The 57,320-nt window shown below is 68.6% G+C and carries 52 protein-coding genes (1 of these 52 running past the window's edge); 23 read left to right on the top strand and 29 right to left on the bottom strand.

Going from position 1 to position 57,320, the window contains the following annotated elements:
• From argC to N5095_RS03590, 18 genes are all read right to left on the bottom strand, one after another.
• Nucleotides 1–447 carry the 5' portion of an N-acetyl-gamma-glutamyl-phosphate reductase gene (gene argC / locus N5095_RS03675; RefSeq protein WP_267621205.1) on the bottom strand. Its footprint begins 630 nt before the window's first position, so 447 of the gene's 1,077 nt are visible here — the first part of the coding sequence; its start codon is at nt 445–447; the stop codon falls past the left edge of the window.
• A complete protein-coding gene (lysX, locus tag N5095_RS03670) occupies nt 444–1,349 on the bottom strand; it encodes a lysine biosynthesis protein LysX (RefSeq protein WP_267621203.1) in 906 nt (301 codons plus the stop codon). Before lysX ends, argC begins: the two co-directional genes overlap by 4 nt.
• An 84-nt stretch (nt 1,350–1,433) precedes the next feature.
• Nucleotides 1,434–1,604 carry a lysine biosynthesis protein LysW gene (lysW, locus tag N5095_RS03665; RefSeq protein ID WP_267621201.1) on the bottom strand — a complete coding sequence of 57 codons (171 nt, stop codon included), beginning with the start codon at nt 1,602–1,604 and terminating at the stop codon, nt 1,434–1,436.
• A gap of 399 nt (nt 1,605–2,003) precedes the next feature.
• A complete protein-coding gene (gene argH / locus N5095_RS03660; protein WP_267621199.1) occupies nt 2,004–3,482 on the bottom strand; it encodes an argininosuccinate lyase in 1,479 nt (492 codons plus the stop codon).
• Nucleotide 3,483: 1 nt separating this feature from the next.
• Entirely contained in the window at nt 3,484–4,803 is a 1,320-nt protein-coding gene (locus N5095_RS03655) for an argininosuccinate synthase (protein ID WP_267621197.1), read from the bottom strand.
• Nucleotides 4,804–5,143: 340 nt separating this feature from the next.
• Entirely contained in the window at nt 5,144–6,340 is a 1,197-nt protein-coding gene (locus N5095_RS03650; protein ID WP_267621195.1) for a cation:proton antiporter, read from the bottom strand.
• Nucleotides 6,340–6,825 (bottom strand): cation:proton antiporter regulatory subunit, encoded by a 486-nt coding sequence (locus N5095_RS03645; RefSeq protein ID WP_267621193.1) that lies wholly within the window; start codon nt 6,823–6,825, stop codon nt 6,340–6,342. Before N5095_RS03645 ends, N5095_RS03650 begins: the two co-directional genes overlap by 1 nt.
• Before the next feature lie 254 nt (nt 6,826–7,079).
• Entirely contained in the window at nt 7,080–7,676 is a 597-nt protein-coding gene (locus tag N5095_RS03640; protein ID WP_267621191.1) for a dolichol kinase, read from the bottom strand.
• 22 nt (nt 7,677–7,698) lie between these two features.
• On the bottom strand, nt 7,699–9,558 hold the full coding sequence (gene glyS, locus N5095_RS03635; RefSeq protein WP_267621189.1) for a glycine--tRNA ligase: 1,860 nt from the start codon (nt 9,556–9,558) through the stop codon (nt 7,699–7,701).
• Nucleotides 9,551–10,426, bottom strand: a complete 876-nt coding sequence (locus N5095_RS03630) for a CBS domain-containing protein (protein WP_267621187.1) — start codon at nt 10,424–10,426, stop codon at nt 9,551–9,553. The genes glyS and N5095_RS03630 overlap by 8 nt, the downstream gene beginning before the upstream one ends.
• Before the next feature lie 151 nt (nt 10,427–10,577).
• Nucleotides 10,578–10,748, bottom strand: coding sequence for a hypothetical protein (locus tag N5095_RS03625; RefSeq protein WP_267621185.1), 171 nt, complete (start codon nt 10,746–10,748; stop codon nt 10,578–10,580).
• A gap of 175 nt (nt 10,749–10,923) precedes the next feature.
• Nucleotides 10,924–11,469: a DUF7529 family protein gene (locus tag N5095_RS03620; RefSeq protein WP_267621183.1), complete on the bottom strand. Its 546-nt coding sequence runs from the start codon at nt 11,467–11,469 to the stop codon at nt 10,924–10,926.
• 166 nt (nt 11,470–11,635) lie between these two features.
• Nucleotides 11,636–12,064 (bottom strand): DUF7555 family protein, encoded by a 429-nt coding sequence (locus tag N5095_RS03615; RefSeq protein ID WP_267621181.1) that lies wholly within the window; start codon nt 12,062–12,064, stop codon nt 11,636–11,638.
• Nucleotides 12,065–13,414 (bottom strand): ABC transporter ATP-binding protein, encoded by a 1,350-nt coding sequence (locus N5095_RS03610; protein WP_267621179.1) that lies wholly within the window; start codon nt 13,412–13,414, stop codon nt 12,065–12,067.
• Entirely contained in the window at nt 13,411–14,742 is a 1,332-nt protein-coding gene (locus N5095_RS03605; RefSeq protein WP_267621177.1) for an oligopeptide/dipeptide ABC transporter ATP-binding protein, read from the bottom strand. The genes N5095_RS03610 and N5095_RS03605 overlap by 4 nt, the downstream gene beginning before the upstream one ends.
• Nucleotides 14,739–16,196 carry an ABC transporter permease gene (locus N5095_RS03600; RefSeq protein WP_267621175.1) on the bottom strand — a complete coding sequence of 486 codons (1,458 nt, stop codon included), beginning with the start codon at nt 16,194–16,196 and terminating at the stop codon, nt 14,739–14,741. Before N5095_RS03600 ends, N5095_RS03605 begins: the two co-directional genes overlap by 4 nt.
• A gap of 5 nt (nt 16,197–16,201) precedes the next feature.
• Nucleotides 16,202–17,248 (bottom strand): ABC transporter permease, encoded by a 1,047-nt coding sequence (locus tag N5095_RS03595; RefSeq protein ID WP_267621173.1) that lies wholly within the window; start codon nt 17,246–17,248, stop codon nt 16,202–16,204.
• A gap of 263 nt (nt 17,249–17,511) precedes the next feature.
• Complete coding sequence (locus N5095_RS03590) at nt 17,512–19,401, bottom strand: ABC transporter substrate-binding protein (RefSeq protein WP_267621171.1); 1,890 nt, start codon at nt 19,399–19,401, stop codon at nt 17,512–17,514.
• Between the two features lie 325 nt (nt 19,402–19,726).
• Between N5095_RS03590 and N5095_RS03585 the strand changes: the two genes are divergently transcribed.
• The 7 genes from N5095_RS03585 to N5095_RS03555 all read left to right on the top strand — a co-directional run bounded on the left by N5095_RS03585 (nt 19,727) and on the right by N5095_RS03555 (nt 27,290).
• Entirely contained in the window at nt 19,727–19,891 is a 165-nt protein-coding gene (locus tag N5095_RS03585; RefSeq protein ID WP_267621169.1) for a DUF7556 family protein, read from the top strand.
• 307 nt (nt 19,892–20,198) lie between these two features.
• Nucleotides 20,199–20,618, top strand: a complete 420-nt coding sequence (locus N5095_RS03580) for a PPC domain-containing DNA-binding protein (RefSeq protein WP_267621163.1) — start codon at nt 20,199–20,201, stop codon at nt 20,616–20,618.
• Nucleotides 20,619–20,640: 22 nt separating this feature from the next.
• On the top strand, nt 20,641–25,056 hold the full coding sequence (locus N5095_RS03575) for a DNA-directed DNA polymerase II large subunit (protein ID WP_267621161.1): 4,416 nt from the start codon (nt 20,641–20,643) through the stop codon (nt 25,054–25,056).
• Between the two features lie 221 nt (nt 25,057–25,277).
• Entirely contained in the window at nt 25,278–25,586 is a 309-nt protein-coding gene (locus tag N5095_RS03570) for a DUF7130 family rubredoxin-like protein (RefSeq protein ID WP_267621159.1), read from the top strand.
• A 99-nt stretch (nt 25,587–25,685) separates the two neighbouring features.
• Complete coding sequence (locus tag N5095_RS03565; protein WP_267621157.1) at nt 25,686–25,994, top strand: DUF7130 family rubredoxin-like protein; 309 nt, start codon at nt 25,686–25,688, stop codon at nt 25,992–25,994.
• 51 nt (nt 25,995–26,045) lie between these two features.
• The gene (locus N5095_RS03560; RefSeq protein WP_267621155.1) at nt 26,046–26,957 is read left to right on the top strand and encodes a ketopantoate reductase family protein; all 912 of its coding nucleotides are present in this window, start codon (nt 26,046–26,048) and stop codon (nt 26,955–26,957) included.
• A 24-nt stretch (nt 26,958–26,981) separates the two neighbouring features.
• On the top strand, nt 26,982–27,290 hold the full coding sequence (locus tag N5095_RS03555; RefSeq protein WP_308203524.1) for a DMT family transporter: 309 nt from the start codon (nt 26,982–26,984) through the stop codon (nt 27,288–27,290).
• A 33-nt stretch (nt 27,291–27,323) separates the two neighbouring features.
• Here the strand turns inward: N5095_RS03555 and N5095_RS03550 are convergent, their stop codons facing one another.
• The 4 genes from N5095_RS03550 to N5095_RS03535 all read right to left on the bottom strand — a co-directional run bounded on the left by N5095_RS03550 (nt 27,324) and on the right by N5095_RS03535 (nt 32,491).
• Complete coding sequence (locus N5095_RS03550; protein WP_267621151.1) at nt 27,324–28,898, bottom strand: sulfatase; 1,575 nt, start codon at nt 28,896–28,898, stop codon at nt 27,324–27,326.
• Between the two features lie 74 nt (nt 28,899–28,972).
• Complete coding sequence (locus tag N5095_RS03545) at nt 28,973–31,228, bottom strand: amino acid permease (protein WP_267621149.1); 2,256 nt, start codon at nt 31,226–31,228, stop codon at nt 28,973–28,975.
• Nucleotides 31,225–31,674, bottom strand: a complete 450-nt coding sequence (locus N5095_RS03540; RefSeq protein ID WP_267621147.1) for a universal stress protein — start codon at nt 31,672–31,674, stop codon at nt 31,225–31,227. Before N5095_RS03540 ends, N5095_RS03545 begins: the two co-directional genes overlap by 4 nt.
• A gap of 109 nt (nt 31,675–31,783) precedes the next feature.
• Nucleotides 31,784–32,491 (bottom strand): HAD family hydrolase, encoded by a 708-nt coding sequence (locus tag N5095_RS03535; protein ID WP_267621145.1) that lies wholly within the window; start codon nt 32,489–32,491, stop codon nt 31,784–31,786.
• A 75-nt stretch (nt 32,492–32,566) separates the two neighbouring features.
• Between N5095_RS03535 and N5095_RS03530 the strand changes: the two genes are divergently transcribed.
• From N5095_RS03530 to N5095_RS03515, 4 genes are all read left to right on the top strand, one after another.
• Entirely contained in the window at nt 32,567–33,385 is an 819-nt protein-coding gene (locus N5095_RS03530) for a topoisomerase DNA-binding C4 zinc finger domain-containing protein (RefSeq protein WP_267621142.1), read from the top strand.
• Nucleotides 33,386–33,626: 241 nt separating this feature from the next.
• Nucleotides 33,627–34,727 carry a right-handed parallel beta-helix repeat-containing protein gene (locus N5095_RS03525; protein WP_267621140.1) on the top strand — a complete coding sequence of 367 codons (1,101 nt, stop codon included), beginning with the start codon at nt 33,627–33,629 and terminating at the stop codon, nt 34,725–34,727.
• Nucleotides 34,728–34,845: 118 nt separating this feature from the next.
• Complete coding sequence (gene endA, locus N5095_RS03520; RefSeq protein WP_267621138.1) at nt 34,846–35,967, top strand: tRNA-intron lyase; 1,122 nt, start codon at nt 34,846–34,848, stop codon at nt 35,965–35,967.
• Nucleotides 35,968–35,995: 28 nt separating this feature from the next.
• Complete coding sequence (locus N5095_RS03515) at nt 35,996–37,618, top strand: tryptophan--tRNA ligase (RefSeq protein WP_267621136.1); 1,623 nt, start codon at nt 35,996–35,998, stop codon at nt 37,616–37,618.
• A gap of 55 nt (nt 37,619–37,673) precedes the next feature.
• Here the strand turns inward: N5095_RS03515 and N5095_RS03510 are convergent, their stop codons facing one another.
• Genes N5095_RS03510 through N5095_RS03500 form a run of 3 tightly spaced genes read right to left on the bottom strand, consistent with a single transcriptional unit; the run spans nt 37,674 to nt 41,210 of the window.
• On the bottom strand, nt 37,674–38,828 hold the full coding sequence (locus tag N5095_RS03510) for a poly-gamma-glutamate hydrolase family protein (RefSeq protein WP_267621134.1): 1,155 nt from the start codon (nt 38,826–38,828) through the stop codon (nt 37,674–37,676).
• On the bottom strand, nt 38,821–40,062 hold the full coding sequence (locus tag N5095_RS03505) for a Mur ligase family protein (protein ID WP_267621132.1): 1,242 nt from the start codon (nt 40,060–40,062) through the stop codon (nt 38,821–38,823). The genes N5095_RS03510 and N5095_RS03505 overlap by 8 nt, the downstream gene beginning before the upstream one ends.
• A complete protein-coding gene (locus N5095_RS03500) occupies nt 40,059–41,210 on the bottom strand; it encodes a poly-gamma-glutamate biosynthesis protein PgsC/CapC (RefSeq protein ID WP_267621130.1) in 1,152 nt (383 codons plus the stop codon). Before N5095_RS03500 ends, N5095_RS03505 begins: the two co-directional genes overlap by 4 nt.
• Before the next feature lie 519 nt (nt 41,211–41,729).
• Here N5095_RS03500 and N5095_RS03495 point away from each other — a divergent pair.
• From N5095_RS03495 to N5095_RS03485, 3 genes are all read left to right on the top strand, one after another.
• Nucleotides 41,730–42,563 carry a poly-gamma-glutamate hydrolase family protein gene (locus tag N5095_RS03495; RefSeq protein WP_267621128.1) on the top strand — a complete coding sequence of 278 codons (834 nt, stop codon included), beginning with the start codon at nt 41,730–41,732 and terminating at the stop codon, nt 42,561–42,563.
• A 106-nt stretch (nt 42,564–42,669) separates the two neighbouring features.
• Nucleotides 42,670–43,188 (top strand): phosphoribosyltransferase family protein, encoded by a 519-nt coding sequence (locus tag N5095_RS03490; RefSeq protein WP_267621126.1) that lies wholly within the window; start codon nt 42,670–42,672, stop codon nt 43,186–43,188.
• A 55-nt stretch (nt 43,189–43,243) separates the two neighbouring features.
• Nucleotides 43,244–43,483 carry a hypothetical protein gene (locus N5095_RS03485; protein WP_267621124.1) on the top strand — a complete coding sequence of 80 codons (240 nt, stop codon included), beginning with the start codon at nt 43,244–43,246 and terminating at the stop codon, nt 43,481–43,483.
• A 12-nt stretch (nt 43,484–43,495) separates the two neighbouring features.
• On the opposite strand, the gene N5095_RS03480 is transcribed toward N5095_RS03485, so the two are convergent.
• Nucleotides 43,496–44,467, bottom strand: a complete 972-nt coding sequence (locus N5095_RS03480; RefSeq protein ID WP_267621122.1) for an ornithine cyclodeaminase family protein — start codon at nt 44,465–44,467, stop codon at nt 43,496–43,498.
• A 133-nt stretch (nt 44,468–44,600) separates the two neighbouring features.
• On the opposite strand from N5095_RS03480, the gene N5095_RS03475 reads away from it, so the two are divergent.
• The 8 genes from N5095_RS03475 (at nt 44,601) to N5095_RS03440 (ending at nt 54,422) form a co-directional block, all read left to right on the top strand.
• A complete protein-coding gene (locus N5095_RS03475) occupies nt 44,601–45,023 on the top strand; it encodes a universal stress protein (RefSeq protein ID WP_267621120.1) in 423 nt (140 codons plus the stop codon).
• A 148-nt stretch (nt 45,024–45,171) separates the two neighbouring features.
• Nucleotides 45,172–45,417, top strand: a complete 246-nt coding sequence (locus N5095_RS03470; RefSeq protein ID WP_267621118.1) for a PRC-barrel domain containing protein — start codon at nt 45,172–45,174, stop codon at nt 45,415–45,417.
• A gap of 237 nt (nt 45,418–45,654) precedes the next feature.
• Nucleotides 45,655–45,900: a PRC-barrel domain containing protein gene (locus N5095_RS03465; RefSeq protein ID WP_267621116.1), complete on the top strand. Its 246-nt coding sequence runs from the start codon at nt 45,655–45,657 to the stop codon at nt 45,898–45,900.
• Between the two features lie 33 nt (nt 45,901–45,933).
• Nucleotides 45,934–46,188: a PRC-barrel domain containing protein gene (locus N5095_RS03460; protein ID WP_267621114.1), complete on the top strand. Its 255-nt coding sequence runs from the start codon at nt 45,934–45,936 to the stop codon at nt 46,186–46,188.
• A 316-nt stretch (nt 46,189–46,504) separates the two neighbouring features.
• Nucleotides 46,505–48,019 (top strand): phenylalanine--tRNA ligase subunit alpha, encoded by a 1,515-nt coding sequence (gene pheS, locus N5095_RS03455; RefSeq protein WP_267621112.1) that lies wholly within the window; start codon nt 46,505–46,507, stop codon nt 48,017–48,019.
• On the top strand, nt 48,019–49,755 hold the full coding sequence (pheT, locus tag N5095_RS03450) for a phenylalanine--tRNA ligase subunit beta (protein ID WP_267621110.1): 1,737 nt from the start codon (nt 48,019–48,021) through the stop codon (nt 49,753–49,755). Before pheS ends, pheT begins: the two co-directional genes overlap by 1 nt.
• Before the next feature lie 108 nt (nt 49,756–49,863).
• Nucleotides 49,864–51,141, top strand: coding sequence for a trans-sulfuration enzyme family protein (locus tag N5095_RS03445; protein ID WP_267621108.1), 1,278 nt, complete (start codon nt 49,864–49,866; stop codon nt 51,139–51,141).
• Between the two features lie 617 nt (nt 51,142–51,758).
• On the top strand, nt 51,759–54,422 hold the full coding sequence (locus N5095_RS03440) for a valine--tRNA ligase (protein ID WP_267621106.1): 2,664 nt from the start codon (nt 51,759–51,761) through the stop codon (nt 54,420–54,422).
• A gap of 52 nt (nt 54,423–54,474) precedes the next feature.
• Here the strand turns inward: N5095_RS03440 and N5095_RS03435 are convergent, their stop codons facing one another.
• Nucleotides 54,475–55,530 (bottom strand): quinone-dependent dihydroorotate dehydrogenase, encoded by a 1,056-nt coding sequence (locus tag N5095_RS03435; RefSeq protein ID WP_267621103.1) that lies wholly within the window; start codon nt 55,528–55,530, stop codon nt 54,475–54,477.
• 147 nt (nt 55,531–55,677) lie between these two features.
• The gene (locus N5095_RS03430; RefSeq protein ID WP_267621101.1) at nt 55,678–55,875 is read right to left on the bottom strand and encodes a hypothetical protein; all 198 of its coding nucleotides are present in this window, start codon (nt 55,873–55,875) and stop codon (nt 55,678–55,680) included.
• Between the two features lie 249 nt (nt 55,876–56,124).
• Here N5095_RS03430 and N5095_RS03425 point away from each other — a divergent pair, with 249 nt between their 5' ends.
• Nucleotides 56,125–56,433 carry a non-histone chromosomal MC1 family protein gene (locus tag N5095_RS03425; RefSeq protein WP_267621099.1) on the top strand — a complete coding sequence of 103 codons (309 nt, stop codon included), beginning with the start codon at nt 56,125–56,127 and terminating at the stop codon, nt 56,431–56,433.
• Nucleotides 56,434–56,482: 49 nt separating this feature from the next.
• On the opposite strand, the gene N5095_RS03420 is transcribed toward N5095_RS03425, so the two are convergent.
• Entirely contained in the window at nt 56,483–56,635 is a 153-nt protein-coding gene (locus tag N5095_RS03420; protein ID WP_267621097.1) for a hypothetical protein, read from the bottom strand.
• Nucleotides 56,636–57,320 lie beyond the last annotated feature (685 nt).

Here is a 57,320-nt window from a genome sequence, read left to right as displayed (position 1 = left end):
GGTCAGGTTCTCCCGGTTCAACTCGGGCAGGGCGTACTCGGCCTTCTCCAGGTACTCCGGCGCGACGTGGCCGTCGTACCACTCGTCGTACTGCTCTTCGGTGTCGAGGCGGAAGTCCGCCGAGAGGTCCACCACCGTATCCGCGGCCTCGAAGAACTCGTCGACGTGCTCCATCGAGACGCCGTGAGGCGTCGCGGTGAACAGGGTGTCTACGGACTCTAAATCGGTGGGGTCCGAGAAGCGCAGGTCGACCCCGCGGAGGTTGGGGTGGACCGACCCCACAGTTTTGTTCTCGTACTCGCGGCTCGTCGCCTGCACGAGGTCGAACTCGGGGTGTGCGGTCAGGAGGCGGCAGAGTTCGCCGCCGGTGAAGCCGCTGGCGCCGACGACGCCGGCGCGTGTCGTCGCCTCGGTGTCGGTCTCGGCGTCGTCGCCGACCGAACTCATAACACCGCCTCCGCGGCCCGCTTCTCGTCGTCGGCCTTCGCCTCCAGCCAGTCGACGACGGCGCCGGGGACGTCGACGTCGACGACCTCGTTCAGCGCCTTGAACTCGACGGTGTGGTTCACCTCGTGGACGGTGTAGGAGCCGGAGTCGTCGCCGCCGACCTCCATCAGGTCGACCCCGAGGAGGCCGCCGCCGACGGCGTCGCTCGCCTTCTCGACCAGCTCCTTCGCCTCCTCGTCGAGTTCGAACTCGTCGGTGTCGGCGCCCTTCGCGGCGTTGGTGAGCCAGTGCTCCGAGGAGCGCACCATCGCGCCCACGGGCTCGCCGTCGACCGCCAGGACGCGGATGTCGCGGCCGGGCTTCTCGACGAACTCCTGGACGTAGAACACCTTGTGCTCGTAGTGGCCGAGCGTCGCCTTGTGCTCCAGAATCGCCTCCGCCGCCGAGCGGGAGTCGATTTTCGCCATCAGGCGGCCCCACGAGCCGACGACGGGCTTCAGCACGCAGGGGTAGCCGAACTCCTCGATGGCCCGCATCGCGGCCTCCTTCGTGAACGCTACCTCCGTCGCGGGTGTGGGAACGTCCGCACGCTGGAGCGCGAGGCTGTTCTTCGCCTTGTCGGCGCAGACGTCGGCCGTGTCGGGACCGTTGACGACGGTGACGCCGTACGAGTCGAGGAACTGCGTCGCGTACAGCGAGCGGCTGGTCGCGAGACAGCGGTCGAGTACGACGTCGCAGTCGGTCGCTTCCGAGGCCTCCCCGTCGAGGTCGGTCACGTCGTCCAGCCCGAAGCGGAGCTTCCGCACGTCGAGTTTCACCACGTCGTGGTCGCGCTCGCGGAGCTCCGAGAGGAGCAGCTTCTCGTCCTTGCGGATGCGCGAGTAGAGGATGCCGACCTTCACAGGCCGTCACCTCCGGAGCGGACGACAGTGTGTACTGCGCCGCCCGCCGTCGAACCGCTGTGGGGTGAGCTAGTCGCCGTCAACTCACTCCCCCCAGTCCTCTTCGAGCTCCGGGGCTCGCTCGAGGACCGGCGGGTTGACGTCGACGACTTCCAGTTCCGCACCGCAGGTTCCACAGTCGACGATCTCTCCGGCTTCCAGGTCCTCGTGCAGGGACAGTTCGGCCCCGCACTCGGGACAGTCGGCGTCGGTCATTGCTGTACCTCACCGTTGCCGGCTATCTACCTTAAATTCGTCGATATTGTAATCGAAATTAAAAGACGTGGTCGACCCTAATCGAGGGGGAGAACGTCGCTTCGTGCCGAACCGCGCACCGATGGTCGGATAGTTGGTAGTTTGTCCCCAAGAGGGGACGGCGGAAGCGGCAGCGGCGGGAGCGGGGCTCCGACCGGCGTCGGGGTCGGGGTCGGCGCCGCGTCCACACCGACCGGCCGCGGTCGCGGCGACGGACTCGGTCGCGGGGCCGGGACCGGACGCGCCGCTCGCCGGAGCGGGAGTCGTCGCGGTCGTCGGAGCCGGCCACCTCTCGGCGTCGACTCCCGACCGACTCCGTCGCTCGCGACGTCGAGCGCGCCGCTCGCGGCGCCGAACGCCTCAGACATAGCTCGCCACCTCCGCGTCGAGCGCTTCGGCCGCCGCCGCCAGCGCCTCACGGCGTCCGGCGAGCGTCTCGCGGTCGGCCGCGAGCGACTCACGGGCCGCCTTGACCTCGCTCGCGACCGCGTCGGGGGCGGGGCCGCCGGCGGAGTCGCGACTCGCCACGCTCTCGGCGGGGTCGAGCACGCGCGTCACGGCGTCCCGGGTCACGTACTCCCATAGTGACTCCCCTAATACCGCCTCTGCGGCCGCGTCAACTCTTGCGGTAACGGTTGCCACGTCGTCCTCCGGTTCGACCTCGGGTGCGGCCGCCGCGACGACTTCGTGTGCGGTCCGGAAGGGGAGCCCCGCCATCGCGAGCGCGTCGGCGACGCCCGTCGCAGTCGAGAACCCTTCCCCCGCGGCGGGCGTCGTCGCCTCGGCGTGCCAGGTCGCCGTCGCCACCGCGCCCGCCGCTACCTCGCTTGCGGCCGTCACGTCGTCGACGGCGTCCCACGCGTGGGGCGTGGCGCGCTGGAGGTCGCGGTTGTACGCGCGGGGCAGCCCCTTCAGCGTCGTCAACAGCCCGGTGAGGTCGCCGACCGCGTCTCCGGCGGTCGCCCGCACGAGTTCCATCGTGTCGGGGTTCACCTTCTGGGGCATGATGGACGACGTGGAGGAGTAGTCGTCCGACAGCGAGACGAACCCGCGGTTGGCGTAGAGTATCAGGTCCTCCGCCAGCCCCGACAGCGTCACGGCGTGGGTCGCGAGCGCCGAGACGGCCTCGACGAGCACGTCCCGGCCCGACGAGGCGTCCATGGAGTTGCGGACGACGCCGTCGAAGCCGAGCAACTCGGCCGTCCGGTCGCGGTCGATATCGAACGGCGTCCCCGCGAACGCGGCCCCGCCGAGGGGGGAACGGTTCACACGAGCGTAGGCGTCGAACAAGCGCTCGGCGTCCCGCGTGACGGCGGCCTCGTAGGAGAGTAGCCAGTGGGCAACCGTCGTCGGCTGGGCGGGCTGGAGGTGGGTGTACCCCGGGAGCAACGTCTCGGTGTGGTCGGCCGCCGACTCGACGAGCGACTCGCGCAGGGCGAGCGCCGTCTCGACCGAACGGAGCAGGTCGTCGCGGAGGCGATACCTGATACAGGTCGCCACCTCGTCGTTGCGCGACCGGGCGGTGTGCATCCGTCCGCCCTCGGGGCCGACTTCGGAGACGACCGCCGACTCGATGGCCTCGTGGACGTCCTCGCCGTCCGGCAGGGCGCCGTGGCCCGCCGCCTCGACGTCGTCGAGTGTGGCCAGAATCTCGCCGGCGACGTCGTCGCCGACGATTCCCCGTTCTGCGAGCATCACGACGTGGGCGCGGTCGACCGCGAGGTCGGCCTCGAAGATGCGCCGGTCGGCGTCGAGACTGGAGAGGAAGCCGCGGGCGGGGCCGCCGCTGAAGCGGTCCCGGCGGACGACGGTGTCGTCGGTGGCTTCCTCCTCACCCATCTTACTTGTCCTCGCCGTCCTCGCCGCCGTCCTTCGACGGCAGTTCGTGGCCGTCTCCGCTTCCGTCCGCCGCCAGTTCGGGCTTCTCGACTCCCGCCGCCACCGCGTTGGCGAGGCGTGACTGGAACCCGTGGTACTTCGCCACGCCGGTCGCGTCGGCCTGCTCGATGCCGTCGACGGTCTCGGTGTTGAACGACGCCGCCGACTCGGAGTAGACGGCGTAGTCGGACTCGCGGGCGACCGGGCGGACCTGCCCGGCGTCGAGTTTCACCGTCACGGTTCCCGTCACCTTCGTCTGGTTCGCGTCGAGGAACCCGTCGAGCGAGGTCATCAGCGGCGCGTCGACGAGCCCCTGGTACCCCTTCTCGGCCCACTGGTGGTCGATCTGCTGTTTGAAGTCGCGCTCCTCCTTCGTCAGCACTAACTGCTCCAGGGCTTCGTGTGCCGTCAGAAGCACCGTTGCGGCCGGATGTTCGTAGTTCTCGCGCACCTTCAGCCCGAGCATGCGGTCTTCCATCATGTCGGTGCGCCCGATACCGTGGGCGCCCGCCTGCTCGTTCAACTGCTCGATGATGTCGACTGCGGACTGCTCCTCGCCGTTCCCAGCCGACGGCTGGGAGCTCGTCGAGGTTTCCTCGACGGTGTCGACGGCAACCGGGTACCCCTCGTCGAACTCGATTTCGACGAGTTCCGTCCCCTCGGACTCGGTGGGCGCCGTCGTCCAGTCGTAGATGTCCTCCGGCGGGACGTAGCTCGGGTCCTCGAGGTCGTCACCTTCGACCGAGCGCGACCAGAGGTTGGTGTCGATGGACCAGGCACCCTCGTTGCCGCCCTCGACGGGCAGTTCCTTCTCCGCCGCGTACTCCATCTCCCACTCGCGGGTCAGCCCCATCTCGCGCACGGGGGCGATGACCTCGAGGTCGGAGGCGCGCCAGACGGCCTCGAAGCGCAGCTGGTCGTTCCCCTTCCCGGTACAGCCGTGGGCGAGGGCGTCGCAGTCCTGCTCTTTCGCGACCTCCAGAATCTTCTTGGCGATGACCGGGCGGGCCAGCGCCGTCCCGAGGGGGTACCCCTGGTACTCGGCGTTGGCGCGCACGGAGTCGAAACAGAGGTCGGCGAACTCGTCTCGCGCGTCGACGACGTAGTGTTCGAGGTCGAGGGCCTCGGCGGTCTCCTCGGCTTCGTCGAATTCGGGTTCGGGCTGGCCGACGTCGACCGTGACGCCGACGACCTCGTCGTAGCCGTACTCCTCTTCGAGGAGCGGCACGCAGACTGTCGTGTCGAGTCCTCCGCTGAACGCGAGAGCGACGCGCTTTGTCATCGACTCATGCTGGACCACACAGGGACATAAATTCGTCGCTTCTAATTAAGGAATTAAACGGCATACTGCACGCTACGCGGCAAAATCGAGGGATTCGTCGCGACGGAAAGTCGGGTCGGTGGGGTGAGAAGTGAGGTGGGCCTAGAGGCCCGGTCGTCGAGCTCGCGGCGCTCGGAGGAGACCGAGCGCGGGGGTGTGGACGGACGTGGTGTCGCGAGTCGACGCCATCGTTGGTCGTCGTTGTCGGTGGGGGCTATTAAATCCTTCCGGGGTGGCAAGCGTTACAGCCCCCGACGCGTCGGAATTCGAACGGGTCGGCGACGGCGCCTCCCGAACACGTTCAGTCCGCCGCGCTCGGTTCGCCCCGTTCGCTCACCCGCAGGACGACCCGTTCGACGACCGCCGACTGGCCCATCAGCATCGTCCCGAGCAGGCTCATCACGAGGACGTAACCGACGGCGAGCGCGGCGACTCGCTCGGGCAGGCCGCCGGCGGTCGCCAGCGCGGCGATGATGAGCGAGAACTCGCCGCGAGCGACGAGGGCGGCGCCGACGCGGGCCGACCGGCGGTCGTTCAGGCCGAAGATGCGCCCGCCGTAGAACCCGCTGACGAGCTTCGCGGGGGCCGTGACCGCGACGACGACGGCGAGCGGAAGCGCCACTTCGACGATCAGTGCTGGGTCGGTCTGGAGGCCGATGTAGAGGAAGAACGCCGCGGCGAAGGCGTCCCGCAGGCTCGTCAGGAGCCGCTCGATGCGCTCGACGTGGCCGGTTCCGGCGAAGCCGACGCCGACGAAGAACGCCGCCACCGCCTCGCTGACGCCGAGTGCGAGCGCCGCGCCGGCGACGGGCACGGTCACGCCGAGCACGCGGAGCGTGACCGCCTCGCCGGATACGCCGTCCAACAGGGAGTCGAAGACGGTCGTCCCGGCCCGGGCGACGACCGCCAGCGCGAGGAGGACGACGATTGCGACGCCGACGCGGCCGGCGGTCGCCTCGAACCCCCCGCCGCCGAGCACCAGCGGGGTGACGACCGCGAGGTACAGCGCGATGACGAGGTCCTCGAAGACGAGCGTGCCGAGGACCGGTTCGCTCTCGGGGTCGGCCACCCAGCCGAGGTCGACGAGCGACTTCGTGATGATGGCCGACGAGGAGATGTAGACGATACCCCCCAACAGGAGCGACTCCAGCGCCGACCAGCCGAAGAGGAGGCCGAGGCCGACGCCGAGCGGGAAGTTCACGCCCACGTCGAGCAGGCCCGCCTTGCCGATGCGGGTGCGGGCCGCGAGCAGGCGGTCGATGCTGAACTCCAGCCCGAGGAAGAAGAGCAGGAGGACGATGCCCAGTTCGCCGAAGACGGTCAGTACCTCGCCGGTCGGGACGTACGGGAGGCCGAGTTCGCCGGCGACGTTCGGCCCGACGAGTACGCCGGCGACGACGTACAGCGGGACGACCGAGAGGCCCACCCGCGTCGCGACGGCGCCGGCGAACGCGAGAACGAGGAAGGCGGCGCCGATATCGAGCAGCCCCGCGGCCATCAGTCGCCGGAGACCTCTGACTCGAAGTCCTGACACTGCTCGCGCGACCCGATGACGATGAGCGTGTCTCCCGGCTCGACTCGCGTGTCGGCGCCGGGGTTCGTGATGGCCTCGCCGCTGCGCTGAATCGCGATGACGGTCGCGCCCGTTCGCTGGCGGACGCCCGACTCGGCGAGGGTCTTGCCCGCGATGGGGTCGTCGTCGTCGATGCCGACCCACTCCAGGACGGTGTCACCTTCGAGCACCGTCTCCATGAGGTCGGTGCGGACGGGCTGGAAGTACGCGCCTTCGAGGATGGTGCCGACCTGTCGCGCCATCGAGTCCGGCAGTTCGAACAGTTTCTCGGAGTCGGCGTCGGGGTCCTCGCGGCGGAACACCTCGCGCTTCCCCGTGTTGTGGGTGACGACGACGAGTCGCGACCCGTCGTCGAGTTCGATCTCGTGTTTCTTCCCGACGCCGGGCAGGTCGCTCTCGTAGACGGTCATTCGTGTGTGACTCGTTCGAGCGTTGGTCGGGTTCGTTCTTAAGTGTACGCAGATGGGCGGCTCCGTGGGCCGGGGCGGTGGTTCGATGGCCGGACGCTCGGTGGGTTCACTCCGTTCGCCGGCGGTGCCTACTGCGCCGGCTTCCGTCGGCAGTCCGCAAGCCGTCGTGAGTCAGCCCGGTCGCCCCGAACCTGACGGTTCGGACGACGACCCCACCGAGAGTCGAACCCGGACCGACGACACGGGAGACGCCCTCACCCACCCAGCAGAAGCACGGCCCAGATAGCCACACACGCCGCCGGCGGGATGGAGAGGTTGTCGTCGATGACGTAGGTCGCCACGACGGGCTTCACGCCGTCGGCGAGCGTCGCACCGGCCGCTCCGGCCGCCGCCGCGGCGACCCCGACCAGCCACGGCACCGACGCCGCCTGGCTCGTGGTGAACGGCACCGCGAGCAGGAAGCAGACGCCGAACATCGCCGCGAGCACGCCCAGACGCTTCCCCCGCCCGGCGTCGTTCGAGCCGAGCAGACCGCTGATGGGGTCCCCGACCGTGAGCATCAGCATCCCCGGCACCGCCACTGGCGGGTCGAAGAGGAACGCCACCGCGGTCAGCGACACGAAGTACAGCGCGTAGCCCGCGGGGTTCCCCCGTTCGTACTCGCGGGTGAGCCGTCGGTACACCCACCAGTCCAATCCGACGAACAGCCGGAAGAACTCCAGCACGCCGGCGACGAGGAGGCCGGCGGCGAGCAGGTACTGTAACTCCCGCCACGTGACCAGGTCCAGCAGGTAGAGCGCCGGCAGCCCCGTACCGCTCACGTGGACCAAGCGGCGCCCTATCTCGGTCACGTCGCGACGACCCCGGTTTCGCTCACTCGACGGCCTCGTACTCGGTGCGCAGTTCGTCGAAGGTGCGCGACCCCGTGACGACGCCCGAGAGCTCCTCGGCGAGGCGGGGAACGGGGATACGGAGCTGTGCGGTGCTGTCGCGCTCGCGCACCGTCACGGTGTCCGGCCCGTCGCCCTCGATGCCCTCCTGGTCGACGGTGACACAGAACGGGGTGCCGACCTCGTCCTGCCGACGGTAGCGCCGGCCGATGTTGCCCGAGTCGTCGTAGGTCACCGAGAGACCGGCCGTGCGGAGGTCGTCGACGACCTCGTTCGCGAGGGAGACGAGCTCCTCGTCGTTCGAGAGCAGCGGGAAGACGCCCACCGCCGTCGGCGCCACGGACGGCTCGAACGCCATGTAGGTACGCTTCTCGTCGGCAACCACGTCGCGCTCCAGCGCGTGCGAGATGACGGTGTACACCGTCCGGTCGACGCCGAAGGAGGGCTCGACGACGTGCGGCGTCACGTGGACGCCGGCCTCCGTCTGCTCCTCCCAGCGGAAGTTCGCGAGGTCGGCGTCCACCCGGTACTGTTCGCCGTCGACCTCGACCTCGACCTCGTCGGCGTCGACGAAGGCGTCGGGGTCCTCCGCGGCGAGGGTCTGCAGGGCGTCGGCGATGTCGGCGGCCGTCCCACCGAACTCCGGACCCAGCTGGCTCATATCCGGCTCGACGACCGGGCGGTCGACCGTCTTCGGCTCGTCGTACTGTCGGAAGACGGTGAAGGACTCGTCGCTGTGCTCCGCGTGCTTCGAGAGGTCGTAATCGGAGCGGTAGGCGAAGCCGGCGATTTCGTTCCAGTCGCCGTCGGCGGGGCCGTCGGCCTCGGAGACGGGGACGCCGTCGAGTTCGGACTCGGCGTCCCAGCAGTCGCTGGCGTAGTGGGCGCGCTCGCCCGAGAGATGCTGGCGGAAGCGGAAGCGGTCGGTGTCGACCCCGATGGCCTCGTACCAGCCCTGCGCGACGCCGAGGAAGTAGCCGACCCAGTCGGAGGCGATGACGCCGTCGTCGACGGCCTCGCCGACCGTCGTCTCGACGTACTCCCCGTCTTCGGCCTCCTGTTCGGTCGCGGGGTAGAGCCGCACGTGCACGTCGCGAACGTCGTCGAGGGGCGGCTCGTCGGCCTCGGGGTCGACGAACTGCTCCAGCTCGGCCTGGGTGAACTCGCGCGTGCGGACGATGCCCTTCCGGGGGCTAATCTCGTTTCTGTACGCGCGACCGATTTGGGTGACGCCGAAGGGGAGTTTGTTGCGCGCGTACTCCTTCAGCCGGGGGAATTCTACGAAGATGCCCTGTGCGGTCTCCGGGCGGAGGTAGCCGGGTTGACCCGAGCCGGGACCGATGCTCGTCTCGAACATCAGGTTGAACTCCTCGACCGCCTGGCCCGACAGTTCGGCGCCGCAGTTCGGACAGTGGAGGTCGTGCTCGGCGATGAGGCTCTCGACCTCCGGAATCGGGATGGACTCGGCCTCCTCGATGTCCGTGTTGTCCTCGATGAGATGGTCCGCGCGGTGGGACTCCCCACACTCCGGACACTCGACGAGCATGTCGTCGAAGCCGTCCAAGTGGCCCGACGCCTCGAAGACGGGTTCGGGGGCGATGGTGGGCGCCTCTATCTCCTCGTTGCCCAGCCGGACGGTGAAGCAGTCGCGCCAGGAGGACTCGACGTTGCGCTTCAGCGCCGCGCCCTGCGGGCCGAACGTGTAGAAGCCGGCGACGCCGCCGTACGCCTCGTTGGAGCCGAAGAAGAACCCACGGCGCTTGGCGAGTTCGGTGATGGCCGCACCCTCGTCCTCGACGTGGGCGTCGGCGCCCGCCGACTCCGTCGACTCGCCCTCACTCATGACCGACCAGCGCCTCCAGCAGGTTCACGTCCCGGACGATGCCGACCAGGTCGCTGCCGGAGACGAGCGGAATCTGCTCGACGTCGTGCTGAATCATCACCTGCGCGGCGTCGCGGGCGGTCTTTCGCTTCGAGACGGTGCGCACGTCTTCCGTCATGAACTCCGACACTGGCTCGGCGGGAATCTCGACGTTGCGGGTCGGGAGATAGCGGTTGCCGACGGCCTTGATGCCCTCCCACATCCACTCGTCGTCCTGGTTGGCGATGGACTCCCCGGTGTCGTCCTCGCCTTCGACGACGCGGGCGACCGCGATGACGTCGACCTCGGTGATGATGCCGGCCATCCCGCCCTCGTCGTCGAGTGCGACCGCGTATGGGACGTTCGCGTAGTAGAGTTCTCGCTCGGCGACGGTGAGCGGACAGCCGACGTAGGTAGTGTTCACGTCGCGGGCGGCCAGTTCCCCGACGGGCGTGTCGCCGTCGACTTCCTCCCGGGCGATAGCCTCGACCACGTCGGTGACGGTGACGATGCCGGCCAGCGCGGTGACGCCGTCTCGGTCCTCGACGACCGGCACCCGGCGGGCACCCTCCTCGACCATCAGCCGCGCGACCTCGACGAGGTCGGCGTCGACGTCCGTCGTCGGGACCTCCCGCATCAGCAGCGCGAGCTGGTCCTCGTCGGGGCTCTCTATCAGGTCGTCACGGGAGATGAGACCGCGGAACTCCTCGGTCCCGTCGTCGGTCTCCTTCACTACTGGCACCGAGGAGAACCCGTGCTCCTGGATGTACTCGAGCACGTCGTCGCGCGTGCCCGGGAGGGAGACGGTCACGACCTCCTCCCGCGGCGTCATCGCGTCGGCTACTTTCATACCCGACCGGTACAGCCTGCCGCCTCTTGTAGTCTGCGAAGGGGTGCGCCGGCGTCATCGGGGGTTGACCGGCCCGTAGTGGCCACTCGTTGGAGGTGCCCCTCAGCCCCGGGCGACCCGACGTGTCGTCCCGAAGCGACGTCGGGTCGCGTTACCGAGAACCCTCCCTCGCCGGTTTCTCACCCTCAATGTCGCCCTCTTCGGTAGCTCCGGGGCTCTCGTCGTCCACGTCGCTCTCGTCGTCCACGTCCTCACGGGGGTCCGCCATCCCAATCTTCGGGAGGTCCTCGTAACCGTCGGGTTTCTCCGGCGTCTTGACCATACGCGTCGATTCGGTCGAACGACCCATAACACTTGTTCCGCCGACACTTACGCGAGCGCCGGCCCATCAGCGTCCGCGGACCTTTCGATAGCCGGCGAACGGCGGTCGAGGACCGGGCGACGTGAGTCACGACCGGCTGACGAGAAGGCAAGCGGGAGGTGGCTGGCCCGACCGCTCAGTAGTTGACGTCCCAGTTCGAAATCCGGTCCGCGTGTGGGAAGAACATCTCGTAGTCGTCGTGCTCGAACGACCCGAGGTGGGTGCCGTCGAGCGTCTGGACGTGCGTGTACATCTTGCCGGCCTCCTTCGCCGCGCTCACACAGCCGCCGGCGTGGCGCAGTTCGTAGGAGCCGGCGACGAAAATCGCCGCCTCGCGGTCGTCGTCGTACAGCACGGTGAGGACGAACTCGCGGCCGTCGGCGTCGTTGCGGTACACCTCGTATCGGGTGAACGCGCCCGGCTCGAACAGCGCCTCGAACTCCTCGGCCTTGTTGTCGGGGACGACGTGCGTCAGACCGAACCGGTCGCCCTCGCCCGAGTTCGGGTTCTCCGGAGCGGTGTGGCCGGCCGCGATGGTGACCGTCTCCCACCCCTCGTCGGCCAGTTCCTCGGCCATCGCTTCCATCTCCTCCAGGGTCGCCCCCCACGCGTTGCGCGTCGCCTCGGCGCTCGCACTGATACGCTCGGCGTAGTCGGGGTCGTCCTCTCCGATATCGACCATACACCCGTCTCGCCACTCGATGCGGTAAAGGCTACCGAAAGATGTGAACAGACCGCGTGGCGGCGACGGAGACGGCCGACGCGGCCCGACCGACTCTCTGCCCCTCCCGGTGTCGCTCCCGCCCGGACCGGCGCCGACGCTTGCACTCCGGACCGAGCGCACGCCCTCAGTACGCGACGTTGAACACCGCTTCCATCACGTACGACGTCGCGAGGACGGCGATGGCCGCGAGCAACATCTTCGCCCCGGCCGAGAGACGCTGGTCCGGCGGGAGGCGCATGTTCGCCGGGAGCAGTCGGTTCGCGAGCCGGTGGGTCGGTTTGTCCTGTGCCTCCGTCTCGGTCGTCTCGCCGGCACCGGAGACGGCGCGCTCGCCGTCGTTGTCGCCTTTCCACGGTGGTTTCGGTCGCAGGAGAAACGCCGCGTAGCCGAACATACCGAAGCCGACGAAGAAGAGGAGATACTTCGTCCCGACGAACCCCTGTCCGAGTGCGAGACTGAACGCACTGCCGACGAGAAAGAGTGCGCCGGTCAGCACGACCACGTAGGCGAGGGCGTCCGCGGCCTGCAAGCCGACGTGTCGTGCCGTCCGCATCTACTTCGAGCCCGACGCCGAGAGTTGGCGTTCGTAGACGGTCGCCGGCTCCTCGTGTTCGCTCTGGTGTCGGTGACAGAGGCTCACGCTCTGTACGCCGTCCACGTCGTACAGCTCGGGGCGCTCGTAGTCACACTCGCTGCCGAACTCCTCGAACAGGTACCGGCGGGCCTCGGCCTCCTTGCCCGCGCGGACGTAGTCGGCTACCTCGTCGATGTGGGTCTCGACTCGCGAGGGGACGGCCACGTCGCCGAACACCTCCTCGCGAATCTCCTCGATGCTGGAGTAACGTGTCTCCATGCCGAGGAGCTCCCGGGCGCGGTCCGACAGCGACCGCTCGGCGCGCGAGCGCTCCCGGATGACCTCCCGGAGCACCTCGATGCGGGTCCAGAGCTCGTCGTCGAGGTCGCGGTACTCCTCGGGTTTGATCTTCACCGGACAGCGCGTGGAGAACGGACACCCCTCGGGCGGGTCCCGCGGGCTCGGCGGCGTCCCGCGGAGGGTGATTCGGTCCCGCTTGCTGGTCGGGTCCGGCTCCGGAATCGCCGACAGCAGCGCGTGGGTGTACGGGTTCGACGGGCTGTCGAACAGGTCGTCCGCCGGACCGAGCTCCATGATGTTGCCGAGGTACATCACCGCGACCCGGTCACAGATGTGCCGGACGACCGCGAGGTCGTGGGCGATGAACAGGTAGGTGAGTCCGAACTCGTTCTGGAGGTCCTCGAGCAGGTTCAGCACCTTCGCCTGCACGGAGACGTCGAGCGCCGACACCGGCTCGTCGAGCACGATGAAGTCCGGTTCGAGCGCGAGCGCGCGGGCGATGCCGATGCGCTGGCGCTGGCCCCCGGAGAACTGGTGCGGGTAGCGGTAGTAGTGCTCCTCGCGGAGCCCCACCGTCTCGAGCAGTTCGCGGACGCGGGCGCGTCGTTCCTGGGGCGTCTTCCAGTCGTGGACGTCGAGGGGCTCGCGGACGATCTCCCCGACCGTCATCCGGTCGTTGAGGCTCGACTCGGGGTCTTGGAACACCATCTGGGTGTCCTGACGCCACGCTTTGAGCTCCTCGCCCGAGATACTCGTGATGTCACGCCCGTCGAAGTGAATCTCGCCGTCGGTGGCGTCCTCGAGTTGGACGAGCGTCCGGCCGAGCGTGGTCTTCCCACAGCCCGACTCGCCGACGAGACCCAGGGTCTCCCCCTTCTGGATGTCGAAGGAGACGCCGTCGACGGCTTTCACGGGGTCGCCGCCGAACATGCCGCCGCCCTCGTAGTACTTCTTCAGGTTCCGAACCTCGACCAGCGTCTCGCCGGTCGTGGCCGTCGCCTCCGATTCCATCGCGGTCTGCTTGCTCATTGCGTGTCACCTCCGTCCGCCGCCGTCCCGTCGCTCGTCGCCCCGCCGGTCGTCGTTCCGCTCGTCTTCGCGTCGGTCTCGCCTTTCCCCTGCTCGTCGTGTAGCGTCACGGCGTCCTCGCGGCTCCGGTCTTCCGGATACAGCAGGCAGGCCGCGGCGTGGTCCGCCGCGTCCTCGTTCACCGCGACCGGCACCGGGTGGACCCGGTCGCAGGCGTCGAACGCCTCCGGACAGCGCGGGGCGAACCGACAGTACGTCGGCTTCTCGTTCGGCGTCGGCACGTCGCCCTCGATGGTGCGCAGCCGCTCGTCCGGCCCCTGCGTTCCGGGGATGGACTGGAGGAGCCCCCTCGTGTAGGGGTGACGCGGGTTCTCGAACAGGTCGACCGCGCCCGCCGTCTCGACGATTTCGCCCGCGTACATCACGTTGACGCGGTCGGCGATTTCGGCGATGACCCCCATGTCGTGGGTGATGAACATGATGCCCAGGTCGCGCTCCTCCTGGATGTCGTCGAGGAGCTCGAGAATCTGGGCCTGGATGGTCACGTCGAGCGCCGTGGTGGGCTCGTCACAGATGAGCAACTCGGGATCGCAGGCCAGCGCCATCGCGATGACGGCACGCTGGCGCATCCCGCCGGAGAACTGGTGTGGGTACTCGCGCACCCGTCGGGCGGCGTCGGGGATGCCGACCGCTTCGAGCAGGTCGATGGCCTTCTCGGTGGCCGCCTGTCCGGAGAGCCCGCGGTGGATGCGCAGGGACTCCTTGATCTGGTTCCCGACGGTGTACACCGGGTTCAGGGACGTGAGCGGGTCCTGGAACACCATGGCGATGCCGCCGCCGCGGACGTTTCGCATGGCGCCGTCGGGCGCTCGCGTGGTGTCGACGTAGCCGGCGGTTATCTCGTCGCCGTTTCGCTCCTCGACGAACACGAAGTCCTTCTTCGAGACGAGCGAGCGGAACGCGTCGGCGTCCGTCTCGGCGTCGTTGCCTTTCGCCTCGGCGAGCGCCTCGTCGGTCACGTCGACGGTCCGCTTGTCGTACTTCTTCGCGAACCGGCGGACGGTGTCGAGGTCGCGGAACTTCACGGCGCCGCCGTCGATGCGGCCGGGAGACTCGATGAGCCCCATGATGGAGCGGGCCGTCACCGACTTCCCCGACCCGGACTCGCCGACGATGCCGACGGTCTCGCCGGGGTGGATGTCGAACGACACGTCGTCGACCGCGCGGATGACCTCCTTGTCCGTGTAGAAGGAGGTCTGCAGGTGGGAAATCTCGAGCAGCGGGCGTCCGTCGGTGCGCTCGCGGCGCTCGTCGGTCAGGACGCTCATGCGCCCGACCCCCCGGCCACGGCCTCGGTGTTGCCGTCGCCCTCACCCTTGGCGGACTTGGGGTCGATGGCGTCGCGGATGCCGTCGCCCATGGCGTTGAACCCCGTCACGATGAGCGTGATGAGGATGCCCGGGATGAGCGAGATGTGCCACGACTGCGTGGCGACGTACGGCTGACCGTCGGAGATGATGCGGCCCCACTCGGGCGTCGGCGGGTTGATACCCAGCCCGAGGTAGGAGAGGCCGGCGACGGCGATGATGATGCCGCCCAGACTCATCGAGGTGTAGATGAGCAGGTAGCCGAGCACGTACGGCGCCATGTGTTTCTTCATGATGACCCACGGTCGCTGGCCGAAGCTTTTGGCGGCGTCGATCCACTCCTCCTCGGCGATCTGGAGGGCGGGACCACGGATGGCCCGCCAGAGGAACGGCCAGTAGCCGAAGACGAATATCATCACCATCAGTAAGGCCCCGTCGTAGAACTCCGAGAGCCACGTCTGGTTGAAGACGACCATCAGCAGGATGAGCAACATCAGCTGTGGCAGCGCCTGAATCGAGTCAGAGGAGACGACGACGAGCAGGTCGGCGAGGCCCTTGTAGTAGGCCGTCACCATCGCGAGCGCGAGGGCGATGAACCCGGAGATGACCATCGTCGAGATGGCGATAGAGAGCGAGATTCGCGCCCCGGTCGCGAGGAAGGTGAACATGTCCTTCCCGTTCGTGGTGGTGCCGAAGGGGTGGAACCGGCCGAAGTCGTCGTAGGTCCACGGGCCGACGTTCTGCGTCCCGGACCCCTGCGAGCCGGACTGGAGGTTCGCCTGCCCGACGGTGACCTCCTGGACCGCGCCCGCGTCGGCGTTCCAGAACTGGACGGTGTGCGAGTAGGGGTTGAGAATGTTCGCCTCGACGGTCGTCGGGCCGAGCGCCGGCGCGAACACCGCGAGGATGACGAACAGGAACACGACGATGAGGCCGAACTGGCCCCACTGGTGGCTTCGGAGGCGGTCGACCACGTCGTCACGCGGCGTCCAGTCGGCGTAGCGGTAGTGCCGGCGGAAGCGAACGTACCCGTTCCACACCCAGCCGAGGAAGAGGAACGCGTAGAGGTAGACGAGCACGACGCGGACCAGCCACGCGAGCATCGGTTCGAGCCCGAGGAACGTGTTCTCGTAGCCGGAGCCGTTGAAGTACCCCTGGTTCGGGATGGTCTCGCGCGAGAGGAGCGTCGGAATACTGGAGCCGAGGCTCTCGAGGAACGACACGACCCCCGGAAGCGGGTTGCCCGGGATGAGACTGATAACGACCGACAGGAGGTCGGCCGCGAACCCGAACACCGCGCCGAACTCGAGCGCGATGAGGACGGCCCCCATCGCGAGCCAGACGGCGAGCGGTCGCGGGTTCTCCCGAATCCGTTGTGTGAGCGGGACTTCGTCGACTTGTTGGGTGTTACTCATGGATATCAGCTCTCGTCGTACCCGACGCGCGGGTCGATGACGGTGTACAGGAAGTCCTGCAGGATGTTCGTGCCGACCAGGATGAGGATGAAGATGAACATCAGCGACCCCACGAGCGGGAGGTCACCCTGGATGGCGGCCTGGAAGAACAGGTAGCCGATGCCGTTGATGGCGAACACGGTCTCGACGAGGACGGAGCCGCCGATGAGCAGGAACGCCTCCCCGGTGATGATGGGCACCAGCGGGATGAGCGCGTTCCGGAACACGTGCTTCCAGACGAGCGTCCGGTTCGAGACGCCCTTCGCCTTGGCGGTCTCGACGTAGTTCGAGTTGATGGTCTCGAGCACCGCGGTACGGCCGATTCGCATCTCGTTCCCCATGGAGGAGGAGCCGAGGACGATGGCCGCCGGCGCGATCTGCTTGATGGCGCCGAGCAGTTGTGGCCACGACTCGCTCGGGTTCGTGATGAGCGCGAGCGGTTCGGTCATGAACCCAAGTCGCGGCGGCGTCACGACCGGCGTCGTGATGAGCCAGGTCTTCCAATCCCACCCGATCAGCTGTTCGGACTGTGAGAGGACGCTCACGAGGATGATGGCGAGCCAGAAGTTCGGCATCGCCCGCCAGACGATTCCGCCGAAGGAGGCGGTGTAGTCCGAGAACGTGTTGGGGTTGAGTCCGGCGTAGAACCCGAGCGGAATGCCCACGAACAGCGCGATGAGCACCGACCAGAACCCGAGCCAGATGGTCCGGGGCGCGTAGATGAGGATGAGCTCGTACGCGGGGGTCCCGGAGCTGATGACCCAGGAGTTGCCCAGGTTGAACGTGACCATGTCCAGCATGAAGTCGAAGTACTGTTCCCACAGCGGCTGGGTCAGCCCGAGCTGTCGCCTGAGTTCCTCCGCTCGGGGGCCGCTCGCTTGTCCCGGCCCCAGGATCGCTGCTGCCGGGTCCAGCGGACCGAGGCGAATGATCATAAACGTAATCGTCGTTCCGAAGATGACGACCGGAATCGAGAGCAGTAACCGTCGAAGGAAGTACTGCCACCGACTCATGGGAACGTCACCCTCTGGTTGACCGTACCACGGGTCATACTATGGACCGAATTCTTCACAATCATGGTTATGTCTTCCGTTTTGCTTCATGCAACCTTTGCCCACGCTGAACGTTCTCGGACACGGTCTATCATGGTCAACCAGGACGGGGCACATGAATCCCGCGAAGAGTAAAACCGTGATAACACCCATCACGACGCCCGATACGGCGGTTGCTGGTCACCGTGAAAGAAAGAACGAACCGCGCGGGTCGGCGCTCGGCGTTACTGCCGGTCGCCGACGGTCGCGTTGTTGTACATCTGCCGGCTGCCGCCCATGCCGCCGTACGGCTCGATGTCGAGCCAGTCGTACCAGAAGCGCTCGCCGATGCCGTGGTAGACGTTGAGGAAGCCGACGTCCTCCCAGTTGGCCTCCTCCATCTGGACGTACGCCTCGTTACGAGCCTGCGCCGCCGAGTCCGTCGGCGCGAGGTTGTTCGAGACGGTCTCCCAGGCGTCGGTCGCCTGCTGTGCGGCGTCGCCGTTGTCGGAGCTCCAGTTGAGGTACGAGATGGCGTCCGCCTGCGAGGTGTCCGTCTGCGGCGGGTTGATGAGCTGGAGGAAGTTGTCCGCCTCCGGCCAGTCGGCGATCCACCCGAGGGTGTACGCCTCGAGGTTGCCGTTGCCACCGCGCTGGAGCAGCGTCGAGAACGGCGCCTTCTCGATGTTCATCTTGATGTGGGCGGCCTGCAGCTGGTCGCGGAGGATCTTCGCCATCTCCTCCCAGGTCGTGGAGTCGTACTGGGTCCACTGGACCTCGTACATGTTGTCCGGCCCGTAGCCGGCCTCCTCCATGACCTGCCGCGCCTGGTCCACCTGGGACTGGTTGTACCCGTACGGGTAGCTCTCCTCGGCGTGCTGCTTGTAGTTCCCGTTGGGGTAAACCGGTGGCGGGGTCAGGTGGTACGCGGGGGCGCCGCGGCCCTTGAACACCTGCTCGACCATCGTCTGCTGGTTCATGACGTAGGCGAACGCCTGCCGGACCGGCTTCTCCACCTTCTCCATGTTGAAGCCGACGTAGTACGTCAGCAGCAGCGGGGTCGAGAAGTAGTTGGCCGTCGTGCCGTTACGCATCGGGCCGTACGTCCCGAACTTCCGCCCGCTGTCGTCCTCGTTCTCGATGCTGATCTTGCTCGGGTCGTACTGCGAGGACGGAATCGAGACGATGTCCGAGTTCTTGTTCTGCCCGTAGTTGTACAGCGCCTGGCTGTCCTCGATGATCTGCCAGTGGACGCCGCCGTTCTTGACCTCGCCGTAGTAGTCGCTGTAGGCGGTGACCTCGGCCTCGGTCCCCTGCTCCCACGTGGAGAACTCGTAAGGGCCGGTGCCGACCGGGGCGCTCGTCGCGAACTCGTTGTAGGCCTGCGTCGGGTTCCCGCCGCTTCCCATCTCGTCCGCGGGCGTCTCGCCGACCGCGCCCTGCGGAATCGCCGCGAAGGACGTGTAGGCCAGCATCTCCAGCGTGGAGTGGAACGCCTTCTCGAGGGTCATCTCGATGGTCATGTCGTCGACCGCTTCGACACCCAGCGTTCCGGCGGAGTACGTCTGGCCGCCTTCGCCGTCGTCCTCGGTCTCGTGGGTCACGCCCAGCGAGTCGAGAATGAAGTACGAGCGCTTGGAGTTCGGCGACCCCGCGAGGCGCTCGAAGGAGTAGACGAAGTCCTGCGCCGTGAGTTCGTCCCCGTTGTGGAAGGTGACGCCCTCACGGAGCGTGAACGTGTACGTCTTGTTGTCGTTCGAGGTCTCGTAGCTCTCTGCGAGCTGGTTCTCGACGCTGGTCTCCCCGTTCGGGTAGTTCATCAGGGAGTTGAAAATCTGCTGGATGACCCGCCCGGAGGCCGTGTCGGTCGCGGCCACGGGGTCCAGGGTGGTCATCGTCGAGTTCGCCAGCTGCAGCATGTTGCTGTTGCCGCCACTGTCGCCACCGGAGTCGCCACCTTCGGTCGTCGTGGACTCGTTGCCCGACGTCGTGGTGGTCTCCTGGGTACCGTCGCCGGTACCGTTACCCTCGCCTTCGTTGTTCCCACCGGTACACCCGGCGATCGCGACAGCAGCTGCCGTCCCACCGGTCGCCTGCAGGAAGCGGCGCCGAGAGACGTTGTTACGGTCTGTCATCCCAGCCTCCCCTTCCGAACCGCTATGGTTAAATGTACCGTATTTTCCCCATCGACGCACGTTGCCGGTTCACCCGTGGTGTGAGACACCATGACGAGTCTATCCGCGATTATCGGTCAAGTATCCGTCGTAAGCTAAAATACGGATTTTACTGTCAACCATTCACGCGATACGGCTTGTCTAGGTCCGGTACAGTCTCCCCCGCTACCGCCGGCGCACGTCGTCTGTGCCGGTCGGCGGGCGACCCGCCGAACTCGACCGACCTCGCTCTCCACCGTGCTGCCGTTTCGGTGGGCTTATGTAGGGTTGTGAGAACATCACATGCATGGCACCCGACGCCACAGCCGTCGACGGGGTGGACGCCGAGGTGATGGCCTCGGTCGACGCAGCCCCCGGTCGGAGCGAACTCGTCATCGCCGACGTGAGCCGCGACGACGCGTGGGTCTCCGCGCGAGCCGACGCCGTCCCGCGACTCTCGGACTGGCGGTGACCCCGGTCCGGTTCGGAGCCGCCCGCCTGGTCACTCCTACCTCTTTACCGCCATCGACGCCCGTTTTTCCGTCTACGCCTTCGTGACGGCGAGTACCCGGAGACGAACCGCCGGCCCTCGTGGCGCGGTGTCGTTTAGACCCCACCGCGTCGGTGATGCGGTCGCCGACGGGACGGCGACCGTCACGGCGCTCGGTCGTTCACACCCCACCACGTCGGCGAGTACGCCGGAGACGAGCTCCGGCCGTCGCGGCGCGGTGTCGTTACATCCCCGCAGACTTTTATCGCCGTCTCCCATTCCCCGCTGTATGAACTCACGGGAGGTCGTCACGAGTCGCGAGTTCCTCGCGAGCCTCGACCACGGTGCCGACTGGCGCGAGGAGGTAGAGGAGTTCGCCGCCCGCGAGGGCGTCGAGGCCGCCTGGTTCGTCGGGATGGGTGCCGTGCAGGACGCCGAAGTCTGGTACTACGACCAATCGGACAAGGAGTACCGCTCGGTCTCCTTCGACGAACCCCTGGAGGTCGCCTCCTGCGTCGGCAACGTCGCCATGCTCGACGGCGAGCCGTTCGCACACACTCACGCCGTTCTCTCGCGCGAGAGCGGACAGACGCTCGCGGGTCACCTCGACGCCGGCACCGTCTTCGCCGGCGAGGTGTACCTCCGCGCGTTCGAGGAGCCGCTCACACGCGAACACGACGAGGTGACCGACCTCGACCTCTGGCTCTAGCCGTGACGGTGGTGGGCACGGTATGAGAGACGAGGACGAGCGGTACTTCGAGCGCATCGAGTCCCGCCTCGACGAGGCGTTCGACCTCGCCGAGGCGGCGAAAGACCGCGGGCGCGACCCCAAGACCGAGGTGGAGATTCCGGTCGCCGTCGACATGGCCGACCGCGTCGAGAACATCCTCGGCATCGAGGGCGTCGCCGAGCGCGTGCGGGAACTCGAAGGCGAGATGTCCCGGGAGGAGGCCGCCCTCGAACTCGTCACCGACTTCGTCGAGGGGACCGTCGGCGACTACGACTCCCGCGAGGGGAAAGTCGAGGGTGCGGTCCGCACCGCCGTCGCCCTCCTCACCGAGGGGGTCGTCGCGGCGCCCATCGAGGGCATCGACCGCGTCGAACTGCTCGAAAACGACGACGGCACGGAGTTCGTCAACGTCTACTACGCCGGCCCGATTCGCTCCGCCGGCGGGACGGCACAGGCCCTGTCGGTACTCGTCGCCGACTACGCCCGATCCCTGCTGGGCATCGAGGAGTTCGAGGCCCGAAACGACGAAATCGAGCGCTACGCCGAGGAGGTCGCCCTCTACGACAAGGAGACGGGCCTCCAGTACACGCCGAAGGACACGGAGACGAAGTTCATCGCGAAGCACATGCCCATCATGCTGGACGGCGAGGCGACGGGCGACGAGGAGGTCTCCGGCTTTCGGGACCTCGAACGCGTCGACACCAACAACGCCCGCGGGGGGATGTGTCTCGTCATGGCCGAGGGTATCGCCCTCAAGGCCCCGAAGATTCAGCGCTACACGAAGAACTTGGACGAGGTCGACTGGCCGTGGCTCCAGGACCTCATCGACGGCACGTACTACGACGACGGCGGCGACGAGGCCGCAGACGAGGGGAGCGACGCCGACGGCGACGGCGACGACGCGGAAGCCGAAGACGGGGGCGACGCCGATGGCGACGGCGACGAACCGGGCGCGGACGAGTCGACCGAACCCGCCGGTCCGCCCCGCGTCGAACCCGCGACGAAGTTCCTGCGGGACCTCATCGCCGGCCGCCCCGTCTTCGGCCACCCCAGCGAGGCCGGTGGCTTCCGTCTGCGGTACGGCCGCGCCCGCAACCACGGGTTCGCGACCGCCGGGGTCCACCCGGCGACGATGCACCTCGTCGACGACTTCCTCGCGACCGGGACCCAAATCAAGACCGAGCGCCCCGGGAAGGCGGCGGGGGTCGTCCCCGTCGACTCCATCGAGGGGCCGACCGTCAAACTCGCAAACGGCGACGTGCGCCGCATCGACGACCCCGAGGAGGCTCTCGAAGTCAGAAACGGCGTCGACGCTATTCTCGACCTCGGCGAGTACCTCGTCAACTACGGCGAGTTCGTCGAGAACAACCACCCGCTCGCACCCGCCTCCTACACGGTCGAGTGGTGGGAACAGGACCTCGACCACGCCGGCGCCGACGTGCAGGCGCTCCGGGACGCGCCGACCGTCGACCTCGAGAACCCGAGCGCCGCCGAGGCTCTGGAGTGGGTGAGCGAGTACGACGCCCCGCTCCATCCGGCATACACCTACTGCTGGCACGACGTCCCGGTCGAGCGCTTCGAGGCGCTCGCCGAGACCGTCGCGGCCGGCGAACTCGAGGACGACCGCACCGCCACGGGCACCGACGGCGTCCTCGTCCTCGACAACACCGAGGAGACTCGGCGCGCACTCGAAGTGCTCCTCGTCGAACACCGCCAGACCGAGGAGACCCTCCGCGTGCCGGACTGGCGACCGTTCGTGCGGACGCTCGGCGTCGTCGAGGCCGACGCCGGCGGGGACGGTGGCGCCTCGGACGCAGTCGCGGACGGCGGCGCGGTCGAGTTCGCGGACGACGCAGACGACGAGGAAGCCGCCGGCATCGACCCAGTAGCCGACGAGCCCACGGGGGCGACCGAAGGCGCCGACCTCGCCGTCGACGGTCCACTCCGAAAGACGTGGAGCGCCGACGACCTCCCCGCCGAGGCCCGCGAGTGGGACGGCGGCGACAACGCGATGAAGGCCGTCGAGGCGGTCGCACCCTTCGCCGTCCGGGAGCGCGCGCCGACCCGCATCGGGGCGCGGATGGGTCGCCCGGAGAAATCGGAGTCTCGCGACCTCTCGCCGGCGGTCCACACCCTCTTCCCCATCGCGGAGGCCGGCGGGAGCCAGCGCGACGTGGCCGAGGCTGCCCGCAACCGCGGCGAGAAAGGACGGGGAATCGTCGACGTGCTCATCGGCGAGCGCAAGTGCGGCGACTGCGGGACGGAAACGTACAAGAACGCCTGCCCCGACTGCGGTGCGCACACCGAGCCGCACTACGTCTGTGAGGAGTGCGACCGCGTCGCCGAACCCGACGAGTCCGGCCGCGTCGAGTGTCCCCGTTGCGAGCGGGAGGTCGAGAGCCCAGACTGGCACACCGTCGACCTCGGGGCGGAACTGCGCGGCGCTCTCGACGCGGTCTCCGAGCGCGAGGCCGCCTTCCAGATACTCAAGGGGGTGAAGGGGCTCACCTCGGCGACGAAGACGCCCGAACCCATCGAGAAGGGCGTCCTCCGGGCGAAACACGGCGTCACGTCGTTCAAGGACGGGACGGTCCGCTACGACATGACCGACCTCCCGGTCACGTCGGTCCGCCCCGAGGAACTCGACGTGACGGCGGAGCACTTCCGAGGGCTCGGCTACGAGACCGACATCGACGGCGAACCCCTCCGCCACGACGACCAACTGGTCGAACTGAAGGTACAGGACATCGTGCTCTCGGACGGCGCGGCAGAACACATGCTGAAGACGGCGAACTTCGTCGACGACCTCCTCGAACGCTTCTACGACCTGCCGGCGTTCTACGACGTGGAGGAGCGCGACGAACTCGTCGGCGAACTCGTCTTCGGGATGGCGCCGCACACGTCCGCGGCCGTCGTCGGGCGCGTCGTCGGGTTCACCAGCGCCGCCGTCGGCTACGCCCATCCGTACTTCCACGCCGCCAAGCGCCGGAACTGCTTCCACCCGGACACCCGAGTTCGGGTGCGTGAGACCGACGGGACGGACGGCGGCGACGACACCGACTGGCGCGAGCAGTCGGTCGCGAGCCTCGTGGAGTCCCGCCTGGACGACCCCCGGGAGGACGACTTCGGCACCCTCGTGCAGGAACTGGACGCGGACGACGGCCTCGCCGTCCCCGCTATCGGACCGGACGGGACCGAAGCCGTCCGCCCCGTCGACGCCGTCTCGAAACATCCGGCACCCGACTTCCTCGTCGAAGTCGAGACCGCGACCGGTCGGTCGCTGACGGTCACCCCCCGACACACGATGGTGAAGTGGGACAGGACAGAGGGCGAGGTCGGGGACGGCTCGGCCGACGACGACGACGCCGCTCCCATCCGGCGCTGTGACGCCCGCGAACTCGGCATCGGCGACCGCATCCCGTTGCCGACGGAGGCGCCCGGCGGCGGCTCTGCCGTGGCCGGGACCGCGCTCCCGGACGGTGGGGCGATGGAGGTGTCGCACTCGGAGGCGACGACCAGCGTCTCGACGCCGACCGGCAGACTGGACCTCGACGAAGTCGTCGGCGTCGACTTCGTCCCGGCGCCCGACGACCTCGACGCCGTCTACTGTCTCACCGTCGCCGAGGACCACACGCTCGTCGCCGACGGCCTCTACTCGGGGCAGTGCGACGGCGACGAGGACTGCGTGATGCTCCTGATGGACGGCCTGCTCAACTTCTCGAAGGAGTTCCTCCCGGACAAGCGCGGCGGGCAGATGGACGCCCCGCTCGTGATGTCCTCGCGCATCGACCCGTCCGAAATCGACGACGAGGCCCACAACATGGACATCGTGCGCCAGTACCCGCGGGAGTTCTACGAGGCGACCCGGGAGATGGCCGACCCCGACGACGTGGAAGACTGCATGCGAATCGCCGAGGAGACCCTCGGCACCGACCGCGAGTACACCGACTTCGTCCACAGCCACGACACCACGGACATCCACCTCGGCCCCGCGCTCTCGGCGTATAAGACGCTCGGGTCGATGATGGACAAGATGGACGCCCAGCTCGCGCTCGCCCGAAAGCTGTACGCCGTCGACGAGACCGACGTGGCCGAGCGCGTCATCGAGTACCACTTCCTCCCCGACCTCATCGGGAACCTCCGCGCGTTCTCCCGCCAGGAGACGCGCTGTCTCGACTGCGGGGAGAAATATAGAAGAATGCCTCTCACCGGCGACTGCCGGGAGTGTGGCGGCCGGGTCAACCTCACCGTCCATCAAGGGTCCGTGAACAAGTACATGGACACCGCCATCGAGGTGGCCGAGGAGTTCGACTGCCGGCCCTACACGAAACAGCGCCTCGAAGTGCTGGATAGGAGCCTCGAATCCGTGTTCGAGAACGACAAGAACAAGCAGAGCGGCATTGCCGACTTCATGTAGACCGACCTTTTCCCGCCTCGGGTGGCCTTCGGCCACCGCTCGGCGCAAAAAGCTCGACCAAAAATCCCCGCTCGCTCGGCCTCCGGCCTCGCTTGCGGTCGACAACAGAGCTGCACTCCAGCACACCTCACCACCAACAGTCAGTTATCTCGACCCGAAACGGAGGGGTTCGCCACCGACCCCCACGCGGCTTTTTCTCCTCGGCGCGCGTCCATCGACCCATGTCTTCCGACGACCCCCAGGAGAGTCGCGTCACCATCGGCACCACCCTCTACACGGAAGGCGGCGACCCCGTCGGTCGCGTCCGCGGCTTCGACGAGGACGGCTTCTTCGTGACGACTCGCGAGGGCATCGTCTCGCTCTCGGTCGAACACGAGCGCGCCGGCCACGAGTTCGGCGAGGCCGAACTGATGTGGCGCTGTTCGAACTGCGGCGAGATGGGCGACCTCGGCGACGCACCGGACATCCCCGACACCTGCCCCAACTGCGGCGTCGAGAAGGAGCAACTCTACTACTGGACCGAGGACTGAGCGCGCACGGGGCCGCCTCCCGGAACTCGTCCTCGCGGGAACCGGTCGACCACCGAACAGATGCGACGGTTTTTGCCCCGACAGATGGTATCAATACACATGGCTCAGAGCGAAGGCGGCACGGCGGAGGCGTTCGAGGACCTCGAACTCGGCGAGGCGGTGTTCGACACGGACGGGACGGAGCTGGGCGTCATCCGCGGGTTCGACGACGCCGGGTTCTACGTCCGCGTCCACGAGAACGTCGAGTCACTCCACGAGGAGACGCTGTCCAGTAGCGAACTCGGCGAGGCGCAACTGATGTGGCGCTGCTGGGAGTGTGGCGAGATGGGTCGCATCCACTCGCTCCCCGAGGAGTGTCCCAGCTGTGGCGCCGGCAAGGAGGAGCTGTACTACTGGACCGAGGACTGACCGGGCGCCGGAACCTGCCGACTTTTTCAGCTTCGCAGTCCAGCGACGTCCATGGACATCGTCGTCTTCGGCGCCGGGAGCCTCGGGAGTCTCCTCGGCGGCCTCCTCGCCCGCGCACACGACGTGACGCTCGTCGGCCGCGACCCGCACGTCTCGACGGTCCGGAAGGATGGCCTCCGAATCGAGGGGGAGGTCGAGGCGGACGTCGACCCGGACGCGGACACGACCGCTCCCGAATCGGCCGACCTCGTCCTCGTGACGGTGAAGAGCTACGACACCGCGGCCGCCGTCGAGGCGCTCGCCGACGGCGACTACGGCGCGGTCTGCTCGCTCCAGAACGGGCTCACCGAGGAGCGGCTCGCGGAACTCGACGCGCCGGTCGTCGCCGGTACGGCCTCCTACGGCGCACGCCTGCGCGAATCGGGCCTCGTCGACTGCACCGGCGTCGGCCGCGTCGTCGTCGGCGGACTCGACCGCGGGCCGGACCCCGTCGCCGAGCGCGTCGGCCGCGCCTTCCGCGCCGCGGACGTACGGACGCTCGTCGCGAGCGACATGCCCCGCAGACGCTGGGAGAAACTGGCGGTCAACGCGGGAATCAACGCGACCACCGCACTCTGCCGCGTCGAGAACGGCGCCCTCGTCGGCGGCGACCCGCCCGGGAAGGGGGAGAACGCGCCGCGGCTCGCCCGCGAGGCCGCCCACGAAACCGCCAGAGTGGCTCGCGCCGAGGGGGTCCCGCTGTCGAACCGACAGGCTAGGGCGGCCGTCGAGCGGGTCGCGTCGGCGACCGCGACGAACCGGTCGTCGATGCTACAGGACGTGGAGTCCAGGAGCCGAACCGAGGTGGACGCGCTCAACGGTGCGGTGGTCGACCGGGCCGAACGCCACGACGTCGGGGTGCCGACGAACCGGACGTTGACGCGGCTGCTTCGGGCGTGGGAGCGCGGCGCGGGGGTGCGTTGAACCGTGGTCGGCCGAGCGTGGCTGGTGTTAGTCGTCGCGGCGCTGTTCGAGACGGTGTGGGCCGTCGGCCTGGAGTACGCCGACGGCTTCCGGAACCTCCGGGCGACCGCGGTCGTGGTCGGCGCGATGGCCGTCAGCGTCCTCCTGCTCGCGCGGGCGGTCGAGACGCTCCCCGTCGGCACGGCGTACGCGGTGTGGACGGGCATCGGCGCCGTCGGTACTGCCCTCCTGGGCATCTACCTCTTCGACGAGCCGGCGACTGCAATCAGGTTGGGCTGTATCTGTCTCGTCGTCGCCGGCGTCGCGGGGCTCCAGATTACCTCGGGAACGTGACTCGGGAGGAAGGAACCGACCGCCGACGTTGGACTACTCCAGATACCCGAGGTCGCGCAGGCGCTCCTGTGCCTCCTCGTCCATCTCCTGGACGGCTTCGTCGGTCGCCTCGCCCTCCTCCTCGCCGACCCACGCGCCGCCGGCCGCCTCCTCGAAGCGAGCGAGGGCCGCCTCCGTCTCCCGGAGCGCCTCGTGGTCTTCGAACTCCCCCGCGAGGTTGCGCTCCTCGTCGGGGTCGTCGTCGAGAGCGAACGCCTCGTCCTCGATTCGGGAGATGCGGGTGTACTTCGCGTCCGGTCGGCGGGCGGCGCGCATCCGGGAGCGGAACCGGGACTGCTCGGGAACCGTCAGCCCGGCCGCGGAGGCCTTCTCCTCCAACTGCTTGAGTTCGACCACGGGACGGGAGTACTCGACGAACCCGTACTCGCCGTCGGGGCCGCCGACCTGTCCGGGGTCGCGGTCTACGTCGTCGACGGTGGCGAACTCACGATAGTCGGCGGAGAGGAGCGAGCGCGTGCGGTCGAGCGCGACCGCCTCGTCGCCCTCCTCGGTTGGCGTCCCGCCTTCGACGCCGAGGGAGTCGAGCACGGTGTGGTAGAGGTCGACGAGTTCGACGGTGTCCTCGCGGCGCTCACCCGTCTCGAGGGCGGGATGCTTGACCAGCAGGGGGACGTTGACGAGCGGGTCGTACAGCCCGAACTCGTGGCCGTAGAGGTCGTGTTCGCCGTGCAGTTCGCCGTGGTCGGCACAGACGACGACCGCGGTGTCGTCCCAGCGGTCGGTCTCCTTCAGCCACGAGAAGAGGCGCCGGAGCTGGGCGTCGATGTGGGCGATTTCGGCGTCGTACAGCCCTCGAATATCCGCCCACTCCCCGTCGTCGATGTCGCGGGCGCCGGAGTTGTACTCCTTCGAGTTCTGACACACTGCGGTGGAGTCGACGCCGGGGGCGAACCGTTCGGCGAACTCCTCGGGCGGGTGGTAGGGGAGGTGGGCGTCCATCAGGTTGACGAACGCGAACCAGTCGTCGCCGGCGTCCTCGGCGTCGCGGATGAACCCCGCGGTGCGCTCCATCACGGCGGGCGTCTTCGAGTCGGCCGTGTCGCCGCCGGCGAGAAGTTCGTGGGCGGTGTTGCCGAGGCTGACGAGTTTGTCCGCGACGGCTCGGAGCCGGTCGTTGTCGTTCATCGTCCGCCACGCCTTCGCGAGCGGTCCGGAGAGGAAGTCGCCGGGCATCACCTCGAAGAAGTTGTCCTGGTCGTCGAACCCGTCGGTGAGGTGGGTGTAGGGGGTAATCCACGCGTTCGAGGAGTAGCAGGCGGTGGCGTAGCCGGCCGCGGAGAGGGTCTCCGCGAGGGTCGTCGCCCCTTCCAGATACGGGTTCTCCTGGTCGGCGCCGTGCTGGTGGGGGTACATCCCGGTGAACAGGGAGGCGTGGACGGGGAGCGTCCACGGCGCGGGAGCGACCGCCTCCTCGAAGACGGTCGCCTCCTCGGCGAAGGCGTCGAGACCGGGGGTCGTCGGTCGGTCGTAGCCGTAGGGGCCGAGGTGGCTCTTCCGGACCGTGTCCATCACGACGAAGAGGACGTTCCGGGGCGAGTCACTGGTCATTGGCGGGCGTTCGGCGGGGCGGGGTAAATCTCTCCCGCATCGACGCCGGCACGGGAGGAACGCAGCGGTGGTCGCTACTTACCGAGCAGCCGTTCGAGTAGCCCGCGCGGGCGCGCCTTCTCGGCGAGCATCACGGGGCAGTCGACTTCGTCGACCACGTCGAGCACGAGCGACCCGCGGACGAGCCGCGAGAGGAGGCCGCGCTCGGTCGCGCCGATGATGACCATCGAGTGCTCGCTGGCGACGTTCCGGATGGCCGTCTCCACGTCGCCGCTCTCGACGCGCAGTTCGGCGTCGGCGAGACCTCGCTCCGTCGCCCACTCCTCCAAGAACGCCTCGCCGGCCGCCACGTCGTCGTTGACGTTCAGGAGGGTGACCTCGGAGCCGTACTCCTGTCGCAGCAGCGCGGCGATCTCGGCGCTCAGTTCGGAGTCGGGGCCGCCGGCGGTCGGCACGAGGATGCGTTCGGGTGCGAACCCGCGGTCGTCGAGCACGAGGAAGTCGCTCGGGAGGTCCATCGCCAGTTCGTCGATCTTGCTCTCGACGCGGCCGGGCGAGCCGTGGGCGTCCGCCCCGCGACCCATCACGACGAGGTCTGCTTTGTGTCGGCGCGCGGCGTCGAAGATGCCGTCGAACGACTGGTGGGAGACGATGGTGTGGGTCTCGATGGGGACGCCGAACGTCTCGGCGTCGCGCTTCGCCGCGTCGAGCACCTCGTGGTAGTCCTTCTCGTGGTCGTCGAGGTGGTTGGCGGCGTACTCGAGGGAGGTCTGGTCGGGCACCGTCACGATGTGGACGGCGTCGACGGTCCCGCCGCGCTGTTTCGCCACGGCGCTGGCGACCGTGATGAGCGTCTTCTCCGTTCTGGGGTTGGCGAGGGGGACCATCACGCGGAACTCGCCGCCGTCGGGCTGGACGGAGGTCGCGGCCGACACCGCGGACTTCGGCAGGTCCTCGCTCCGCTCGAGGATGTACTCGGTGAGCGCGCCCGCCTCCGTCGTCCGGGAACGGGCGTACACGAGATACCAGAGCATCGCCCCGAGGACGACGACCCCGCCCAGCGCGATGACGAGCGGCGCGATGAACACGATGAGCGCGAACGAGAGCAGACAGCCGAGTATCGGGGTGATGGGGTACAGCGGCACGGTGTACGACGGCTCGTACCCCTCGACGTCGGCCTCGCGCATCACGATCAGCGCGATGTTGAGCAGGCCGTAGATGACGAGGTGGAGCACGCTCCCGAGCGTCGCCAGCGTCTCGATAGGAGCGGCGACGATGAAGACGAGGATGAGCGCGCCGGTGATGGCGATGGCGCGGTACGGCGTCCCGTAGTTCGGGTGGACCTCGTTGATTTCGGGCGAGAGGATGCGGTCGCGCCCCATCGCGAAGTTGATGCGCGAGGAGGCGAGGATGCTGGCGTTCGCGCTGGAGGCGGTCGCGAGCAGCCCCCCGATGAGCAGCGCGATGGCGCCGACCGGGCCCAGCAGGAGCCGTCCGACCTCGACGACGGCGATCTGGCCGGCGGGGAGGTCGGCGATGAACCCCTGCTCGACCGCCGCCGACATGACGACGAGCACGAGCGCGTAGATGGCCGTCACGATGACGACGCTCCCGATGACGGCCCGCGGGAGGTTCTTCCCTGGCTCCTTGATCTCCTCGGCGACGCTCGTGATCTGGACGAACCCGAGGTAGGAGACGAAGATGAGCCCGGTCGTCGTCAGCATCGGGCCGATGCCCTTCCCTGCGGGCAGGTTCGCCGGGTCGGCGCGAGTCGACCCCACCACGGTGAACACCGCGAGGATGGCGACCAGAATCACGACGATTATGTTCTGCAGTTTCCCGGTCTCCTTCGCCCCGACGTAGTTGATGGCGACGAACAGGGCGCCGCCGACGAGTGCGACGACTTTCACGCCGGTGAGGACGAGCGGCCCGAGGCCGAGACCGCCGTACAGCGACACCCCGGTGTACGTCGCGAGGATGTTGGCGATGTACTGACCGAACCCGACCATGTAGAACGCGCTGGCGAAGGCGAGGCCGAGCCAGTTGGCCCACCCCGCCACGCTGCCGAACAGCGGGCCGAGCGCGCGGTTGACGTAGTAGTACGCGCCCCCGGAGCGGGGCATGGCGGTCCCCAACTCGGAGGCCGAGAAGGCGGTCAGAAGCGCGATGGCCCCCCCCAGGACGAACGAGATGACGGCGAAGGAGCCCGCGTCGGTGATGGCGTCGCCCGGGAGGACGAAGATGCCGGCCCCGATCATCGTCCCGACGCCGATGGTCAGCGCCGCCAGCGGGCCCAGGTCCTTCGCGAGTTCCTCGTCGCCCGCGCTCATCCGCCACCCTCGCGCGGCAACGCGACCACCGGCCGGTCGGCCTCGTCGATGAGCTTCTCCGAGAGGTCACCCGAGAGGAACTGCACGATGCGGCCGCCCTCGCGGGGCTGGAAGACGACTACGCTCGCGTCCACCTCGTCGGCGGCGTCCAAGATGCCGGCGACCACGTCGCGGCGGTACTCCAGGTGGTCCTCGGCGTCGGGGAACGTCTCACGGAACGCCGCGAACGCGTCCTCGGCCACCTGCTCGCTCTGCTCGACGGGCGTCTTGTCGGGGACGCCCTCGCCCTTCTCGACGACGTGGAGGACCGTCACTCGGGCGGGGCCGTACGGCGCCAACGCCGCCGCGGTCTTCCGGGCGTCGTCCTCGGTCGCCACGGGGACGAGCGCGTGCGCGAGAAGGTCGCGCTCACGGTCGCTCCGCGACGCGTCTCTCGAAGTATCCATACCTGCCGTTGCGCTGCCTGCAGTATAATGGTTCGCAAGCTGGCACTGGCGGCGCTTCGACGGCCTCTGACGCCGTGACGCACGTTTCTCGGGGTTCCCCTGTCGTCTCTCAGTCCCCGTCGAGCAGCGCCGTTCGGAGCGCCTCGGGACCGTCGACGACCACGTCGGCGGCCGGGAGGTCGGCCTCCGCGTTCACCTCGGTGCGGTAGCCGACGACGACCATCCCGGCGCGCTCGGCCGCTCGCGACCCGGTCGCGGAGTCCTCGACGACGACACAGCGAGCCGGGTCCGCGTCGAGGTCGGCGGCGGCGTGTTCGTACACGTCCGGCTCGGGCTTGCCGGGGCCGTCGATGGCGTCGGCACTTCGGACGACGTCGAACGGGCCGAGGTCGAAGCGGTCGACGACGACCTGTATCCACTCCGGCGGGGAGGAGGAGACGATGCCGACCCGCAGGCCGCGCTCGCGGAGCGTGCTGACGAGGTCGACGAACCCCGGCATCAGCGCCACGTCGTCGGCGTAGATGCCGCGGGCGGTCTCGTGGTAGCGCTCGACGAACGCCTCCCGAGTGGTCGTCACCTCGTAGTTCGCGTCGAGATAGTCGTAGATTTCGCGGAAGTTCATCCCCGTAATCTCCTCGTTGTCGGGGTAGGGCTCGGCGAGGGCGTTCGGGAACAGCTCCTCGTCCTCGAAGGCGAGCCAGTACGCCTCGGAGTCGACGATGACGCCGTCCATGTCGAAGAGGACGGCCTCGGCGCCGGCGACGAGCGGGTCGTGCTGGTCTGCCTCGCCCCGCACCTCGGGACCGGATTCGGACATACCCCCACCGTCGGCGCCCTCCCTCAAAGCGTTTCGTGCGGAGGTTCTTGGCCGGAGACGGGACCACCCCGCGGCGTGACCGACACAGACGCAATCCGGGTGTTCGCCGGCGACTGTACCGTCGAGTTCGAGGGGTCGCGCTCGCGGCTCCAGCGCGGGCGCGTGGTCGTGGTCGTGAAGCCCGACCGGACCGTCCTCGTCCACGACGCCGACGGCTACCAGCCCGTCGCCTGGCTCACCCGACCCGACGAACTGACCATCGAGCGGGCGCCCGCCGAGGCCGACACGGGCGACGAGACCGATACCGAGGCCGGCGAGAACCGCACCGGTGCCGCCGAAGGGTTCGGCCTCGTCGCTCGCGCCGGCGACCAGACCCTTCGCGTCACCTCGAACGCCGTCAGCGGCGACGCCACCTACCCGGCCGGCGACGCGGGCGTCCCCGTCGGCGACTGTCCCGACTGCGGCGGCGCGCTCGTCCGAACCGGCGACGACGTGCGCTGTCTCGACTGCGACGCGAGCTACCGGCTCCCCTCGGGCGCGACGGTGCTCGACGAGACGTGTCCGGACTGCGGGCTCCCGACGATGGGCGTCGAACGCGGCGCTCGGTTCGACCTCTGTGTCGACCGCGCCTGCGACCCCCTCGTCCCGGCCGTCAGGGAGCGGTTCGACCGCGAGTGGCGCTGTCCGGACTGCGGCTCCGACCTCCGAATCGTGACGGGTCGCGGCGGTCGGCTCATCGCCGGCTGTGACGACTACCCGGACTGCGAGACGGCTTTCGGCGTCCCCTCGGGGGTCGTCGCCGGTGAGTGCGCGTGCGGCCTCCCGGTGTTCGGAACCGCCCGGGGCAGGCGGTGTCTGGACGGCACGTGCGAGCGGTTCGCGGGCGACGAGTGAAGGGCCTCGAGTGAGGACACGGCGGGAGCGAAGCGTCGGGCCCGGTCTCCGACCGCCGCGACGGGGGACCCCGGTGGGGCGCTCGACCGGGCTCCCGGTCGGGTAACGGCCGATGAACAAACCGTGTGGCCCGCCTACCGCCGGTGGATATGAGTCTCGACAGCGCAGCGGACCCCAGCTCCGCGCGTCCCTCCACGCTGTTCCCGTCGGTGTCGCTCTCGGTTCTGCGGGGGTGCGGCTGATGGCGGCCGGCAGTCCAGGGTCGTTCACCCGTCGGCAGTTCGTCGGGGGATTCGGCGCCGGTACGCTCTCCCTAACGCGGGCCCCCGGCGGCGTTCGGGCCGCCCAGCAGTCTCAACCGTACGACCGCATCGTGATTTCGGCCGGCGAGACGCGGACCTTCGAGTTGGGCGACGGTGACGTCCTCGAGAACACCATCATCGACATCACCGCCTCCGGGGCGACGGCGTTCGTCTACGCGGCCGGACGCGGGTGGACGATACGCAACGTCGCAGTCGTCGGTCGACACCCGGAACGAAACCAGCCGGTGTTGCTCGCGAAGGACTTCGGCGGGGGGTCCGTCGTCGAGAACTGCTACTTCGGCGGCGACCCGTCCGCGCCGAAGGCCACCGCCGTGTTCGTGCACGCCGAACACTCCGGCGACCTCCTCGTCAGGAACTGCGTCTTCGAGGACTGGACGGACAACGCCATCTACGCCTCCCCGCCGGGGAACCCCGACATCGAGCATTACCGCCCCGACAACGTCGGACAGGGCGGAACCGTCCGGGTCGAGAACTGCTACTTCGAGAACGTCCACGTCGCCGGGGTCCGACTGGGAACCGACGGGAGTTACGCCCGGAACTGCGTGTTCAACGGCGGGCCACACAGGGGGTTCTGGGGGTACTACGGCGAGACCACGTACACGAACTGCCACGCCGTCGCCAACTACCCGTTCTACGCGGGGGGTCTCACGTACGAGAAACAGGGTAGCGCGACCATGGTGCTCGAGGACTGCTGTGGGGAGGGAACCCTCGAGGCCCTGGGTGGGGCCGAAATCCGTGGTGACCCGTGTCGGGCACCGCAGACGAGCCCTCCCGCCGGGGTCCCCATGTCCGCACGGGCGGCCGCGTCGGGTCCCCCCGACGCCGCCTCGAACGGGACCGAGACGACGGCCGGCGGGGAGTCCGACCCGGCCCCGGCCACGGACCGCTCTCGACGTTGGTTCTGGCCCGTCGCGGCCGCGCTGTCCCTCCTGACGAGTAATCCGCTCCTCGGGCTGTTGGTCGTCCTCGCGGTCGTCGCACTGGTGGTCGCCTGGCGGCGCTCCGACCGGTTCGACTGACGCCGGCCGCCCGAGCGGACGCCAGTCGACTGCGCGGATTCCAGTCGACCACCGGCCCCTCGACCGCGCGGTCCCCGGACCGCAGTCCCTATGCCCGCGCTCCACACCACTATCGAGCATGGACGGACATCTCGAGGACGGCGTCGTCCACGTCGACGGCGACGCCCGCCAGCGGTTCTACGACTCCCGGGGGTACGGCCGGCCCCTCGGCGGCAACAGGGTGGCGCTCTCTCGAATCGAGGCCGCACACCTCCTCTTCCGGGGGGACCTCGACTCGGTCGACGGGGAGGGGTTCCGGGCGTTCTTCGCCGACTCGGTCGCCGCCGGCGACCGATTCGCGCTCCGCTTTCTCGTCTACAAGGACCTCCGAGGTCGGGGGTTCTACCTCGCGCCGGCCCGCGACTCGTGGCCCGGCCCGGCGGACGACGCGGCCGAGGGGGACGCCGCGGTCGACCTCGTGGTGTACCCCCGCGGGAAGGGACCGACCGACGGGGGCGTCGAGCATCGCGTCTGGGTCGCCGGCGAACGCGAAACCCTCGACGCGGCGTCGCTGCTCCCCGACGAGGGCGAATCGTCGGTGCTCGCCGTCGTCGACGAGGAGAGCGAGATATCCTACTTCGAGGCGAGCCGCGGCGCGCCGGACGGGTCGGTCGACTACGCCGCACCCGGCGGCGTGACCGGCACCCTGCTCGAAGACCGGGTCCTCGTCTGGGACCCGCCCGGCGAGCTGTACGAGCACGGATTCTACGGGCAACCGCTGTCGGGTCGGGCGGTCGCCGACGCCGTCGGCGAGGGGCTCCAGCTGTCGCTCGTCGAGGCCGCGGCGCTGACGGCGGCGGGGTCCTTGACGCTCGGGGACGCCGGCGGCGACGCCGACTCCGACGCCGGCACGGCCTCGGCCGATTACGACGCGGTCGTCGCCCGTGGTCGGGAGGTGGAGGGAGACCGCTTCGACCGGCGGCTCCGCGGCTACGTCGAACTGCGCGACCGCGGCGTCGTCCCCAAGACCGGGTTCAAATTCGGCGCCGACTTCCGCACCTACGCCGAGTTGGAGTCGGTGTCGGAGCTGGGCCACTCCGAGGCACTCGTGCGGGTCCTCCCACCCGAGCACACCTTCGCGCCGCGCGACCTCGCACTCGACGTGCGGCTGGCGGGCGGGGTCCGTAAGCGAATGGTTTTTGCGCTGACCGGGTCGAACGATGGCATAGACTGGCTCTCGGTCGGCCGACTCACGCCGTGAGTCGAACGCGGACGCGAATCTCACTATCATGACACGCGACACCGACGACATCGACGACGAGGAACCACGAGAGGAGCGAACGGTGCCCGACGGCGGTGCCGCCGGAGCCGAGGGAGCCGACGACGTCGCCCTCGACCCGTGGGGTTCCTCGACCGTCTCCGACTACCGCAAGCTGTTCGACGAGTTCGGCATCGAGGAGTTCGACGCCGTCCTCCCCGAGGTGCCGAACCCCCACTACCTGATGCGCCGCGGGGTCATCTTCGGCCACCGGGACTACCGCCCCGTCGCCGAGGCGATGCGCGAGGGCGACGAGTTCGCCGTCCTCTCCGGGTTCATGCCGACCGGTGACCCCCACATCGGCCACAAGCTCGTCTTCGACGAGATAATCTGGCACCAGGAGCAGGGCGGCGACGCCTACGGGCTCATCGCGGACCTCGAAGCCCACTCGGCTCGCGGGATGACGTGGGACGAGATAGACGAGCACGCCCGCGACTACCTCCTCTCCCTGCTCGCGCTCGGCTTCGACGCCGAGGACGGGGAGCTGTACCGGCAGTCCGACAACCGCGAACTCCAGGACCTCGCGTTCGAACTCGGTTCGAAAGCTCGCTTCGCGGAGTTCGAGTCCATCTACGGCTTCGACGGCGAGACGTCGGTGTCGCACATGCAGTCGGTCGTCACCCAGATGGCGGACATCCTCTACCCGCAACTCGACGGTCCGAAGCCGACGGTCATCCCCGTCGGCCCCGACCAGGACCCCCACATGCGCCTCGCGCGCGACCTCGCGACGAAGATGCGTTACTTCAAGATAACCGAGGCGTACGCGAGCTTCGAGCTCCGCGACGCCGAACGCCCGCTCGTCGCCAGGGCCTACGACGCCCGCGAGGAGTACGCCGAGGACCCCGAGACGCCCCGCTGTGGCGAAGCCGGCGAGTGGCTCGCGTCCGTGGACCTCGACTCCGCGGGCATCGTCGCCGCCGAGTCGGTCCGCGAGTCGGCGGTCGAGAAACTGGAGAACGCCGGGATGGAGCCGCTTCGGCCCCGCGTGCGCTTTCTCGACCGCAACGCCACCGAGGGCGCCTTCGAGACGCTCGTCGAGGAAATCGAGGGCGAGAAGCGCCGGTACGACGAGCACGTCGACGCCTTCGACCTCGACCGCGAGGCCGCCGAGGACCTGGCCCGTGCGGTCGAAATCGACCACGACGGGTACGGGTTCATCGCCCCGTCCTCGATTTACCACCGGTTCATGACCGGGCTGACGGGCGGGAAGATGTCCTCGTCGGTCCCCGCCAGCCACATCTCGCTGCTCGACGCCCCCGAGGACGGCTACGACAAGGTGAAGTCCGCTACGACGGGCGGACGCGAGACGGCCGAACTCCAGCGCGAACTCGGCGGCGAGGCCGACAAGTGCCCCGTCTACGAACTGTACGCCTACCTTCTCGCGGGCGACGACGACACGTTCGCGAAGGAGGTGTACGACGAGTGTGTCGGCGGCGAGCGCCTCTGTGGCGGCTGTAAGGAGCAGGCCGCCGAACTGATGCGCGAGTTCCTCGAAGAACACCAGGAGAAACGGGAGGAGGCCGCCGAACTGCTCGACGACCTCGACATCGACCTCGACGCCGCGCGGCGAGGCGTTGCCGGCGACGGGGAGTGAGGAGAAGCGTCGCACGTTCTACCGGCGGCGGAACGCCCGCACCGGCGACGTTCGTCTAGTTTTCGCCCCGAACCGCGTCGACGACCGCGTCGGCGATGGCTCGCCAGTACCGCTCACGGTCGGCGACCGGCTGGCCGACCCAGACGCCGCCCTCGTCGCCCGCCGTTAACTGATTCACGAGCACGTGCTCGCCCTCGGCGCGATACGCACCGTCCGCGAGAATCGCCGGCGACGCCGACTCGGGCAGTGCCGCGTTGATGGCGTCACGGACGCGGGCTCGGACGCTCTTCGGCGCCGCGCCGCCGACCTGGATGCAGTCCGAACAGATGCCGTGGAAGCTCACCGCCCGCTCGTAGCGACGCCCGGCGACGTCCGCGAGCGCCGGGTACGAGGCCGGGTGGATGGCGAACGACGGCACGTGCCAGCGGACGAAGGCGCCACCGCCGGCGCGGAACCCCTTCGTCAGCCAGGTCGTCGCGTCGTCGACTCGGTCGCGGACGTGTTCGGCCTGTTCGGCCGTCCGGGGTTCGACGTCCCCGCCGTGTGGGGCGAGCACCAGGAACTCCGTCCCGCCCTCGGTCGCGTCCTCGACCAGTTCGTCCGCTTCGCGGGCCTCCTCGGCGGTGAGGTCGGCGGCCGGGACGACCGACTCGGCCTCGGCGTCGAACGTCTCGTCGGCGATGGCGGGCGTCTCCTCCGGGCGCGGACAGCCGAGCCGGCAGTCGGGTTCGCCGACCCAGTCGCCCTCGGCGAGCGCCAGTCGACTCTTGGCGGTCCCGTTCATGCGGACGAGCGGCTCGGACCCCTCGTGTGCCTCGACGACGGTGTAGACGGCGTACTCGTCGTCGGTGCGCCGGATGCGAAGCTGTCGCCCCACGTCGGCGCCGAGGCTCCGCAGCAGGGACGTCGAGGCGGAGACGACGCCGTAGTCCTCCGCCACCTCGGTCTGTCCGTCGACCGGGTCGGTGACGCGGGTCCGTGCCTGCCGGGCCGTCGCGTCCGTCGCGGTGGTCGACCCGGAGAGTCGGAACGGGTCGGCGGCGGTCCCGTCGGACGCGCCGGCCAGCCGCGACTGGAGGGCCGCCAGGCCGAGCCCACCGAAGGCGGGCGAGGCCAGTCCGAGGCCCATCAGCGTTCGTCGTCGAAGTCGGCTCTCTGTGTCCGTTGCGTCGTCGGCGTCGATGTCGGTGGTGGTGTTGTCGTCAGTCATCGTTGGTCGGTGTGTTGATGGTCGTCTCCGGCTCGGTTCGGCTCGTCGCGGCCGCGTTCGGGAGTTCGTCGCTCCCGACGACGGTCGCGTCCAGTCGGTCGCGGACCGCCGACTCCGACTCGCGGCGGTCGATGTCGGCGGCCAACTCGCGCATGTAGTCGGCGACGGTGTTGCCCATGACGAGCACGGGCCACCCGTCGGCGAGCGCGTCGCCGAGTGCGGTCTCGGGGTCGTCGTCGGCGACGGTCACCGGGAACGGGGCTCGCGAGGCGAAGAGGTCCGTCGTCTCGCCGGCGACGTAGGCGCGTTCTATCTTCCCCTCCCGGTACAGCCCGGTGAGGTAGTTCAGGAAGGAGTTCGTCCGGGCCCGGCGGTCCCCTCGCAGGTAGAGGAACGGCTGGACGACGTCGACCCGGCCCTGACAGAGGGCCTCTCGAATCGCTTCGGTGCTGTCCACGTCGTTGACGGAGGCGGCGTCGAAGACGCGCCCGCCGGCCAGGTCGGTCCACTCGACGTGCATCTCGTCGAGGTAGGACAGCAGTCGCTCCCGAGCGAGCGGCGGCTCGCCGAGCGCATCGAGGACCTCGTCGATGGCGTGAATCGTCTCCGCGCCCGGGACGGCGCGGTGCTCCTCCGGGACCGAGACGTGCGTCAGGGTGACGTCGCGGTCGGCGAACGTCTCCTCGAAGTACGACCGAATCTCCGGCGTCTGCTCCCCGTTCACGACGTGTGCCCCGTCGGGAATCGACCGCGCGAACGAGCGTGCGATCTCCATCCGGTTCGAGCCGAGGCGGTCGATGTGGTCGCGTCGGACGTTCGTGAGGACGACGACGTCGGGGTCGGTGAACCGCCCGTTCACCAGCCGCGTCGTGTACTCGCCGATGGCCTGGTTCTCGAGGACGAGCGTGTCGGCCCCCTCGAAGCGCTGTACCTCGTCGGCGTTCTCGTAGAGGGTGACCCGGTCGCCGCGCTCGATGGGGTACTCCTCGCCCCCGTACAGCATCTTGGGGTGGTTCCCGGTGACCTTGCCGAGCGCGTCGCGGCCCCGGTCGGTGAGCGTCTCGGAGACCCGGCGGGTCAGCCCCGACTTCCCGCGGGTTCCGGAGACGACGACGGTGGCGTCGATGTCGTTAAGGAACGCCTCGTGAGCGGTGCCTCGCCGCGTGACGGCGGCGAACTTCTTGAGCGAGTCGAGCGGCTTCTCGAGTGAGTCGGGTAGTGATGTGAGGTTCATGTGTGCGTGTACGGGGTCTCGGAGAGTCGGTTGTCCCGGCGGCGTTTCCGCTCCAGGTCGAACACCAGCAGCACGGCAGGGACACAGAGCACCGCGCCGACGAGGACGGCGACCTGCGAGTCGAACGGCGCGTACGCCCGCGTCAGGAGGTGGACGACGCCGACGAAGGCGACGAAGCTCCCGGTGGAGACGCCCACCGTGTGGAGGCGGCGTCCCGGAGAGATTCGATGCAGGTTGTACCCGCCGACGCCGACGAGCATCGCGGTGACGAGCAGCGAGTGGCCGGAGACGACCGGGTAGAACGTCGAGAGCGCGAGCGACAGCACGACTCCGGCGCCGATGGATATCGACAGCAGGACGCGCCCGTAGATGAGCGTCCGCCGGTTCACCAGCGTCGTGACCGCGTAGACGACGGGGACGGCCACCACGTACAGGCCGACCAGCGCCGGGTCGCGAAAGAGGAGGAGCGCGAGCAGGGGGACGGTGATGAGCCCCAGCAGCCTGACGTTCCAGATGTCCTCGTACAGCCCCGAGAGGACGATGCCGGCGAGGACGACGAGCGACCCGACCGCCGGGCCGAGCACCGTCGGGTCGCCGCCGCCCAGGGTGGCCACCCCGCGGAGGGCGGCGATGTCCGACCCCTGACCGAACAGTACCGGCGGCGTCACGCCGGCGACGAGCCGTGCCACCGTCGGCGTGACCAGTGACGCGCCGAGGACGACGAGTCCGACGAACGCCGCGGCGCTCGCGATAACGTCGTCGACGCGGCGCTCCCCGTCGAGACGGTGCAGGTTGTACGCGGCGATGCCCGGCAGGACGCTCCCGATGGACAGCGCCTCGACCGGCGTCGTCACGCCGAACCGGAGCGAGAGCGCCGCAGTCACGGCCAGCGGTATCGACGCGCCGAGACCGATGGCGATGTACAGGAGTCGGCGTCCGTACAGCAGCGTGTGTTCGTGAACCAGTCCGACGCCGACGTACGCGAGCGCGACACTCGCCAGGATAATCGGCAGCGACGTGAAGTCGAACAGGGTGTACAGCGCGAACAGCGGGACGACCAGCACGCCCGACAGTCGAAGACCCCAAATCTGCGTCGCGGCGACGCCCGCGAGGAGTCCCAGCAACAGTACGACCGCGGCGACTATCACGTTCGGCTTCTCCGCTTCGTCGACTCTGCATCTCCGTGTTTCATCGTACGACGAAACCCCTCGTGCTGGGGACCCTTTCTTATACGGGAGGTAATACTCGTTGTGTAGTTAATAGACGTCAGACCAATCAGCGGTTGGAATAGACAACTGAGGAAAACGGTCCGAAACAGCGGCAACGGACGCGGACGAACCCGCCGTAGCGGCGCCGAGAACCCGGTTCGTGGTCGACCGCACCGTCCCGTGTACACGGGTGTCGTGAATCGTGTCGGCTCGTCTCGTGGGACGGCGTATCGTCCGCCGGGCACGCGGACGGCCGTCGCCCTCGGGAGCCGGAATGGAATGGCATGGAGCGGTAACCGGCGGGGAACCGCGGCCGTTTCCGACCGGTTGCCTGACCTATATGGTCCAGCAGCGGCCCTCGTCGAACGTGAACCAGCCATCACACCGCAGGTCCCGACAGACGAGACTCGGTCCTGTGGCACCCGGAGCCGGCGGGCCTCGTCGGGGGAACCACGGACGATGACGTCGACCGACGTTCCGGTCGAGGTCGAAGTCGACGCGTCGACGCCGCGGGGACGGTGTGCGGTCCCCGAGTCGACGCTCGAGGAGCTGTCGGTCGAGGTCGGACACCAAGTTCGCCTCTGGCACGGCGGGACGTGTGCGTTGTTCACCGTCTCTCGCGGTACGGACGCTTCCGTCGCCGTCAACCCGGACGGCCGCTCTCGGATAGAAGCGTCCGAGGAGCGTTTCGAGGGGACGCTCGACGCCGTGGTCCCGCACCCCGACTACGACGAGTCGACCGCTCGGGCGAGGAGCGAGTTCGTCGAACGGACGGTCGAGCGCTCGTCGAAACTCGCCGTCTGTGCCCCGCACGGCGGGTACGTCGAGTACGGTACCGACGAGCAGGCCGAGCGGCTGTCCGACTGGCTGGGTGGGACGCTCTGGTACTGCTCCGGCTGGAACGACGGCGGCGGGGCGTACCGTCGCTGGCACGTCTCCTCGGCCGACATCCACCCCGGTTCGTTCCCGGGGCTGGACCGCATCGCGGACGTGGGGTTCGAGCGGGCGGTCTCCTTCCACGGGTGGAGCGAGTCCCACGTCGCGGTCGGCGGGGGGGCACCCCGGAAACTGCGCGAGGCCGTTCGCGACTCGATTTCGGACGCCGTCGGCGGGGCGTTCCGGGTCGAGGTCGGCGCCGACGACGCCCGCGACGGGTCGAGCTCCGAGAACTTCGTCAACTGGCTGACCGCGAGCGGCGCCGCCGGGATTCAGCTCGAACAGTGCTACGAGGCGCGCACCACCTACCGCTCGGAGGTCCTCGAGGGCGTCGCGGACGTTCTCGCCGACCACTGAACTCGGAGTCTCCGACTCCGGTCGGCTCCGTCGAGTCGGGGCACGGGGACGGGCACTCCGGCGCGGAAGCGTGGTTTTTCGCCACGACTCCGCGTAGGGCGGGTCGATGGAGTTCGAGGCCTACCGCGACCGGATGGGGACCGACACCGTCGGCCGCTACGACCTGACGCCGCTGTTCGCCGACGCGGAGACGTTCGAGTCGCTCAGGGCCGACCTGCTCGCCGAGGTACCGACCGACCCCAACTCGGCGCCGACGGTCGTCGCCGGCATCGACGCGCTCGGCTTCGTCCTCGGGAGCGTCCTCGCGGCCGACCTCGACCTCGGCTTCGTCGCGGTCCGAAAGGGTGGGAAACTCCCGTACCCCGAGGGCGAACTGCTCCGCCGGGAGTTCGTCGACTACTCGGGCGAGTCGAAGGCGCTAGAACTCCACCCTCGGCTGCTCGACGCCGACGACCGCGTGCTCCTCGTCGACGAGTGGGTCGAGACGGGAACACAGATGCGGGCGGCGGCCGCGCTGGTCGAAGCGGCGGGGGCGTCCGTCTCGTCCATCGCGACGGTCGGCATCGACCACACCGAGGAGACCGAGTCGCTGTTCGAGCGATACGACGTGCACCACCTCGGGTGAGACCCGTGTCTCCCCGACGGGCGACCTCTTGCCCTCGGAGCGCCAACTCTTCGGTGTGACGAACCACGAGGCGACGTTCGAGATACGGTCGAGAGCCGACGCACACGCGGTACAGGCGCTGTTGGAGCGGGTGTACGACACGTTCCGCGAGGAGCTTCGAGAGACCGGCGGGCTCGACGCCCGCAAGCAGGAGGCGCTGGAGGCGTTCGAGACGCTCCGGGAGGCGAGTCAGGAACCGTCTCGAGGGACGCTGACGGTCGTCTACGACCGCGAGGGCACGGGACTCGACGACTGACGGCCCGTGAACTCAGAGTTCGACCGTGTCGCCCGCGCCCTCGGCTTCGGCGCGCTCGACCAGCCACCCGGCCGTCACCGCGTCCAGCACCGCCGAGCCGACGCTCTCGACGACGAGGATGTCGTCGTCGCTCTCGCGACCCGCCCGCCCCTCGAACACCTCCGAGAGTGGGACGAAGTCGGCGGCGTCGAGACCGGCTTCGAGCACGTCGCCGACTTCGGCGACCTCCTCGGGCACGTCGGCGAACACCCTCGCGGCGCGCTCGAACGTCCGCGCGTCCAACTCGCGCGTCTCGGCGGTGTAGGCGCCGACGGCGACGACGAGCGTCCCGGGGGAGAGGTCGTCGCCGTCGAACACCGGTTCGGTCGCCGTGGTCGCGGTGACGACGACCGTGGACCCGGAGACGGCCTCGGCGGGGGAGTCGACCGCGGTCACGTCGACGCCGGGGAGTCGTTCCCGGAGGTCGGCGGCGCAGGCCTCGCGGGAGTCGGACGGGGAGTACACGCGGACGCGGTCGAGGTCGGTCGCGGCGGCGACCGCGCGGGTCTGCCAGCGGGCCTGCGCGCCGGCGCCGAGGACGCCGAGGCGGACGGGCCCCTCGTTCGCCAGCTCCCGGGCGGCGAGCCCGCCGATACAGCCCGTTCGGGCGTTGGTCACGCGCGTGCCGTGGAGGTACGCCCGCGGCAGACCGGTCTCGGCGTCGGTGACTGCAATCTGGGCGTTCACCGTGGGGAGACCACGGTCGGCGTTCGCGTCGTGGACGCTGGCGAGCTTCGTCGCGTAGGTGGGGTCGCCGTGGACGTACGCCGGCATGGTGAGGGCGGTACCCGGCGTGTCGGCACCGACCGGGAAGTGCGGTCGCGGCGGGCGCTCGACTTCGTCGCGACCCTGTTTCAGGAACCCGCGTTCGATTTCGGAGAGGAGCGCCGGGAGCGAGAGCAGGTCGGCCACGTCGTCGTCGCCGAGGATACGCACGTCGGTCATGACTCACTCATCGACGCCGAGCACGTCAACGTTTGGCCCCCTCGCCGCGGGTCACCCGGTCGCCTCGACGGTCGCCTCATCGACGGCGAACGCCTGCCGTCGTTATGCCTCCGCGTGACGTACTACACCTGTCATGTACACCGCCATCCTCGTCCCGACCGACGGTAGCAAGGCCGCTCGCCGTGCGGCCGAACACGCCGTGGCCCTCGCCGCCGAGCACGGCGCGACGGTGCACGCCCTGTACGCGGTCGACATGGGGGCCGTCGACTTCGTCGCCGTCCCGAGCGACATCGGCGAGTCCGGCGGCCGGATGCGAGCGAAGGGTGAGAAGTTCGTCGGCGAGGTGGCGGAACTCGCCGAGTCGGCCGGCGTCGACTGCCTCACGGTAGTGAAGAAGGGCTCCCCGGAGGACGTCATCGCCCGCTACGTCGCCGAGGGGTCCATCGACCTCGTTGTCATGGGCAAGCGGGGTCGTGGTGACCCGGACAAGCCGCTGTTCGGTTCGACCACGAAGCGCGTCATCGGCCGGGTCGACGTGCCGGTGCAGACGCTGTAGCGCCGTCCGTGGAGGGAGCCGTCGTCGCCGCCGCCCGTTCGTTTCGGGATTCTGGCCAACGCAGGTTTACGCTGTCCCGGAGAACCGACGAGGTACAGTCGACCGCCGACCCGACTCGCGGCCGGCGTCGACTGCGGAGAGACCAACCATGTCCCACGAAATCAACTTCGACGACGACGACGAGGGGAAAGAAGTCGTAGACGCGAACGGTGACACCGTCGGCCGAATCGTCTCGGTCGAACACGGTACCGCCCACGTCGACCCCGACCCCGGCCTCACGGACACCATCAAGTCCAAGCTCGGCTGGGGCGACGCGGACGAGGATACCTTCCCGCTGCAGGAGGCGAAGGTCGCCGAGGTCTCCGACGACCAGGTCCGCCTCGGCGACCTGTAGTTCGGCTCCCCGCCTCCCGACCCGCCGTTTTTCTGCGGTCCGCACCCGACGCTCTCGACCGTCCAGCACCCCGACCGCGGAGCGTTCCGCCCGTCCGGCGCCCCGACCGCCGAGACCGTCCGGATTCTCGGACCATTCGACGAACCGGCTACGTTGCTTATCTCCTGAGCGAGCGTACCTGGTCTCCGCAGTCCGAGGTCACAGGGTGTGACCGGAGACGACTGCGGTGAGACCCCAATGGCAGTAGGAATCACGTTCAGCGAGAAGGACGAGGGGAAGAAGGTCGTCGACGCGAGCGGCGACACCGTCGGTCGGGTCATCGAGGTCCGACACGGTACCGCGTACGTCGACCCCGACCCGAACATCGCGGAGACCATCATGTCGAAGCTCGGCTGGGCCGACGCCGACGAGGACGACTACCCGCTCCAGAAGTCGACGGTCGCCGAGATAACCGACGACGAAGTTCGTCTCTCGCAGATGTAACGCCCCGAGCGAATTTTCACACACCACAGACCAATGAGCACCGAACTGGCGTTCAGCGACTCCGACGAGGGAAAGCCCGTCGCCGACGCGAACGGCCGTCCCGTCGGCCGCATCGTCGAGGTGCAGGGCGGCGTCGCGTACCTCCGGCTCGACCCCGACGTGGCCGACGCCGTGGCCGCGACCCTCGGCTGGACCGACTACGTCGACGACGAAGCCCACCCGCTGCGCTACGAACGCGTCGCCGTCGTCTGTCGCGACGAGGTCCGGCTCTCACAGACCTGCTTCTGAGCGCCTTCCGGGCCGACGACCCCCGAGCGCTCCGCTCCCGAACGCTTTTCTCCCGACACCGCCACCTGCCGAGTATGACGTCCGAACCCGGCGTCCAGCGGACCGTACGCGAGACGACCACCGACGGGTTCGGACTCTTTTTCGGCGCCTGAGGCGGCCGGTGGACTCCCGAGGCCGCGAGAGCGACCGAGGGACGAACCCGACCGGTTCGGCGCAGGGTCCCGCACGGCGTCTCCCGTCGAGCGAGCGCCGCGGGGCCGAGAGATAGCGGAACGGCTAACTGACGACCCGACACTTACCGCAACAAGACCACGCCATGTCCACGCGACTCCCGGACGCGCAGGTCGCGGTACTGGAGACCGCGAGCGCGACCGACGCACTGACGATAGACGAACTGGCCGACGCGACCGGCCGCAAGCCGGAGACGGTGACGGGGGCGGTCTTCGACCTCCGCGACGCCGGTCTGGTCGCTATCGAGGAACAGGAAGAGTCGACCGCCTCGCTCACCGACGAGGGCGAGACGTACCGCGAGGCCGCCCTCCCCGAGGTCCGCCTCTACGAGGCCGCCCGCGACGCGGGTGCCGCCGACGACCCCGCCCCGATGGGGCAGGTCATCGGCGCCTCCGGGTTGGAAGGCCCCGAAGTCGACATCGCCCTCTCGAACTACGCCCGGAAGGGGTACGGCGACATCGGCGGCGGAGAGATAACCGCCGCGGCCGACGCCGACCCCGAGAGCGACGCGGAGGCCGCCGCGCTCGATGCGGTCGCCGCCGGCGACGCCGAATCGGTCGACGGCGACACCCTCGACCAGTTGGAGAGCAGGGGGCTCGTCGCGATATCCGAGCGCACGGTCCGGTCGGTGACGCTCACCGACGACGGCGTCACGCTCCTGATGGAGGGCGTCGAAGCCGCCCAGACCGTCGACCGCCTCACGCCCGAACTGCTCACCTCCGGCGAGTGGCGCGACGTGGAGTTCACCGAGTACAACGTCGAGGCCGACGCCGACGAGGCGTCGGGCGGGAAGGTCCACATCCTCAGACAGACCGCCGACCGGGTGAAGGACACCCTCGTCGGGATGGGGTTCGAGGAGATGGAGGGCCCCCACGCCGACGCGGACTTCTGGATAAACGACTGCCTGTTCATGCCCCAGGACCACCCGGCGCGCACCCACTGGGACCGCTTCGCGCTGGACGTCCCGCCCATCCACGACCTCCCCGAGGACCTGGTCGACCGGGTCGAGGACGCCCACCGAAACGGCGTCGGCGACGACGGCGACGGCTACCACTCGCCGTGGAGCGAGGAGTTCGCCCGGGCGGTCGCCCTGCGCGGGCACACCACGTCGCTGTCGATGCGCTACCTCTCCGGGGAGGCCGTCGGCGACCTGGAGCCGCCACAGCGGTACTTCTCCGTCGAGAAGGTGTACCGCAACGACACGCTCGACCCCACCCATCTGCTGGAGTTCTTCCAAATCGAGGGGTGGGTGATGGCCGAGGACCTCTCGGTGCGGGACCTGATGGGCACCTTCGAGGAGTTCTACCGGCAGTTCGGCATCACCGACGTGCAGTTCAAACCGCACTACAACCCGTACACGGAGCCGTCGTTCGAACTGTTCGGGCGACATCCGGAGACGGGCGAACTCATCGAAATCGGCAACAGCGGGATGTTCCGTCCCGAGGTGCTCGAACCGCTCGGCATCGACTGCGACGTGATGGCCTGGGGACTGGCGCTCGAACGACTGCTCATGCTCATGTACGGCTTCGAGGACATCCGCGACGTGCACGGGACGCTGTGTGACCTGGAACTGCTGCGGGAGACGGAGGTGCTGTACTGATGCCCGTCGTCGACGTCGACCCCGACGAACTCCGCCGGCTGACCGGTCACGAGGACAAATCGGACGACGAGTTCAAGGACGACCTGTTCGCGCTCGGCCTGGAGTACGAGGGTGACACCGAGGAGGGGCTGATGCAACTCGAGTTCGGCCCCGACCGCCTCGACCGGCTCTCGGTCGAGGGCGTCGCCCGTTCTCTCAGGTATCAGTACGGCGACGACCGCGGCGTCTACGTCCCGAACACGAACGACGCCGACTGGACCATCGAGGTGGCGGAGTCCGTCCCCGAGGAACGGCCGTACGTCACCGGCGCCGTGATTCGCGGCGTCGACCTCGACGAGTCCGGCCTCGACTCGCTCATCCAGTTGCAGGAGAAGCTCCACGCGACGATGGGTCGCAAGCGCGTGAAGGGCGCCATCGGCATCCACGACCTGACGATGCTGAAGGGCGCGTCCCTCGGCGACGACGCCGGCGGCCAGCGCATCACGTACCGCGGGGTCGCCCCCGACGGCGACCGGTTCGTCCCGCTCGACTCCGACGAGGAACTCACGCCGGGCGAGGTGCTCGAGGAGCACCCGACCGGCCGCACCTACGCCGACATCGTCGCGGACTACGGGTCCTACCCGGCCATCTACGACGAACTCGGGCTGTTCTCGTTCCCGCCCGTCATCAACGGTCGCCGGACCGAGGTCTCCACCGACTCGCGGGAGCTGTTCGTGGAGCTGACCGGCACCGACCAGTGGACCATCGACCGGATGTGCAACATCGTCTGCTACGCGCTCGCGGCGCGCGGGGCGACCGTCGAGGAGGTCGAGGTCCGGTACCAAGAAGGAGCGACTCACCCCGACGAGGGCGCGGACCTGCTCCGTCCGGACTTCGAGGTGGAGACGAAGACCGTTACCCACGACCGAATCGAGCGGATGCTCGGTCTCGACCTCGAGACCGACGAGGTTGTCGACCTGTTCGAGCGCTCCGGCCTCGACGCGGACCTCGTCCTCGGTGACGAAACCGCGTACGAGGTGTCGATTCCCCCCTATCGGGTGGACGTGCTCCACCCGCTGGACCTCGTCGACGACGTCGGCCGGGCGTACGGGTTCAACGACCTCGTCCCCCGGTATCCGGACGTCGGCACCGTCGGCGGGCGCCACGAGCGCTCCCGGTTGGAGGACGCGGTGCGGACCAGTCTGGTCGGCCTCGGCTTCGAGGACCTGCTGAACTTCTACATGACCTCGGAGCGCGAGAACTACGAGCGCATGAACGTCGAAGTCGGTTCGGACGTCGCCGGCGGCGACGAACCGGCGGTCATCACCGGCCCGTACAGCGAGGACTACACGATGCTCCGGACGTGGGCGCTCCCCTCGCTGACGATGGTCTTGGAGAACAACACCCACCGCGCGTACCCGCAGGACCTCGCCGAAATCGGCCTCGCGGCGGGCTACGACCCGGAGGAGAACACGAACGTCGCCGAACACCGCACGGTGGCGGGGGTGCTCGCCCGACACGACGCGACGTACGAGGACGCGAAGGGTCGTCTGCAGGCGCTCTGTCGGGACTTCGGCGTCGACCTGGAGACGCCGCCGACGGAGCACCCGTCGTTCATCCCCGGCCGCGTCGCCGCGGTCGTGATAGACGGCGAGCGCGTCGGCGTCGTCGGCGAACTCCATCCCGAGGTGCTCGTCGAACACGACCTCGAACTGCCGGTGGCGGCCTTCGAGTTCCGGCTGGACGCGCTCCAGTAGCGCCATCAAATAACCACAGGTAATTTCTACTTTTCCGGGCCTTATTCGGGCGCATATCGGCGTTTCGAGTGGAAAACGTTTACAAACCCACGCGTGGTCCGGTCGCTCATGGACGACCGTGACAGTCGGGTCGGCGACGACGTGGACAAGGGGGGCGACGACGGCGACCGGTTCGAGACGCGTGCGGTGACTTACGGCGAGGCGGGCGCGCGAACCGGCGCCGCGCGGGACGTGGTCACGCCCATCCACCTGACGACGACCTACGAGGTGCCCGGGCTGGACCCCGACGCCGACCTCGAGACGTTGGACCCCGACGCGGGCGAGTTTCTCTACTCCCGGCTGTCGAACCAGACGCGTAACGCGCTGGAGCACCGTCTCGCGGCGCTGGAGGGCGGCGAGCACGCGTTCGCGTTCGCCTCCGGCACCGCGGCCATCACCACGGCCGTCACGGCCGTGGTCCACCCTGGCGACCACGTCGTCGCCTTCGAGGACCTCTACGGCGGGACGCGCTCGCTTCTGACCCGCCTCTTTCGGGACCGCTTCGCCGTCGACGTGACGTTCGTCGACGCCCGCGACCCGGAGGCCGTGGCGGAGGCCGCCCGTCCGGACACGACCCTGTTCTGGATGGAGACGCCGACCAACCCCCTGCTCCGGCTCTGTGACATCGAGGCCATCGCCGAAGTCGCCGACGACTGCGGGGCCGTCCTCGGCGTCGACAACACGTTCCTCGGACCGATGTTTCAGCACCCGCTCGACCTCGGCGCCGACCTCGTCGTCCACAGCACGACGAAGTACCTCAACGGCCACAGCGACTCGCTGGGGGGTGCGCTCGTGACGGACGACGCCGACCTCGCCGACGAGGTCGCCTTCCTCCAGCGCGTCGGAATGGGGAACGTGATGGCGTCGTTCGACGCCTACATGGTGCTCCGCGGGACGAAGACCCTCCCGCTCCGCATGCGTGCCCACGAGGCGAACGCCACCGCCGTCGCCGAGTTCTTCGAGGGCCACGACGGGGTCAGGGCGGTCCACTACCCCGGCCTCGAGACACACCCGCAACACGACCTCGCGACGCGGCAGATGGACGGGTTCGGCGGCGTAGTCTCCGTCGAGTTGGACGCGGACCTCGCGGGCGTCGAGCGCTTCCTCGGCGCGCTGGAGCACTTCCCGCTCGCCGTCTCGCTCGGCGGCGTGGAGTCGCTGGTCGAACATCCGGCGACGATGACCCACTCGCCGCTGTCGCAGGCGGAGCGCGACGACCTGGGGATTACCGATGGGCTGCTTCGGTTCTCGGTCGGCGTGGAGCACAGAGAGGACCTGATTGCGGACTTGAAGCGGGGGTTCGCGGCGCTAGATGGCGTGGAGGTGGTGGTTTCGGACGACGACTGAGGTGTGTGAACCCCTCTGTTTCGACTGGACTAGTTCTTCCTCTGTGGTGATGACGACCTCGACAGTGTGGGCTCCTTCACTGCGGAGGCGCCCCTTTCGGAGCCCCACCCAACCGCACCGCGCCACATCCCCCCGACCGATTCCTTCGCCACGAATCCGACGGCCAACGCGGGAGCTTTGCTCTCGCTGGCTCCCGTTCGCTCCGTCGCCGGTGGCAACGCCACCGGCTTCCAGCGGGACCATCGGTCCCGCACGGCTCACGGGAACGACAGAGCGGTCGTCGGCGCGCGCCGAGCGACCTGTGTGTCGCGAGTGTCGCGCGAGGGACCGTGGCCGCGCTTGTCGCGGCCGCTCGGAGGCTGGGGAGGTGTGAGGTGCTGTGTGGCTGCGGTCCTGGTGGACTTGCAAAGGGCGAGCGCTCTCGGGGAAGCTGGACGACGTAAGCACCGCAGGCGAGCGTAGCGAGCCGAGGAGCGCAACGAGTCCCGTGACCCGAGAGCGCGAGGGCTTTGCTGGGTTCTCTCGACGTTTCCAACCCAACTCACCCTTGCTCACGCTCCGACGACCCACCACAACCGAGTTCTTTAACAGGCGAGCGAAGCGAACTTTCGCCAGTAATGCCCAGCGGAGAGTACGATCCCGAGGCCAGAGAGGCCGCATGGCAGGACCGATGGGTCGACGAAGGCGTCTACGCGTACGACGGGGAGGCGGCGGTAGACGCGGACACCGTCTTCTCCATCGACACGCCGCCGCCGACGGTCTCCGGGAGTCTCCACTGGGGCCACGTCTACGGCTCCATCCTCCAGGACGTCGTCGCCCGATTCGAGCGGATGAACGGTCGCGAGGTGTTCTTCCCCTTCGGCTACGACGACAACGGCATCGCCTCCGAGCGCCTGACCGAGGAGGAACTCGACGTGCGCCACCAGGACTACCCGCGCCACGAGTTCCAGGAGATGTGCCGGGACGTCACCGCGACGTACGAGGCGGAGTTCAACGAGAAGATGCAGTCCATCGGGGTCTCCATCGACTGGTCGGAGACGTTCCAGACTATCGAACCCCGCGTCCAGCGCATCTCTCAGCTCTCCTTCATCGACCTCTACGAGAAGGGCCGCGAGTACCGCCAGCGCGCCCCGGCTATCTGGTGTCCCGAGTGTGAGACCGCCATCTCCCAGGTCGAGACCGAGGACGACGAGCGCGCCTCGCACTTCAACGACATCACCTTCGAGGTCGTCTCAGCGGACGGGGAAGACGAGGAGGGCGCGGATACCGACGAGGACGCGGACGGAGAGGAGTTCGTCATCTCCACGACCCGCCCCGAACTGCTCCCGGCCTGCGTCGCCGTGTTCGTCCACCCCGACGACGAGGAGAACGAACACCTGGTCGGGAAGGAGGCTCGCGTCCCGCTGTTCGGCCAGGAGGTCCCCATCCTCGAGGACGAGCGCGTCGACCTCGAGACGGGGTCGGGCGTCGTGATGTGCTGTACGTTCGGCGACCAGACCGACATCGAGTGGTACCAGGCCCACGACCTGCCGCTCCGAATCGCCATCGACGAGTCGGGGACGATGACCGAGGTGGCCGGCGAGTACGACGGGATGTCGGCCGAAGCGGCCCGCGACAGCATCGTCGCCGACCTCGAAGACGCGGGCGTGCTGCTCGACCGGCGCTCCATCACCCACACGGTGAACGTCCACGAGCGCTGTGACACCGCCGTCGAGTTCCTCGTCACCGAGCAGTGGTACGTCGAACTGCTCGACCGCACGGACGAGTACCTGGAGGCGGGCCGTCAGATGGACTGGTACCCCGAGAAGATGTTCACGCGGTACAAGAACTGGATCGAGGGGCTCCAGTGGGACTGGTCCATCTCCCGCCAGCGCTCCTCGGGCATCCCGTTCCCGGTCTGGTACTGCGGGGATTGCGACCACGAGATTATCGCCGAGCGCGAGCAGTTGCCCGTCGACCCGCTGGCAGACGACCCGCCGGTCGACTCGTGTCCGGAGTGCGGTCACGGGAGCTTCGTCCCCGAGGACGACGTGCTCGACACGTGGGCGACCTCGTCGCTGACCCCGCTCATCCACTCCCAGTGGGACTGGAACGAGGAGTCGGAGGAGATGGAGGTCGGCCGGCCCGAACTGTACCCGATGACCATGCGCCCGCAGGGCCACGACATCATCTCGTTCTGGCTGTTCCACACGGTCGTGAAGTGTTACGAGCACACCGGGGAGGTCCCCTTCGACTCGGTGATGGTCAACGGGATGGTGCTCGACGAGAACCGCCAGAAGATGTCGAAGTCGGTCGGCAACGTCGTCAGCCCGGACGCGGTCCTGGAGGCGTACCCCGTCGACGCCGCGCGCTACTGGGCGGCCGGCAGCGCCGTCGGCGACGACCTCCCCTACAACGAGAAAGGACTCCGGTCGGGCGAGAAGCTCATCCGGAAGCTGTGGAACGCCTCGAAGCTCGTCGACTCGCTGGTCGACGAGGCGCCCGAGCGGCCCGACCTGAAACCCATCGACAAGTGGCTCCTCGCCGAGTTGGACGCCGAAATCGAACACGCCACGGAGATGCTGGAGGACCGCGCGTTCTCGAAGGCCCGCGACAGCCTCCGCTCGTTCTTCTGGCACACGTTCTGTGACGACTACCTCGAAATCGCCAAACAACGGCTGGACGACGGCGGCGACGTGTCGGCGGCGTACACGCTTCGGACGGCCCACGAGCGCTTCGTGAAGCTGTTCGCCCCCTTCCTCGCGCACGTCACCGAGGAGCTGTGGCGCGACATGTACGCGGGCGACGCGACGGGGGCGGAGGCCAGCGTCCATCGGCGGAACTGGCCCGAGCCGCTGGGTGTCGAGGCCGACCTCGAAGCCGGCGAGACGGCGATGGCGGTCGTCGGCGCGCTCCGGAAGTACAAGACCGACAACCAGCTCTCGCTGAACGCGCCGGTCCGACGCGTCGAGGTGTTCGGGAACGTCGAGGGGTTCGAGGCCGACATCTCCGGCGTGATGCACGTCGAGGAGCTGGAGTCGCTCGACCGCGAACCCGAGGTGGAGTCGGTCGTCACCGGCATCGACCTCGACTACTCGGTCGTCGGGCCGGAGTACGGGAGCCAGGTCGGCGACATCGACGCCGGCATCGAGGCTGGCGACTACGAACTCGACGGCGACTCCCTGCAGGTGGCGGGCGTTTCACTCGGCCCCGACATGTTCGAGGTCGAGCGCGAACGCCAGTACCTCGGCGAGGGCGAGATGCTGGAGGCCGGCGACGCCATCGTCGTCGTGCAGAACTGAGGTTCGGTCCCTCTTCGAGTCGGCCGCTCTTCGCCGCCCGTCCGAACGCGGGTCAGAGGTCGGCGCCGACCGCGTCCTCGACCGAGTCGAACCCGTCTCGCTCCAACAGGTCGAGTAGACCCTCGTTGATGTCGCGGGCGACGCCCGGCCCCTCGTAGATGAGGCCGGTGTAGAGCTGAACCAGGGAGGCACCGTTCCGAATCTTCTCGTAGGCCCCCTCGGCGTCCGAGACGCCGCCGACGCCGACGACGGGCACGTCGGTGCGCTCGGCGATGAAACGAACCATCGACGTGGCGAGCCCCTCGATGGGCTCCCCGGAGAGGCCGCCGCGTTCGGCGCGGTGGGGGCTCCTGAGTCCGTCGGGGCGGGAGGTGGTGGTGTTGGTCGCGACGACGCCGTCGAGGGCGAGGTCGTCGACGACGGCGAGCGCCTCCTCGACTGCGGGCCGGGGGAGGTCCGGGGAGAACTTCACGAGCAGCGGATCGGCGCCGGCGTCTTTCAGCGCGCCGAGGATGCGCTCGAGCGACTCGCGGTTCTGGAGGCTCCGCAGTCCCGGTGTGTTGGGGCTGGAGACGTTGACGGCGACGTAGTCGGCGGCGTCGGCGACGCGCTCGTACGTGTACAGGTAGTCGTCCGCGGCCTCCTCGAGGGGGGTCGACTTCGACTTCCCGACGTTGACGCCGACGGGAACCTCCGGAAGGGGTCCCTCGTCGAGTCGCTCCCCCACCGCGTCGGCGCCGTGGTTGTTGAACCCCATCCGGTTGACGATGGCGCGGTCCTCGACCAGCCGGAACATGCGGGGCCGGGGGTTACCGGGTTGGCGCTCGGCCGTGACGCCGCCGACCTCGACGTGACCGAACCCGAGCGCGGCGAGCGCCCGGGGGACCTCGGCGTTCTTGTCGAAGCCGGCGGCGACGCCGAGCGGCGTCGGGAAGTCGAGCCCGAAGACGCGCGTGTGGAGCCGGTCGTCGTCGACGGCGTACCGGCGCCGCAGCGCCCCTTCGATGGGGGTCTTCTGTGCGACCCGGAGCCCCCGGTGGACCGTCCGGTGGGCGGTCTCGGGCGGGAGCGCGAACAGCGCGGGTTTCGCGGCGTCGTAGAGATTCATTCGTCGCGAGGATTCGCTCCGAGGCGTATCAAACCGATGGAGTGACACGCCCGCCGGTTCCGGCTCCATAGACCCCAGCCCGGTCGGAGCCGCGACACGGCGGTGGCTCGGTGGCTGTGTGTACGACGGCCGTCAGAATGGGTGTGTTCAGAAGTCGTGTTCGACCTCGTCCGGGTCTGCCTTCTGGATGATAATCTTCCCGTCGCGCACGCGAACGAACACCTCGCCGCCGATCTCCATGCCGGCGACGGCGAGTTCGTCCTCGTGGAGGTTGACGTGGGCGTTGTGGTACTCGCCGTTCTCGTCTTTCGCACCACTCGGGCTGAGCTTCTTTTTCCGGACCATCGGGGGTCTCTAGTCCGTTCCTTCGCCGTAGGATATACATAAGTGTTCCCTACGACCGGCGTCCGAGCCGGATTCCGCAGAATTTCCGGCCGTCGGACCGAAACTGCGTCCGGCGAAGACGTGCTCACCTGTCAGCCGGGCTACCGACGACGTCGCTCTCCGGGACACCACCATCGCGGCGCTGTCTCGCGATAATCGGCGGTACGTTTAAGCCATACTGTGTGCTTCGTTGTCATGGAGGGCAAAACCATGGTACGTGACGACGGTAAACGAAACTTCGCGCTGCGTGACACGAACGGCGGAGAGGAGAGCGTCTTCTCCGGGAACACTCCGAGACAGGCGGCGTTGAAGGCCGCTCGGCGACTGGAGCCGGCGAGCTCCGAGGACGCGGCGGAACGAATCGAGCTCCGACTCCGGGAGAAAGGGACCGACAAGGTTCACATCTACGAAGGGTGGTCCTGGCGCCAGACGGCCCCGGACAACAAGCCCGACTGGATGCCCGAGGAGATAACCGAAGCCAACGTCTCGAAGCAGGGTATCGAACACCTCGACGAGTGACCCGAGCGTTCTCGTTCGCACGCGCGTACGCGAAGAGAGGACGACCTCGCTACTTTCCCATCCCGCCGAGGTCGTGACCGCGGGCCTCGGCCGCCTCCGGGTTCCACGTCGCGTCGGCCTCGTCTCCGACGCCGCTGTCGACGACCCGCCGGACTCGGTCTCGGGCGACCGGGTGACGACGACACCCGGTCGAGGTGGACACCGCCACCCACGTAGCCGGTACTCTCTTTCTCTCTCCCGTCCGCCGGACGAGGGCCGGTCCCGCCCACGGCGACACCGTTTTACTCCGTCCGGGAGGACGGTCGACTGCGCGGCCGACACCCGGTCCGACCGTACGCGAGACGCGTGGTGTGACCGACCGGCCTCCAGCCGCGCGACACGTTTTCACGGTGAGCGTCGGCTCCGCCACCCCCGACCGCCGGCCCGGTGGTAGCGTCTCTCGGGAGGCATGAAACCGCATGACGAAGCGGAGACGCTTCGACGGGCTTTTATATATCACTGCCATTGGTGGTAGTACGCGGAAGCCGACGACGCCCCCGCGACGAAGTGACCGGGGGAACACCGACCCGACGGGGGTCGGCGACGGTCGGTTTCCGGGGTTGTCCCGTCGCGGGGCAATCCCGTTCCGACGCCCTTAAGTGGAACAGGGCACTCGGACGTAATGCAGACACGAAGCGATTGTGGGCCGTTCAACTCGGTCCACTCTCGGACTCGGTCCGTCCTCGCGACGGTCCGGTCGGCCGCACTTCGGTGGGTTTATACCCACGAACGCGGTACGATGAAGTCCGAAGGAGATGAGGATTCCGCCCCTGCGGTCAAGCCGTACAGACGGAATCTGATGTGAGCCACGATGGTTCGGTGACACCCGGTCGGTCCTGGTGTCCCGA

The sequence above is a fragment of the Halobium salinum genome (assembly GCF_026586625.1).
Taxonomy (GTDB): Archaea; Halobacteriota; Halobacteria; order Halobacteriales; family Haloferacaceae; genus Halobium; species Halobium salinum.
This window is presented reverse-complemented; position numbering and strand designations above follow the sequence as displayed.

Bases quoted from the DNA above. Each gene is read 5' to 3' on its own strand.
- lysW (WP_267621201.1), bottom strand. From the start codon at position 1,604: ATGACCGACGCCGACTGTCCCGAGTGCGGGGCCGAACTGTCCCTGCAC.
- argH (WP_267621199.1), bottom strand. From the start codon at position 3,482: ATGGGTGAGGAGGAAGCCACCGACGACACCGTCGTCCGCCGGGACCGC.
- N5095_RS03655 (WP_267621197.1), bottom strand. From the start codon at position 4,803: ATGACAAAGCGCGTCGCTCTCGCGTTCAGCGGAGGACTCGACACGACA.
- N5095_RS03650 (WP_267621195.1), bottom strand. From the start codon at position 6,340: ATGGCCGCGGGGCTGCTCGATATCGGCGCCGCCTTCCTCGTTCTCGCG.
- N5095_RS03645 (WP_267621193.1), bottom strand. From the start codon at position 6,825: ATGACCGTCTACGAGAGCGACCTGCCCGGCGTCGGGAAGAAACACGAG.
- glyS (WP_267621189.1), bottom strand. From the start codon at position 9,558: ATGAGTGAGGGCGAGTCGACGGAGTCGGCGGGCGCCGACGCCCACGTC.
- N5095_RS03630 (WP_267621187.1), bottom strand. From the start codon at position 10,426: ATGAAAGTAGCCGACGCGATGACGCCGCGGGAGGAGGTCGTGACCGTC.
- N5095_RS03625 (WP_267621185.1), bottom strand. From the start codon at position 10,748: ATGGTCAAGACGCCGGAGAAACCCGACGGTTACGAGGACCTCCCGAAG.
- N5095_RS03620 (WP_267621183.1), bottom strand. From the start codon at position 11,469: ATGGTCGATATCGGAGAGGACGACCCCGACTACGCCGAGCGTATCAGT.
- N5095_RS03615 (WP_267621181.1), bottom strand. From the start codon at position 12,064: ATGCGGACGGCACGACACGTCGGCTTGCAGGCCGCGGACGCCCTCGCC.
- N5095_RS03610 (WP_267621179.1), bottom strand. From the start codon at position 13,414: ATGAGCAAGCAGACCGCGATGGAATCGGAGGCGACGGCCACGACCGGC.
- N5095_RS03605 (WP_267621177.1), bottom strand. From the start codon at position 14,742: ATGAGCGTCCTGACCGACGAGCGCCGCGAGCGCACCGACGGACGCCCG.
- N5095_RS03600 (WP_267621175.1), bottom strand. From the start codon at position 16,196: ATGAGTAACACCCAACAAGTCGACGAAGTCCCGCTCACACAACGGATT.
- N5095_RS03595 (WP_267621173.1), bottom strand. From the start codon at position 17,248: ATGAGTCGGTGGCAGTACTTCCTTCGACGGTTACTGCTCTCGATTCCG.
- N5095_RS03590 (WP_267621171.1), bottom strand. From the start codon at position 19,401: ATGACAGACCGTAACAACGTCTCTCGGCGCCGCTTCCTGCAGGCGACC.
- N5095_RS03585 (WP_267621169.1), top strand. From the start codon at position 19,727: ATGGCACCCGACGCCACAGCCGTCGACGGGGTGGACGCCGAGGTGATG.
- N5095_RS03580 (WP_267621163.1), top strand. From the start codon at position 20,199: ATGAACTCACGGGAGGTCGTCACGAGTCGCGAGTTCCTCGCGAGCCTC.
- N5095_RS03575 (WP_267621161.1), top strand. From the start codon at position 20,641: ATGAGAGACGAGGACGAGCGGTACTTCGAGCGCATCGAGTCCCGCCTC.
- N5095_RS03570 (WP_267621159.1), top strand. From the start codon at position 25,278: ATGTCTTCCGACGACCCCCAGGAGAGTCGCGTCACCATCGGCACCACC.
- N5095_RS03565 (WP_267621157.1), top strand. From the start codon at position 25,686: ATGGCTCAGAGCGAAGGCGGCACGGCGGAGGCGTTCGAGGACCTCGAA.
- N5095_RS03560 (WP_267621155.1), top strand. From the start codon at position 26,046: ATGGACATCGTCGTCTTCGGCGCCGGGAGCCTCGGGAGTCTCCTCGGC.
- N5095_RS03550 (WP_267621151.1), bottom strand. From the start codon at position 28,898: ATGACCAGTGACTCGCCCCGGAACGTCCTCTTCGTCGTGATGGACACG.
- N5095_RS03545 (WP_267621149.1), bottom strand. From the start codon at position 31,228: ATGAGCGCGGGCGACGAGGAACTCGCGAAGGACCTGGGCCCGCTGGCG.
- N5095_RS03540 (WP_267621147.1), bottom strand. From the start codon at position 31,674: ATGGATACTTCGAGAGACGCGTCGCGGAGCGACCGTGAGCGCGACCTT.
- N5095_RS03535 (WP_267621145.1), bottom strand. From the start codon at position 32,491: ATGTCCGAATCCGGTCCCGAGGTGCGGGGCGAGGCAGACCAGCACGAC.
- N5095_RS03525 (WP_267621140.1), top strand. From the start codon at position 33,627: ATGGCGGCCGGCAGTCCAGGGTCGTTCACCCGTCGGCAGTTCGTCGGG.
- endA (WP_267621138.1), top strand. From the start codon at position 34,846: ATGGACGGACATCTCGAGGACGGCGTCGTCCACGTCGACGGCGACGCC.
- N5095_RS03515 (WP_267621136.1), top strand. From the start codon at position 35,996: ATGACACGCGACACCGACGACATCGACGACGAGGAACCACGAGAGGAG.
- N5095_RS03510 (WP_267621134.1), bottom strand. From the start codon at position 38,828: ATGACTGACGACAACACCACCACCGACATCGACGCCGACGACGCAACG.
- N5095_RS03505 (WP_267621132.1), bottom strand. From the start codon at position 40,062: ATGAACCTCACATCACTACCCGACTCACTCGAGAAGCCGCTCGACTCG.
- N5095_RS03495 (WP_267621128.1), top strand. From the start codon at position 41,730: ATGACGTCGACCGACGTTCCGGTCGAGGTCGAAGTCGACGCGTCGACG.
- N5095_RS03490 (WP_267621126.1), top strand. From the start codon at position 42,670: ATGGAGTTCGAGGCCTACCGCGACCGGATGGGGACCGACACCGTCGGC.
- N5095_RS03480 (WP_267621122.1), bottom strand. From the start codon at position 44,467: ATGACCGACGTGCGTATCCTCGGCGACGACGACGTGGCCGACCTGCTC.
- N5095_RS03475 (WP_267621120.1), top strand. From the start codon at position 44,601: ATGTACACCGCCATCCTCGTCCCGACCGACGGTAGCAAGGCCGCTCGC.
- N5095_RS03470 (WP_267621118.1), top strand. From the start codon at position 45,172: ATGTCCCACGAAATCAACTTCGACGACGACGACGAGGGGAAAGAAGTC.
- N5095_RS03465 (WP_267621116.1), top strand. From the start codon at position 45,655: ATGGCAGTAGGAATCACGTTCAGCGAGAAGGACGAGGGGAAGAAGGTC.
- N5095_RS03460 (WP_267621114.1), top strand. From the start codon at position 45,934: ATGAGCACCGAACTGGCGTTCAGCGACTCCGACGAGGGAAAGCCCGTC.
- pheS (WP_267621112.1), top strand. From the start codon at position 46,505: ATGTCCACGCGACTCCCGGACGCGCAGGTCGCGGTACTGGAGACCGCG.
- pheT (WP_267621110.1), top strand. From the start codon at position 48,019: ATGCCCGTCGTCGACGTCGACCCCGACGAACTCCGCCGGCTGACCGGT.
- N5095_RS03445 (WP_267621108.1), top strand. From the start codon at position 49,864: ATGGACGACCGTGACAGTCGGGTCGGCGACGACGTGGACAAGGGGGGC.
- N5095_RS03440 (WP_267621106.1), top strand. From the start codon at position 51,759: ATGCCCAGCGGAGAGTACGATCCCGAGGCCAGAGAGGCCGCATGGCAG.
- N5095_RS03435 (WP_267621103.1), bottom strand. From the start codon at position 55,530: ATGAATCTCTACGACGCCGCGAAACCCGCGCTGTTCGCGCTCCCGCCC.
- N5095_RS03430 (WP_267621101.1), bottom strand. From the start codon at position 55,875: ATGGTCCGGAAAAAGAAGCTCAGCCCGAGTGGTGCGAAAGACGAGAAC.
- N5095_RS03425 (WP_267621099.1), top strand. From the start codon at position 56,125: ATGGTACGTGACGACGGTAAACGAAACTTCGCGCTGCGTGACACGAAC.